Here is a 56,929-nt window from a genome sequence, read left to right on the forward strand (position 1 = left end):
CGAGCGGTCGGTGACCGCTCGCCCCTCTCCCGTACACCCGACGGTCAGTCGCCGTCCGGGTCGGCGCGCTCCAGGGCCGGCCGACGCGGGGCCACCGACTCCGTCAGCAGGTAGTCGGCCGCGGCCGTGTCCGTGACCAGGCTGGTGACCAGGCCGGACCGCAGCACCGCGCCGATCGCGGCGGCCTTGCGCTGCCCGCCCGCGATCGCCACCACCTCGGGAATCCGGCGCAGCCGGTCCGCCTCGACGGTGATGCACCGCTCGCCGAGGTCCCGGCCGACCCGGCGGCCCTCCGCGTCGAACAGGTGGGCCGACATCTCCGCGGCGACGCCGAGCGAGGCGTAGTGCCGGCGCTCCTCGTCGGAGAGCATGTCGTGCACGGTCGAGATCCCCGGCTCCCAGGAGCCGATGGAGACGGCGGCGACCGTCACCTTGTCGAAGTACTCGAAGGCGCGGGCGATCCCCGTCTGGTGGCGCAGCGCGGCGGCCGTCGCCGGGTCCGGCAGCAGCATCGGCGCGTAGATCGGGTGGGCCTCCCCGCCGGAGACCTGGGCGGCCCGGCGCACGGCCTCCACCGAACCGCGCTCGGCGGTGCCCGCGTCGTACACCCCGGTGAGCTGCACGACCGTGCACGGGGGCAGCCGGTCGAGGGCGGCGGCCATGTGGATGGTGGAGCGGCCCCAGGCGAGCCCGAGCACATCGCCCTCGGTCACCAGTTCGCCGAGCAGGTCGGCCGCGACCTCGCCGAGGTTCTCCGGGTCCGCCGCGTCGTCCTGCTCCTCCGCCGGGGACTCGACGACGACCGCGTGGCGCAGGCCGTAGCGGGCGCGGAGCGCGTCGGAACGCTCGGCGTCCAGCTCCGCCGGGACCCGGATCTCGATCCGTACGAGGTCACGCTCCAGGGCGGTCTCCAGGACCCGGGCCACCTTGAAACGACTGACGCCGAACTCCTCGGCGATCTGGATCTTGGACTTGCCCTCGAGGTAGAAGCGGCGGGCCATGGCCGCCGCCTGCACCAGCTCCGCGGGCCCCATCCGCAGGGCGGACCGGCCCGCCGACATTGCAGACACCGCGTTCTCCTCACTGCTGTTCACGCTCTTGATACGCCGTTCATCCTGTCAGATACGGCGACCCCTGACCGGCCCCGTCGGACCCCGTTCATCTGCCCTTGGCCCGGACGACCCCCGCTCGCACGCGCCCGTGCCGTCGCGGCCTCAGTGCGCGCAGGCCCAGCCGGCCGAGCCGATGGCCCCGTCGGCCCTGGCGCGCAGGGCACGCACCGCGGCGGCCGGGTCCTCGGCGCCGTACACGGCGGAGCCCGCGACGAAGACGTCGGCGCCCGCCTCGGCGCACCGCTCGATGGTGGATTCGGAGACCCCGCCGTCGACCTGGAGCCACAGGTCGAGGCCGTGCTTGGAGATCAGCTCACGGGTGCGGCGGATCTTCGGCAGCATGATGTCCAGGAACGCCTGGCCGCCGAAGCCCGGCTCCACCGTCATGATCAGCAGCATGTCGAGCTCGGGGAGCAGGTCCTCGTACGGCTCGATGGGCGTCGCCGGCTTGAGCGCCATGGACGCGCGGGCCCCCTTGGCGCGGATCTCCCGGGCCAGCCGTACGGGGGCCGCCGCGGCCTCGGCGTGGAACGTGACCGACCCGGCCCCCGCCTCGACGTAACTCGGCGCCCAGCGGTCCGCGTCCTCGATCATCAGATGGCAGTCCAGCGGCGTGTCCGTGGCCCTGCTGAGCGATTCCACGATCGGAACGCCGAGGGTCAGATTGGGCACGAAGTGGTTGTCCATGACATCGACATGGAGCCAGTCGGCGCCTTCGACGGCCTTCGCCTCCTCGGCGAGGCGCGCGAAGTCGGCGGAGAGAATACTCGGGTTGATCTGGGCCATGGGCCAAGCCTGCCATGTTCTGCGTCACTTCCCCGCCTCGGTGCGCTCCAAAGCCTCACGGGATCATTACGGTTCGCGCGATCCCGGCGTTTCGCCGCGGTGCGGGAGCCTGCGATCAGCCGGTACGGCGGAGCAGGGCGAGGTACATGGCGTCGGTGCCGTGCAGATGCGGCCAGAGCTGGACGTCGGGTCCGTCGCCCAGGGCGGGGACCCCGGGCATCAGCGGGCGGGCGTCGACCCACTCGGCCTCGACGGGCGCCCCGCCGCGTCCTTTGAGGACGTCCTCCACCACGACCCGGGTCTCCGCGAGGTGCGGCGAGCAGGTCGCGTACCCGACGACACCGCCGACGCGTACGGCCTTCAGCGCCTCGCGCAGCAGGCCGCGCTGGAGGGGCGCGAAGCCCTCCAGGTCCTCCTTGCGGCGGCGCCAGCGGGCCTCGGGACGGCGGCGCAGCGCACCGAGACCGGAGCAGGGCACGTCCATGAGGACGCGGTCGAAGGCGCCGGGCTGCCACGGCGGGCGGGTGCCGTCGGCGGTGACCACCTGGTACGGACCGGGGTTGCCTGCCAGCGCGCGTTCCACGAGGCGGGCGCGGTGCGGCTGCTTCTCGGCGGCGAGCAGGGCGGCGCCGCGGCCGGCGGCGAGGGCGGCGAGCAGGGCGGCCTTCCCGCCTGGGCCCGCGCAGCCGTCCAGCCAGCGGGTGTCGCCGCCCTCCAGCGGGGCGTTGGCGAGAGCCGCCGCGACGAGCTGGCTGCCTTCGTCCTGGACCCCGGCGCGGCCCTCGCGCACGGCGGTCAGGGCGCCGGGCTCGCCGCCCTCGGTCATCCGCACGGCGTAGGGCGACCAGCGGCCGGGCAGGGCGTTCTCCTCACCGAGTTCACCGACGAGTTCGTCGGTGGTGGAGCGGCCGGGGCGGGCGACGAGGGTGACCTCGGGCCGCTCGTTGTCCGCTTCGAGCAGGTCCTCGATGCCGGCGCGGCCCCCGCCGAGCGCGTCCCAGAGGGCCGAGACGACCCAGCGCGGGTGTGAGTGGACGACCGCGAGGTGGTCCTCGGCGTCGTCCTCGTAGGAGGGGGCCACCTTCGCCACCCAGCCGTCGAGATCGTCGGCGGACACCTTGCGCAGCACGGCGTTGACGAACTTGGCGCGCCCCTCGCCCAGCACCACCCGGGCCAGTTCCACGCTCGCGGAGACCGCCGCGTGGGTCGGGATACGGGTGCCGAGCAGCTGGTGCACGCCCAGGTTCAGGACGTCCAGGACCGGCGGGTCGACCTCGCGCAGCGGCCGGTCGATGCAGGCGGCGACGATCGCGTCGTAGGTGCCCTGGCGGCGCAGCGTCCCGTAGACCAGCTCGGTCGCCAGGGCCGCGTCCCGGTGGTCGAAGTCGCCCTTGGCGCGGGCCTTCTTCAGCAGCGGCGGCAGGACGAGGTTCGCGTACGCGTCGCGCTCGTCGACGGCCCGCAGGACCTCGAAGGCGAGGAAGCGGACCGGGTCCTTCCTGGGGCGGCGGTGCGGCTTGGCGGGACGGCGACTCGGCTGGTCGTTCACGTGAAAGGTGCTCCGCTGGAGGTGAGAGGACGAACCCTCCCAGCCTACGTCCCCGTCCCGGGGGCCTCAGTTCCCGACCAGCTCGCCGGGGACGATACGGACGCCGCGAGCCCAGTCCGCGGCGCGCATCGGCTTCTTGCCCTGCGGCTGCACCCAGAGCAGCTCGACCGCGTGCGACCCGGTGCCCACGAACACGTTGTTCTTGCCCACCGACAGCTCACCGGGCGCGAGCTCGGACCGGTCCACGGCGGGGGTGACCTGGACCAGCTTCAGGCGCTCGCCCCGGAACAGGGTCCAGGCGCCGGGGGCGGGGGTGCAGGCGCGGACGACGCGGTCGACGCGCAGGGCGGGCGCGGACCACTGGACCTGGGCGTCCTCGACGGTGAGCTTGGGGGCGAGGGTGACCCCGTCGGCGGGCTGCGGCACGGCGTGCAGGGTGCCGTCCTCGATGCCGTCCATGGTCGCGGCGAGCAGCCCCGCACCGGCGAAGGCCAGCCGGGTCAGCAGATCGCCGCTGGTGTCGGCCGGGCGGACCTCCTCGGTGAGGACGCCGTAGACCGGCCCGGAGTCGAGCCCCTCCTCGATGAGGAAGGTGGAGGCTCCCGTCACCTCGTCGCCGGCCATGACCGCATGCTGCACCGGGGCCGCGCCGCGCCAGGCGGGCAGCAGCGAGAAGTGCAGGTTGACCCAGCCGCGGGCCGGGACGTCGAGCGCCGCCTTGGGCAGCAGCGCGCCGTAGGCGACGACGGGGCAGCAGTCCGGCGCGATCTCCCGCAGCCGCGCGAGGAAGTCCTCGTCCCGGGGCCTGGCGGGCTTCAGCACCTCGATCCCGGCCTCCTCGGCACGCTGGGCGACCGGGCTGGCCACCAGCCTCCGGCCACGCCCGGCGGGCGCGTCGGGCCTGGTCACGACGGCGGCCACCTCATGGCGGCCGGAGGCGATCAGGGCGTCCAGGGCGGGAACGGCTACCTCGGGGGTGCCGGCGAAGACGAGCTTCATGGGTGGCTGACTGCCTCTCAGGCCGGACTCTCAGGCCGAAACGTTACGGTGACGAGCGACGCACAAGTCTATGGGGCCGGGAGCCGGGGGGCGTACGCGCAGTTGCGCGCCCCTCGCATGTGCTCATACGCCCCCCGAGCGTGACCAGATCCCCGGGTGCGGCGTTGGTCAAGAGAGATTGACCGAAGCGAGCCGCCCTGGTGCGGCCCGATCCCTTTCAACGCCGGTTCGAGAGGCTTCTTCATGGCCGACCACGCAACCCACGACGCCCAAGCGCGGGCCAGCCTGCATCTCCTGGTGCGGGACATCGAGCGGGTCCGGCGGCAGGTGGACGCACTGCGCACGCTCACCGCCCAACTGGGCAACGTCTACCGTCCGCGCCGCTCCGGCCCGTCCGCGGGCTTCGTCGTCTACGGCAGGGCCCCGGCCCCCACGGTCAGACTGGCCCAGGAACTGCGGGACAGCGTCGAGACCCTGGTCACGGCGGCCGTGGACTTCGACCGTTCGCTGGGCTTCTCCTGGGACGCGGTGGGCTCCGCGCTCGGGGTCACCAAGCAGGCCGTGCACCGTCGTTACGGGGCCCGGCGGGCCACCCCGCAGCCGACGGCGGCCGAGGCCGCCACGGAGGTCGTGCCCCAACGTGGACCCGCCGTACCGGCCGCCCGCTCCCCCCAGCCCCCGACGGACCGCCCCAACCCTTTCCCGGGCCCCCGCAACGGCTGAGGTACGGGTGAGTGGGCCGCCCCGCGCCTCATACGCCGGGGCGGGCCACACCCGCACCCGGCACACGCGCCCGCACCGCATCCGGCCCGTCCGGCGCTTGAGGACAGAACGCCACGCGGGACGCACCCGCGCCCGGTGACGCCCTCAGCCGATGTCCACCGGGTCCACCCGCACCCGCACCGCTCCCCCGCCCCCCGGCGTGCCCCGCGCCAAGCGCGCAGCCTTCAACGCGGCCGCCAGCGCCGCCCCGCTCCCCGGCGGCACCCGGACCAGCGCCCGCTCCCAGGTCTCCCCCGCCGGCGCCTCGAAGGGCCGGCGCGGCCGCCCCGGCTCAGCCGCCGGCACCGGGACCGGACCCAGCACCTCCGCGTCCGCCGGCAACCGCGCCGCCGCCAGGAACCCGGCCAGCGCCTCCGGTGCCCCCGTCACCGACGCCATCCGGGACACCGGCGGAAAGCCCAGCTCGGCCCGCTCCGCCAGCTCCCGCCGGGCGTGCCCGACCGGGTCCCAGCGGACCAGGGCCTGCACCGGCCGCAGCGTCGGCTCGGCGACGACGACCACCGTGCCGCCGTCGGGCCGCCCCCGGACCAGCGCGGCGGCAGACGTCCAGCGGCGCAGCGCCTCCTCGCCGGCGCGCAGGTCGGGCCGGCCGACCATCGCCCAGCCGTCCAGCAGCAGCGCCGCCGCGTACCCCCCCTCGGCGACCGGTTCGGCGCCCGGGGTGCTGACGACGAGCGCGGGCTGGTCCGGCACCGCGTCCAGCACATGGTCGCGCCCGGACGTCCGCACCGGCACGGCCGGGAACGCCCGGCCCAGCTCCTCCGCCGTGCGCCGGGCGCCGACGATCCGGGCGCGCAGCCGCCGGCCGCCGCAGGCCACGCAGTGCCAGGAGGTCTCGGCCCGTCCGCACCAGGCGCAGTTCAGGTCCTGCTGGTCGGGTGCCTCCAGCGACCCCGCGCACTGCCGGCACCGGGCGGGTTCCCGGCAGTGCTCGCAGGCGAGCCGGGGGGCGTAGCCCCGGCGGGGCACCTGGACCAGCACCGGACCGGTGCGCAGCCCGTCCCGGACGGTCTGCCAGGCGAGGCTGGGCAGCCGGGCGGCCCGGGCCGCCCCGTCCCGTGCGAGCTCGCCGTCGCCCACGGTGCGGATGACGGGCGCCGCGGCCCTCAGCTGCTCCCGGCCGGCGCGCAGCGGCAGCGCCCAGCCGCTCTCGACGAGCTGTGCGGCCTCCACGGTGCAGCTGAGGGAGCCGAGCAGGAAGGCGCACCGGTCGTGCGTGGCCCGCAGCTCCAGGACCTCGCGGACGTGGGGGAAGGGGGCGTGGTCGTCGCTGTGGCTGGAGTCGCCGTCGTCCCAGACGACGACGAGCCCGAGGTCGGTGACGGGGGCGAACATCGCGGCCCTGGTCCCCACCACCGCCCGGACGGACCCGCGCCGCACTGCGAGCCATTCCCGGTAGCGCCTGCCGGGTCCGGAGCCGGCGGTGAGCAGCGCGTGCCGGCCCGGGCCGAGCAGGGCGGTGAGCGCGGCATCGACCCGGGCGGCGGCCCGTCCGTCGGGGACGACGACGAGGGCTCCGCGTCCGGAGGACAGGGTCGCGGCGACGGCCGTGGCGATCTCGGCCGGCCAGTGCGGGCCGGGCAGCGCGGTCCACACGGCCCTGGGGGCTCCTCCGGTGGCCAGCGCGGACAGGAACGCCGGTCCCTGCTCGTACCGTTCCCAGCTGCCGGGAGCGGGCCGCTCGGGGGCGGGCAGGGGCGCGGGGGACGGCTTGGACTCGGCCTGGGCGTTCCTCGGGGGGACGGCGAGCTGGAGGACGTCGGCGAGGCTGCCCGCGTACCGGTCGGCGACGGCGCGGGCGAGGGCGAGGAGGTCCGGGCCGAGGACCGGCTCCGGGGAGACGACGGAGGCGAGCGCGGCGAGCGCCCCGTTGTAGTCGGACTCGGCCAGCCGCTCGACGAGGAAGCCGTCGACGAGCCCGCCGCCCTCGCGCCGGCCGCCGCGCACGTTGCGGCCCCCGGCCCCGAACCGGACCCGTACCCGCACCCCGGGCTGTGCGTCGGCGTCCAGCTCCTCGGGGACGGCGTAGTCGAAGTACTGGTCGAGGTGGAGCGCCCCCTTGTTGACGAGGACGCGGGCGACGGGCAGTTCCCTGGCGAGGGCGGCCCCGCGCCAGGTGCGCGGCTTGGCTCGCGGCACGTCGGCCCGGCGCACGGTCTCCCGGATCAGCGCAAGCTGTTCCGGCGCCCCGGACCGGTCGGGTCGCTCGTTCTCGCTGCTCACAGCTCCATCCCTACCAGACGCCTCGGACAACGGCGCCCGCCCTTCCCTCGTCTCCCGGGCCGCGAAACGCCGGAGCCCGGACACCGTGACGGCGTCCGGGCTCCGGCGGAAAACGGTCTGGGCCGTCCCTTACAGGCCGGCGGCGGCGCGCAGCGCGTCCACCCGGTCGGTGCGCTCCCACGTGAAGTCGGGCAGCTCGCGGCCGAAGTGACCGTACGCGGCGGTCTGGGCGTAGATCGGGCGCAGCAGGTCGAGGTCGCGGATGATCGCGGCCGGGCGCAGGTCGAAGACCTCGCCGATGGCGTGCTCGATCTTCTCGGTGTCGACCGCGGCGGTGCCGAAGGTCTCCACGAAGAGACCCACCGGCTCGGCCTTGCCGATCGCGTACGCGACCTGGACCTCGCAGCGGGCCGCGAGGCCGGCGGCGACGACGTTCTTGGCGACCCAGCGCATGGCGTAGGCGGCCGAGCGGTCCACCTTCGAGGGGTCCTTGCCGGAGAAGGCGCCGCCACCGTGACGGGCCATGCCGCCGTAGGTGTCGATGATGATCTTGCGGCCGGTGAGGCCGGCGTCGCCCATCGGGCCGCCGATCTCGAAGCGGCCGGTCGGGTTGACCAGGAGGCGGTAACCCTCGGTGTCGAGCTTGATGCCGTCCTCGATGAGCTGCGACAGGACGTGCTCGACGACGAACTCGCGGATGTCGGGTGCGAGCAGCGAGTCGAGGTCGATGTCGCTGGCGTGCTGCGAGGAGATGACGACCGTGTCGAGCCGGACGGCCTTGTCGCCGTCGTACTCGATGGTGACCTGGGTCTTGCCGTCGGGGCGCAGGTACGGGATGGTCCCGTTCTTGCGGACCTCGGACAGCCGGCGCGAGAGCCGGTGCGCGAGGAAGATCGGCAGCGGCATCAGCTCGGGGGTCTCGTCGCAGGCGTAGCCGAACATCAGGCCCTGGTCACCGGCGCCCTGCTTGTCGAGCTCGTCCTCGTCCCCCTCGACCCGCTTCTCGTACGCGGTGTCGACGCCCTGCGCGATGTCCGGGGACTGCGCACCGATGGACACCGAGACGCCGCAGGAGGCGCCGTCGAAGCCCTTCTTCGAGGAGTCGTAGCCGATCTCCAGGACCTTGTTGCGGACCAGCGTCGGAATGTCGGCGTAGGCCTTGGTCGTAACCTCACCCGCGACATGCACCAGACCGGTGGTGATCAGGGTCTCGACGGCGACGCGGGAGGACGGGTCCTCGCGCAGGAGCGCGTCGAGAATGGTGTCGCTGATCTGGTCGGCGATCTTGTCGGGGTGGCCCTCGGTCACGGACTCCGAGGTGAAGAGACGGCGGGACACATCGCTCCCTGGGGTTGCAGCGGCTGCTGGCTGATCATTGGCCGGACGGTCCGGGAGCTGCGCCCGGCACGGTCCAGGAGCAGTTTATCGGTCGGGCCCGGCCGCCGGACAACGTGTCTCGCCCTTTGGCCCTCCTGTGACGCGTTCCACCAGGCCCGAAACGCCCCGGAAACCCGCTGCCGGTACGGGCCCGGGCCGTTTCGCACGGATCCTGACCGCCCCGGCGTGTCCCCGGAAATTCATCCGAGGCGGGCCGAAACGAGGTCCCAGACCGTGTCGGCGAGCGCCTCCTTGGGCCCGTGGGGCACCGGCGTCTCCGTTCCGTCGGCGGCGAGCACCACGGCCTCGTTCTCCTCCGAGCCGAAGGTCTTTCGCTCCCCCACCTCGTTGACCACCAACAGGTCGCAGCCCTTGCGGCGCAGCTTCTCGCGGCCGTTGGCCAGTACGTCGTCGGTCTCGGCGGCGAATCCGACGACGATCTGCCCGGGCGTGGCGCGTTCGGCGGAGACCTCGGCGAGGATGTCCGGATTGCGGACGAGGACGAGGGGGGCGGGCTCCTGGCCGTCCTTCTTCTTGATCTTGCCGGTGACGTACTGGGCGGGCCGGAAGTCGGCGACCGCGGCCGCCATGACCACGACATCGGCGTCCCGGGCCGCCTTCAGCACGGCCTCGCGCAGCTGCGTCGCCGTGCCGGTGTGCACGACATCGGCGCCGGAGGGGTCGGGCAGTCCGGTGTTGGCCTCGACGAGGGTGACCCGGGCGCCGCGGGCGACGGCGGTGCGGGCGAGTGCGTAGCCCTGCTTGCCGGAGGAGCGGTTGCCGAGGTAGCGGACGGGGTCGAGGGGTTCCCTCGTACCGCCGGCGCTGATCACCACGTGCCGGCCCGCCAGGTCGGGGGCGGCGGTGCCGCGGGCGAGGACCCGGCGGCAGACCTCGAAGATCTCGCCCGGGTCGGGGAGCCGGCCCTTGCCGGTGTCGACGCCGGTGAGACGGCCGACGGCGGGCTCGATGACGACGGCGCCCCGGCGGCGCAGGGTCGCGACGTTCTCCTGGGTGGCGGGGTGCTCCCACATCTCGGTGTGCATGGCCGGTGCGAAGACGACCGGGCAGCGGGCGGTGAGCAGGGTGTTGGTGAGCAGGTCGTCGGCGAGGCCGTGGGCGGCCTTGGCCAGCATGTCGGCGGTGGCCGGGGCGACGACGACGAGGTCGGCGTGCTGCCCGATCCGTACGTGGGGCACCTCGTGGACGTCGTTCCAGACCTCGGTGGAGACCGGGTGGCCGGAGAGCGCCGACCAGGTGGCCGCGCCGACGAAGTGCAGGGCGGACGCGGTGGGGACGACCCGTACGTCGTGGCCGGACTCGGTCAGCCGGCGCAGCAGCTCGCACGCCTTGTACGCGGCGATGCCGCCGCTGACCCCCAGAACGACCTTCGGCTTGTCCACTGCGTCTCCCCGCACTCGGTCACGCACCCTGCGTACGTACGTCTCCATGCTGCCTCACGGCTGCGGGCGTCGGTCGGGCGGCCCGGACACACCTCGGGCCCGGCGGGGATGCCGCCGGGCCCGGGATGAAGGTGCGTCGTCGCTGCTTACTGCGCGGGGCCCTCGATGGCCTCGGACGTGAGCAGGCCCGCGTTGATCTCGCGGAGCGCGATCGAGAGCGGCTTCTCGTGCACGTGGGTGTCGACGAGCGGACCGACGTACTCGAGGAGGCCCTCACCGAGCTGCGAGTAGTACGCGTTGATCTGGCGCGCGCGCTTGGCGGCGTAGATCACGAGGCTGTACTTCGAGTCGGTTGCTTCGAGGAGCTCATCAATCGGCGGGTTGATGATGCCCTCGGGCGTGGTGATGGAAGAGGACACGCTCTGCCTTCCGAAGGGGATGAAGATCAAAGAAATCTTTGACAGTCAGGGGCTCTGTTACCGGAGCCGCCGTTGCCGGTGGGTCACTCGCCGCCGGCGCGGTGGCCGGAAGCCTCCAGCATCAAGGCTAGCAGCTCACGTGCCACGTCCTCGACGGAGGTGTTGACGAGCGTCGTATCGAACTCCGCCTCGGCGGCCAGTTCGACCTTGGCGGCGCCGAGCCGGCGTTCGATCACCTCCGGCGCCTCGGTCCCCCGGCCGGTGAGCCGGCGCACCAGCTCCTCCCAGCTCGGCGGGGCGAGGAAGACCAGCTGGGCGTCGGCCATCGACTGGCGGACCAGCCGGGCCCCCTGGAGGTCGATCTCCAGGAGCACCGGCTCCCCCGCCTCCAGCCGCTCCTGCACGGCGCGGCGCGGAGTGCCGTAGCGGTTGCCGGCGAACTCGGCCCACTCCAGCAGCTCGCCGTTGGCGATGAGCTTGTCGAACTCCTCGTCGTCCACGAAGAAGTAGTGGACGCCGTTGCGTTCGCCCGGGCGGGGCTTGCGGGTCGTCGCCGACACCGAGAGCCACACCTCGGGGTGGACCTTGCGCATATGCGCGACGACCGTGCTCTTGCCGACCCCCGAGGGGCCGGAGAGCACGGTCAGCCGCGGACGTACGTCCGGGGGTACGGGGGACGTCCCCCGGGATGTTGCAGCCATGAAGCGATTATCCAGGTTCTCAGGGGTGCCTGAGAACGTCAGGCGGCACTGCCGCCGAACTCACGCTCCAGGGATGCGATCTGGTTGGAGCCAAGACCCCGCACGCGACGGCTCTCGGAGATGCCGAGCCGCTCCATGATCTGCTTGGCACGGACCTTGCCCACGCCGGGCAGGGACTCCAGCAGGGCGGAGACCTTCATCTTGCCGATGACGTCGTTCTCCTGGCCCGACTTGATGACCTCGTGGAGGGAGGCGCCGGAGTGCTTGAGTCGATTCTTGACCTCGGCCCGCTCCCGGCGAGCCGCGGCGGCCTTTTCGAGCGCGGCTGCGCGCTGTTCAGGGGTAAGGGGCGGAAGAGCCACGCCTACGTCACCTCGGATGTCGATCTGTCGGATACGGACCGGTGAGGCGGCGGGATCGCCCCTCACCTGCTGAGCCGCGAACATCCCGTGCTCGTCGGCTCTCGACGGAGACTAGCGGCCAAGGCCGCCGGAGTCAGCGAGAACAGACGAAAAGTCCTGGTCAGCCTCTGCCGACCAGGACTTTTCCGACATAACGACCTACTTTTTTTGGTCAGACTTCCGTCAACGCACGGTGAACACGCCGCGTCACCGGTCCGACACGGCCGCGCGGACCTCGTCCGCGAACCGTTCCGCGGCCCCGCGCAGCCCCGGTACGTCCGGCCCGTGACGCAGCACGCCCCGGCTGACGCTGGGCACCACATTACGCACCGCGGCGCCGAAGACGCCCGGCAGGTCCGCCGGGGTCGCCCCCTGCGCGCCGATGCCCGGGGCGAGCAGCGGACCGTTGATCGCGAGGTCCACGCCCGCGTCGCCGAGCGTGGCCCCGACGACCGCGCCGACCGAGCCGAGCGGGGCGGCGCCCGCGTTCTCGGCGGCCATGTGGTCGAGCATCAGCTGCGCCAGCGGCCGGCCGTCGGCGGCCGTGGCGCGCTGCACCTCGGCGCCCTCCGGGTTGGAGGTCAGCGCGAGGACGAAGACGCCGGCGCCGGAGACCGCCGCCGCGTCGAGCGCGGGCCGCAGCGAGCCGAAGCCGAGGTACGGCGAGACCGTGACCGCGTCCGAGAACAGCGGCGAGTCCTTGTCCAGGTAGGTTGCCGCGTAGGCGCCCATGGTGGAGCCGATGTCGCCGCGCTTGGCGTCCATCAGGACCAGGGCGCCGGCCGCGCGCGCCTCCTCGACGGCCTTCTCCAGGACGGCGATGCCGCGCGAGCCGAACCGCTCGAAGAACGCGGACTGCGGCTTGAGCACGGCGACCCGGTCGGCCAGCGCCTCGACGACCGTACGGGTGAACCGCTCCAGGCCCGCGATGTCGTCGCTCAGCCCCCAGGCGGTGAGCAGCGAGGCGTGCGGGTCGATGCCGACGCAGAGCGGGCCTCGGGTGTCCATGGCGTGGCGCAGCCGGGCGCCGAAGGGTTCCAGGGTCATTTCACTGCCTTCCGGGTTTCCGCGCCGACGGCGTCGGCGAGCGTGGCGTACGGGGAGGCGGCCAGGCGCGCGGCCAGGCCCTTGTGGATGGCGCGGGCGTAGAACGGGCCCTCGTAGATGAAGGCGCTGTAGCCCTGGACGAGGGTGGCGCCGGCGAGGATGCGCTGCCAGGCGTCCTCGGCGTTCTCGATGCCGCCGACGCCCACCAGGGTGATCCGGTCCCCCACACGCCGGTAGAGGCGGCTCAGGACCTCCAGGGAGCGTTCCTTGAGGGGGGCGCCGGACAGGCCGCCGGTCTCCTTCACCAGGGCCGCCGGGGACTTCAGGCCCAGCCCGTCCCGGGCGATGGTGGTGTTGGTGGCGATGATGCCGTCCAGGCCCAGTTCGACGGCGAGGTCGGCGACGGCGTCGACGTCCTCGTCCGCGAGGTCCGGGGCGATCTTGACGAGCAGCGGGACACGGCGGTGGGTGACGGTCCGGTCGGCCGCCTCGCGCACGGCGGTGAGCAGCGGGCGCAGCGACTCGGTGGCCTGGAGGTTGCGCAGGCCGGGGGTGTTGGGCGAGGAGACGTTGACGACGAGGTAGTCGGCGTGGGCGGCGAGGCGCTCGGTGGACTTCACGTAGTCGGCGGCGGCGTCGGCCTCGGGGACGACCTTGGTCTTGCCGATGTTGACGCCGACGGTGGTGCGGAAGACCGGGTTGCGGGCGGCCAGCCGGGCGGCGACGGCGGCCGAGCCCTCGTTGTTGAAGCCCATGCGGTTGATGAGCGCCCGGTCCGCCACCAGGCGGAACAGCCGCTTCTTCGGGTTGCCCGGCTGCGGCTCGCCGGTCACGGTGCCGATCTCGACGTGGTCGAAGCCGAGCATCGCCATGCCGTCGATCGCGACGGCGTTCTTGTCGAAGCCTGCGGCGAGGCCGAAGGGGCCGTGCATCCGCAGGCCCAGGGCCTCGGTGCGCAGCTCCTTGTACCGGGGGGCGAGGGCGGCGGCCAGGAAGGTGCGCAGCACGGGGACGCGGGCGGCGAGGCGGATCCAGCGGAAGGCCAGGTGGTGGGCCTGCTCGGGGTCCATGCGCTTGAAGACCAGCTGGAAGAAGAACTTGTACATCACGGTGTCCTCATGAAGAGGGGGACACCGTTTCCGGTGTCCCCCTTGTGGGCTGCCTAGTCGCGGGCCGCGGTCAGATGCTCCGCGTGTTCCTGGAGGGAACGGACGCCGACGTCTCCGTTGTTGAGGGCGTCGATGCCCTGGACCGCCGCGGCGAGCGCCTGGACCGTGGTCAGGCACGGCACGGACCGGGCGACGGCCGCGGTGCGGATCTCGTAGCCGTCGAGCCGGCCGCCGGTCCCGTAGGGGGTGTTGACGATGAGGTCGACACCGCCCTCGTGGATCAGCTGGACGATGGTCGGCTCGCCGTCCGGGCCCTCGCCCTCGGACTGCTTGCGCACCACGGTGGCGTTGATGCCGTTGCGCTTGAGGACCTCGGCGGTGCCGGAGGTGGCCAGCAGCTCGAAGCCGTGGGCGACCAGCTCGCGGGCCGGGAAGATCATCGAGCGCTTGTCGCGGTTGGCCACCGAGATGAAGGCGCGGCCCTTGGTGGGCAGCGGCCCGTAGGCGCCGGCCTGCGACTTGGCGTACGCCGTGCCGAAGACCGAGTCGATGCCCATGACCTCGCCGGTGGAGCGCATCTCCGGGCCGAGGATGGTGTCGACGCCGCGGCCGTGGATGTCGCGGAAGCGCGACCACGGCATGACGGCCTCCTTGACGGAGATCGGCGCGTCCAGCGGCAGGGTGCCGCCGTCGCCGGTCCGGGGCAGCAGGCCCTCCGCGCGGAGCTCGGCGACGGTCGCGCCCAGCGAGATCCGGGCGGCGGCCTTGGCGAGCGGGACCGCGGTCGCCTTCGAGGTGAAGGGCACGGTCCGCGAGGCGCGCGGGTTGGCCTCCAGCACGTAGAGGATGTCGCCGGAGAGCGCGAACTGGATGTTGATCAGGCCGCGGACGCCGACGCCCTTGGCGATGGCCTCGGTGGAGGCGCGCAGCCGCTTGATGTCGTGGCCGCCGAGGGTGATCGGGGGGAGGGCGCAGGCGGAGTCGCCGGAGTGGATGCCGGCTTCCTCGATGTGCTCCATGACGCCGCCGAGGTAGAGCTCGGTGCCGTCGTAGAGGGCGTCGACGTCGATCTCGATGGCGTCGTCGAGGAAGCGGTCGACCAGGACCGGCCGGGTGGGGCTGATCTCGGTGGACTCGGAGATGTACGCGGAGAGCCGGGTCTCGTCGTACACGATCTCCATGCCGCGCCCGCCGAGCACGTAGGACGGGCGTACGAGGACGGGGTAGCCGATCTCGTCGGCGATCTCCTTGGCCTCGGCGAAGGTGGTGGCGGTGCCGTGCTTGGGGGCGGGCAGGCCGGCCTCGGCCAGGACGCGGCCGAAGGCGCCGCGGTCCTCGGCGGCGTGGATCGCCTCCGGGGAGGTACCGACGACGGGCACGCCGTTGTCCTTGAGCGCCTGCGACAGGCCCAGCGGGGTCTGGCCGCCGAGCTGGACGACGACTCCGGCGATCGGGCCCGCGAGGGACTCGGCGTGCACGATCTCCAGCACGTCCTCGAGCGTCAGCGGCTCGAAGTACAGGCGGTCGGAGGTGTCGTAGTCGGTGGAGACCGTCTCCGGGTTGCAGTTGACCATCACGGTCTCGTAGCCGGCGTCGCTGAGCGCGAAGGAGGCGTGGACGCAGGAGTAGTCGAACTCGATGCCCTGGCCGATGCGGTTGGGGCCGGAGCCCAGGATGATCACCGCGGGCTTGGTGCGGGGCGCGACCTCGCTCTCCTCGTCGTAGGAGGAGTAGAAGTACGGCGTCTTCGCGGCGAACTCGGCGGCGCAGGTGTCGACCGTCTTGTAGACCGGGCGGATGCCCAGCGCGTGCCGCACCTCGCGGACGACGTCCTCGCGCAGGCCGCGGATCTCGGCGATCTGGACGTCGGAGAAGCCGTGCCGCTTGGCCTCGGCGAGCAGCTCGGGGCCGAGCTTGTCGGCGGCGGCCAGCTCGTCGGCGATCTCCTTGATCAGGAAGAGCTGGTCGACGAACCAGGGGTCGATCTTCGTGGCGTCGAAGACCTCCTCCTGGGTGGCGCCGGCCCGGATCGCCTGCATGACGGTGTTGATCCGGCCGTCGGTCGGGCGGACCGCCTCGGCCAGCAGCTCGGCCTTGTCGCCGGGCTCGCCGGTGAAGGTGAACTGCGAGCCCTTCTTCTCCAGGGAGCGCAGGGCCTTCTGCAGGGCCTCGGTGAAGTTCCGGCCGATCGCCATGGCCTCGCCCACCGACTTCATGGTGGTGGTGAGGGTGGAGTCGGCGGAGGGGAACTTCTCGAAGGCGAAGCGCGGGGCCTTGACGACGACGTAGTCGAGGGTCGGCTCGAAGGAGGCCGGCGTCTTCTCGGTGATGTCGTTGGGGATCTCGTCGAGCGTGTAGCCGACGGCCAGCTTGGCGGCGATCTTGGCGATCGGGAAGCCGGTGGCCTTGGAGGCGAGCGCCGAGGAGCGGGAGACGCGCGGGTTCATCTCGATCACGATGACGCGCCCGTCGGACGGGTCGATCGCGAACTGGATGTTGCAGCCGCCGGTGTCGACGCCGACCTCGCGGATGATCGCGATGCCGATGTCGCGCAGCCGCTGGTACTCGCGGTCGGTGAGCGTCATCGCCGGGGCGACGGTGATCGAGTCGCCGGTGTGGACGCCCATCGGGTCGAAGTTCTCGATGGAGCAGACGACCACGACGTTGTCGTTGCGGTCGCGCATCAGCTCCAGCTCGTACTCCTTCCAGCCGAGGATGGACTCCTCGAGGAGCACCTCGGTGGTCGGGGAGAGCGTGAGGCCCTGTCCGGCGATGCGGCGCAGCTCCTCCTCGTCGTGGGCGAAGCCGGAGCCGGCGCCGCCCATGGTGAAGGAGGGGCGGACGACGACGGGGTAGCCGCCAAGGGTCTCGACGCCGGCGAGGACGTCGTCCATGGAGTGGCAGATGACCGAGCGGGCGGACTCGCCGTAGCCGATCTTCTCCTTGACGGCCTCGACGACGCCCTTGAAGAGGTCGCGGTCCTCGCCCTTGTTGATGGCCTCGACGTTGGCGCCGATGAGCTCGACGCCGTACTTGTCGAGGACACCGTTCTCGTGCATGGAGATCGCGGTGTTCAGCGCGGTCTGGCCGCCCAGGGTGGGCAGCAGCGCGTCGGGGCGCTCCTTGGCGATGATCTTCTCGACGAACTCGGGGGTGATCGGCTCGACGTACGTGGCGTCGGCGATCTCCGGGTCGGTCATGATCGTCGCCGGGTTGGAGTTCACCAGGATGACGCGCAGGCCCTCGGCCTTGAGCACGCGGCACGCCTGGGTGCCGGAGTAGTCGAACTCGGCGGCCTGCCCGATGACGATCGGGCCGGACCCGATGACCAGGACGGACTGGATATCGGAGCGCTTAGGCACGCTGGCCCTCCATCAGGGAAACGAAGCGGTCGAAGAGGTACGCGGCGTCGTGCGGGCCGGCGGCCGCCTCGGGGTGGTACTGGACGCTGAAGGCCGGCCGGTCGAGCAGCTGGAGGCCCTCGACGACCTGGTCGTTCAGGCATACGTGGGAGACCTCGGCCCGGCCGTAGGCGGTGTCGGAGACCTTGTCGAGGGGGGCGTCGACGGCGAAGCCGTGGTTGTGCGCGGTGACCTCGACCTTGCCGGTCGAGCGGTCCTGCACGGGCTGGTTGATGCCGCGGTGGCCGTACTTCAGCTTGTACGTGCCGAAGCCGAGCGCGCGGCCCAGGATCTGGTTGCCGAAGCAGATGCCGAAGAGCGGGGTCTGCCGCTCCAGGACGCCCTGCATCAGGGCGACCGGGTGGTCGGCGGTGGAGGGGTCGCCGGGGCCGTTGGAGAAGAAGACGCCGTCGGGGGCGACCGCGTAGATCTCCTCCAGGGTCGCGGTGGCGGGCAGGACGTGCACCTCGATGCCGCGCTCGGCCATCCGGTGCGGGGTCATGCCCTTGATGCCCAGGTCGATCGCGGCGACGGTGAACTTCTTGGTGCCGATCGCGGGGACGACGTAGGTCTCCTTGGTGGCGACCTCGGCGGACAGGTCGGCGCCCTTCATCTCGGGGGCCTCCTGGACGCGGGCCAGCATCGCGGCCTCGTCGGTGACGGCGTCGCCGGAGAAGATGCCGACGCGCATCGCGCCGCGCTCGCGCAGATGGCGGGTGAGGGCGCGGGTGTCGACGCCGCTGATGCCGACGACGCCCTGGTTCGCCAGCTCCTCGTCGAGGGTGCGGCGGGAGCGCCAGTTGGAGGGGGTGCGGGCGGGGTCGCGGACGACGTAGCCGGAGACCCAGATCTGCTTGGACTCGGGGTCCTCGTCGTTGACGCCGGTGTTGCCGACGTGGGGGGCGGTCATCACGACGACCTGGCGGTGGTACGAGGGGTCGGTCAGCGTCTCCTGGTAGCCGGTCATGCCGGTGGAGAAGACCGCCTCGCCGAAGGTCTCCCCCACAGCCCCGTAGGCACGGCCGCGGAAGGTGCGGCCGTCCTCCAGAACGAGTACGGCGGGAGCCTGGGCTCCCCGGGTGGAGGTAGTCATCGTGCGATGCCTTCCGTAGTGCTGGTGAGATGGTTGACGGCGTCGACCCAGGCGGGGTGTTCGGCCGAGTGATCGGAGCGGAATCCGGAGTCGATCAGCCGGTCGCCGAGCGCCCAGGTGATGACGAGGAGACCGCCCTCGGGCAGGACCTTGCCCGCCAGTGCCTTTTCGGTACGGGCGCCGCGCAGGTCGGCGGCCGGGACGAAGAAGTCCGCCGCGCCGGGCCGTACGACGTCGAGGCCGTCCGCGGTGAGGGTGAGCTCGACGCGGCTGCGGGTGCCGAGGCCGTGGGCGACGATCCGGTCGAGCCACTGCCCGGCCGTGGTCGACGCGTGGTAGCGGCCGGTGAGGGTGAGCAGCTTCTCGCCGTCCGCGAAGCCGTCCGGTGCGGTCGCCGGGGCGGGCAGGTCCGACTGGAGGTTCCCGCGCCACTTCCAGCCCTGGCGCATCAGCCAGTAGACGAGGACGACGAGGACGACGAGTCCGATCACCCAGCTGATGCGGGCGGACCAGTCGGTCACCTCCGCCGATTTCCGCTCGGCGGCCAGTTGGTACAGGGTCAGTGTTGTCACGCGAGCTTCCCGTCGACGACCGTGGCACGGCCCCGCAGGAAGGTGTGGGTCACTCGGCCCGGCAGCTCGCGCCCCTCGTACGGGGTGTTGCGGCTGCGGGAGGCGAAGCCCGCGGGGTCCACCTCTCCACGGTATGCCGGATCGACCAGGGTGAGGTTGGCGGGCTCGCCCGCCGAGACGGGGCGGCCGTGTCCTTCGAGCCGTCCGATGGCGGCGGGGCGTGCCGACATGCGGTCGGCGACACCGGCCCAGTCGAGCAGCCCGGTCTCGACCATCGTCTGCTGGACGACGGAGAGCGCGGTCTCCAGGCCCACCATGCCCATGGCGGCCGCGGCCCACTCGCAGTCCTTGTCCTCGTGCGGGTGCGGGGCGTGGTCGGTGGCGACGCAGTCGATGGTGCCGTCGGCGAGGGCCTCGCGCAGGGCCAGCACGTCGGCCTCGGTGCGCAGCGGCGGGTTCACCTTGTAGACGGGGTTGTAGGTCCGGACGAGCTCGTCGGTGAGGAGCAGGTGGTGCGGGGTGACCTCGGCGGTGACGTTCCAGCCCTTGGACTTGGCCCAGCGCACGATCTCGACGGAGCCCGCGGTCGACAGGTGGCAGATGTGGACCCGGGAGCCGACGTGCGCGGCGAGCAGGACGTCCCGGGCGATGATCGACTCCTCGGCGACGGCGGGCCACCCGCCGAGGCCCAGCTCCGACGAGACGACGCCCTCGTTCATCTGGGCGCCCTCGGTGAGGCGGGGCTCCTGGGCGTGCTGGGCGACGACGCCGTCGAACGCCTTCACGTACTCCAGGGCGCGGCGCATGATGACCGCGTCGTCGACGCACTTGCCGTCGTCGGAGAAGACCTTCACCCCGGCGGCGGAGTCGTGCATGGCGCCGAGCTCGGCGAGCTGCTTTCCCTCCAGGCCGACGGTGACGGCGCCGATGGGCTGCACGTCGCAGTAGCCGGACTCCTTGCCGAGCCGCCAGACCTGCTCGACGACGCCGGCGGTGTCGGCGACCGGGAAGGTGTTGGCCATGGCGTGCACGGCGGTGAAGCCGCCGGCCGCGGCGGCCCTGGTGCCGGTGAGGACGGTCTCGGAGTCCTCGCGGCCGGGCTCGCGCAGGTGGGTGTGGAGGTCGACGAGGCCGGGCAGCAGGACCTGGCCGGCCGCCTCGATCACGGTGGCGTCGCCGGCGTCGAGGCCGGTGCCGACGGCGGCGATGGTCTCGCCGTCGATGAGGACGTCCTGCGGGTCGCCGCCGAGTACCTTCGCGCCGCGGATAAGGATCTTGCTCATGGTTACTTGTTCTCCTCGGTGCGGGCGGTGGTGGGGGCGGGCGACGGGTGGGCGGGTACGGCGGCCGGCTCGTAGCCGCCGAGCAGCAGGTAGAGCACGGCCATCCGGATGGAGACGCCGTTGGCGACCTGCTCGACGACCGTGCAGCGGTCGGAGTCGGCGACCTCGGCGGTGATCTCCATCCCGCGGACCATGGGGCCGGGGTGCATGACGACGGCGTGCTCGGGCATCTTCGCCATGCGCTCGCCGTCCAGGCCGTAGCGGCGCGAGTACTCGCGCTCGGTCGGGAAGTAGGCGGCGTTCATCCGCTCACGCTGCACACGAAGCATCATCACAGCGTCGGAGCGGTGCAGCACGTCGTCGAGGCTGTAGCTGACGTCGCAGGGCCACTGCTCGACGCCGACCGGGACCAGGGTGGGCGGGGCCACGAGGGTGACGTGGGCGCCGAGCGTGTTCAGCAGGTGGACATTGGAGCGGGCAACCCGGCTGTGCAGGATGTCACCGACGATGGTGATCCGGCGGCCGTCGAGGTCCTTGCCGAGGCCGGCGTCGGCGCCGACGAGCCGGCGGCGCATCGTGAAGGCGTCCAGGAGGGCCTGGGTGGGGTGCTCGTGGGTGCCGTCGCCGGCGTTGACGACCGCGCCGTCGATCCAGCCGGAGGTGGCCAGCCGGTACGGGGCGCCGGAGGCGCCGTGGCGGATGACGACGGCGTCGGCGCCCATCGCCTCCAGGGTCAGGGCGGTGTCCTTGAGCGACTCGCCCTTGGAGACGGACGAGCCCTTCGCGGAGAAGTTGATGACGTCGGCGGACAGCCGCTTGGCGGCCGCCTCGAAGGAGATGCGGGTCCGCGTCGAGTCCTCGAAGAAGAGGTTGACGACGGTACGGCCGCGCAGGGTCGGGAGCTTCTTGATCGGCCGGTCCGCGACCCTGGCCATCTCCTCGGCGGTGTCGAGGATCAGGACGGCGTCGTCGCGGGTGAGGTCGGCGGCCGAGATGAGGTGGCGCTTCATCTGGGTGTTCTCCGGGTGGCTGGAGGTTTCAGGCATGCGGGCACGCGGAAGCCGCCGTACGGCGGGTGGGCCGTACGGACGGAGAGCTAACGCTCGCCCGCGGGGGCGGCCTGCTCGACCCCGAGCAGCACGGCGTCGCGGCCGTCCTCCTCGGCGAGCTGGACCTTGACCGTCTCCCGCAGCGACGTGGGGAGGTTCTTGCCGACGTAGTCGGCGCGGATCGGCAGTTCGCGGTGGCCCCGGTCGACGAGGACCGCGAGCTGCACCGCACGGGGCCGGCCGATGTCGCCGAGCGCGTCGAGGGCGGCGCGGATCGTGCGGCCGGAGAAGAGGACGTCGTCGACGAGGACGACCAGGCGGCCCTCGATGCCCTCGCCGGGGATCTCGGTGCGGGCCAGGGCGCGGGCGGGACGCATCCTGAGGTCGTCGCGGTACATGGTGATGTCGAGGGAGCCGACCGGCATCGTGGAGCCGGTGATCTCCTCGAGCTTGGCGGCGAGCCGGCGGGCGAGGAAGACGCCGCGGGTCGGGATGCCGAGGAGGACCACGTCGTCGGCACCCTTGGCGCGTTCGACGATCTCGTGGGCGATGCGGGTCAGGACCCGTGCGATGTCGGGGGCCTCCAGAACGGGGCGTGCCGCGTTGCCGGTGGCGTCGTGCTGTGCGTCCATAAGAAACGGACCTCCTTCTCCGCCTCACGGGACGGACCTTAAAGGACGTCGAAATTGCGTCGTCCACGTTACCAGGGCACGTGCCGGACCTCCGCCCCACCCCGGGGGAGAGCCGGTACGGACCATCTCAGCTTGACGCGGCCAAGTAACGCTGCGTAACCTCACAGTGAGTTACCAGCCACGCGGCCCAGCCGCGAACGTTCCAGCGTCCGGGGAGCCTTATGTCCAGCGAATACGCAAAACAGCTCGGGGCCAAGCTCCGCGCCATCCGCACCCAGCAGGGCCTCTCCCTCCACGGCGTGGAGGAGAAGTCCCAGGGCCGCTGGAAGGCCGTCGTGGTCGGTTCGTACGAGCGCGGCGACCGTGCCGTGACCGTGCAGCGCCTTGCCGAGCTGGCGGACTTCTACGGCGTCCCGGTCCAGGAGCTCCTGCCGGGCACGACGCCCGGCGGTGCCGCCGAGCCGCCGCCGAAGCTCGTCCTCCAGCTGGAGCGCCTGGCGCACGTGCCGCCGGAGAAGGCCGGTCCCCTCCAGCGTTACGCGGCGACGATCCAGAGCCAGCGCGGCGACTACAACGGCAAGGTGCTCTCGATCCGCCAGGACGACCTGCGCACGCTGGCCGTGATCTACGACCAGTCGCCTTCCGTGCTGACGGAGCAGCTGATCAGCTGGGGCGTGCTGGACGCGGACGCGCGCCGCGCCGTCGCCCACGACGAGGGCTGAGCAGCCCCTCGAAGAAACGTGCCGCCGGGTTCGGCGGGGCCCCCACGGGAGCCCCGCCGGGCCCGGCTTTTCTCATGGGCCCGGCGGCAGGTGAACGGACGGCTCCGGGCATGCCGAAGGGCCCATGGCTCCAAGCACGGCCATGGGCCCTTCGTCGGCGGAACGCCGCCGGGGTCACTGCTCCCGGCGGAGGTTCGGCTTGAGGTCCTTGAAGCGGGCCAGCAGGCCGTTCACGAAGGACGGGGAGTCGTCGGTGGAGAACTCCTTGGCGATCTGCACCGCCTCGTCGATCACCACCGCGTCCGGGGTCGCGTCGACCCAGATCAGCTCGTACGCACCGAGCCGCAGGATGTTCCGGTCGACGACCGGCATGCGGTCGATCTCCCAGTCCACGGCGTAGGTGACGATGAGGTCGTCGATGCGGTCCGCGTACTGCGCGTACCCCTCGACGAGCTCCATCGTGTACTCGGTGACCGGCGGCTGACGGGTGTCGGACCGCGAGTGCCGCACCCAGTCCGCGAGGACCGTCAGCACGGACTCGCCGCGCTGGTCGGCCTCGAAGAGGATCTGGAAGGCGCGCTTGCGGGCCGTGTTCCGGGCAGCCACGGTTAGCTGTTCACCCGGCCGAGGTAGTCGCCGGAGCGGGTGTCGACCTTGATCTTCTCACCCGTGGTGATGAAGAGCGGGACGCCGATCTCGTAGCCGGTCTCCAGGGTGGCCGGCTTGGTGCCACCGGTGGAGCGGTCGCCCTGGACGCCCGGGTCCGTGTGCTGGATGGTCAGCTCGACGGCGGCCGGCAGCTCGACGTAGAGCACCTCGCCCTCGTGCTGGGCGACGGTGGCGGTGAAGCCCTCGATCAGGAAGTTGGCGGCGTCGCCGACGGCCTTGCGCTCGACCATCAGCTGGTCGTAGGTGTCCATGTCCATGAAGACGAAGTAGTCGCCGTCCATGTACGAGAACTGCATGTCGCGCTTGTCGACGGTGGCCGTCTCGACCTTCACGCCGGCGTTGAACGTCTTGTCGACGACCTTGCCGGACAGCACGTTCTTGAGCTTGGTGCGCACGAAGGCCGGGCCCTTGCCGGGCTTGACGTGCTGGAACTCGACGACGGACCAGAGCTGGCCTCCGTCGAGCTTGAGCACCAGGCCGTTCTTGAGGTCGTTCGTGGAAGCCACGGTTGCGGAATCTCCTGGACTGAAGCTGGTGGAACGACCGAGGAACGCGCTAGAGCGCGAGCAGTTCCTTGGTCGTAATGGTGAGTAGCTCGGGTCCGCCGTCCGCCTCGGGGCGCACGACGAGCGTGTCATCGATCCGGACCCCGCCCCGGCCCGGGAGGTGGACCCCCGGTTCGACGGTGACCGGCACACAAGCGTCCAGTTTACCCATGGCGGCGGGTGCCAGCTGCGGGTCCTCGTCGATTTCGAGCCCCACCCCGTGGCCGGTGAAGGGCGCGAGACCCTCGCCGTGGCCCGCGGAGTCCAGGAGATGGCGGGCGGCACGGTCCACGTCACGGTACTCGGCGCCGGGCAGCAGGGCCTCCCGACCAGCCCTCTGAGCGGCGAAAACCAGCTCGTACAGCTCGATCTGCCAGTCGGCGGGCGCCGTTCCGATGACGAAGGTCCGGCCGATCTCGCAGCGGTAGCCGCGGTAGTTCGCGCCCAGGCAGACGGAGAGGAAATCCCCTTCCTCCACCCGCCGGTCCGAGGGCCGGTGGCGGCCCCGGCCGGAGTTCGGTCCGGTGGCGACGGAGGTCGCGAAGGCGGGGCCGTCGGCGCCGTGGTCCACCAGCCGGCGTTCCAGCTCCAGCGCCAGGTGCCGTTCGGTGCGGCCGACGAGGATCGATTCGAGGAGTTCGCCCAGCGCCTGGTCGGTGATCTCGGCCGCGATCCGCAGGCAGCCGATCTCCTCCTCGTCCTTGACGATGCGCAGCTGCTCGACGGTGGCGCCCAGATCGGCCAGCCGGAGCTTCGGGGCGACCGAGGCCATGGCCCGGTGCCGGGCGACCGTCAGGTCGTGCTCCTCGACGGCCAGCGACTCCGCGCCGCCCGCGACGGCCAGGTCCGCCGCGGCGACCACCGGATCCCCGCCGGCCACCGGCAGCGGGTCCACCCGCAGGTGCTCATCGGTACGCCCGTCGGCCGGGTCACCGGTCGGGGGGCGGGGGCAGAACAGGACGTCCTCGCCGGGGCCGAGCAGCAGCACGGCGCCCGGGGGCGCTCCCCCGGCCAGGTAGCGGACGTTGGCGGGACGGGAGACCAGGGCGGCCGCGGATCCGACTGCGGCGCACCGGTCGCGGAGCAGCCCGCGTCGGACGGCGTACACCTCTGACATGCGTCGAGCGTACGAGCGAGGCGCCGGGCCCGCCCGGCGGGCGCATCCGACCGGGGGGTCGGGCGGCCGTGGGGGGCGCCGCCGCCTCACCAGGAAGGGGGGCTGGCCAGGGACCGGGCGAGTATGTCGTCCAGGACCCGGGCGGTGGTCTCCACGTCGTACGTCGAGTTGTCGATGATCGGCAGCCCGGAGCCGTACCAGCCGGCCATCCGGCCGTGGATGCGGGCCACCTCCTCGTCGGAGAGGCGGCGGTTGCCGCTGCGCTCGGCGTTGCGCTCCAGGACGATCTCCAGGCCGGGCAGCAGCACCACCGGCAGGAGTCCGGGGCCGACGTGGCGCTTCCAGCCGCCGAGGCCGACGACGGGCCGGTCGGGGAAGACCGCGTCGTCGAGGATGCAGGAGATCCCGTTGGCCAGGAAGTTGCGGGCGGCGAAGCCGCAGGTACGACGGGCCAGGCGGTACTGGGCCTCCGACTGGTCGTTCCACCCGGCCTGCGGGTCGGCGAAGCCGGAGCAGACCCACTCGCGGACGTCGTCGAGGCTGACGTGGGCGGTGGGCACCCGGCGGCGGGCCGCCCAGAGCCGGGCCACGGTGGTCTTGCCGGCGCCCGCCGGGCCGATCAGGAGCACCGCGAGGGTCGCGTTGCCCGTGCCGGGCTCGGCGGGCGGCGCGGGCAGCGGCACGGGCCCGCCCGGCGGCAGCTGGATGTGGCCGGTGGTCTCGCGGGTGGCCGAGGCCGGGGCCTGCTGCGGGGCGGGTCCGGTCCAGCCCTGGCCCTGCGGCGCGGGCGGCCCCGCGGGCGGCGGTCCGGGGTGCCCGGCCGGCGGCCGGAAGGGCGGGCCGGCCGGGGGCTGGGCCGGCGGGCCGGGGTGCTGGGCCTGGTGCGGCCAGCCGGCGGGGCCGTTTCCGGGGCCCTGGGGCGGAGGCAGCGGGGCCCCCACTGCGTGCTGCATCCGGTGCAACTCCGTCTCGTACAGGCAACTGGCGCTGGTGCAACGGCAACCGTACCTTCCCCGGCCGCCGCACGGACAACGGCCGGGGAGGGGCCGGAGTGCCCCCGTCGGGCTGCTCAGTCCGCGAGTTCGTCCGCCAGGGCGCGCAGGGCGAGCCGGTAGGAGCCGATGCCGAATCCGGCCACGGTCCCGGTGGCGACCGGCGCGATCACCGAGGTGTGGCGGAATTCCTCCCGTGCGTACGGGTTCGAGATGTGCACCTCGATCAGCGGGGCGGTGCGCTGGGCGGCCGCGTCCCGCATGCCGTACGAGTAGTGCGTGAAGGCACCCGGGTTGAGAACGACCGGAATCGAACCGTCGGCGGCCTCGTGGAGCCAGCGGATCAGCTCGCCCTCGTCGTTGGTCTCGCGCACGTCGGCGTCGAGGCCGAGCTCCTTGCCGAGGGTGCGGCAGGCCTCGACGAGACCGGCGTACGAGGTGGACCCGTAGACGTCGGGCTCGCGGGAGCCGAGCCGGCCGAGGTTGGGGCCGTTGAGCACGAGGACCCGGCGGGTCATGCCGAGACCTCCCCGTAGGCGGCGAGCAGCACGGCCGGGTCGGGGCCCTCCAGGACGGCGGGCTTGCCGAGGCCGTCCAGGACGATGAAGCGCAGCAGGTCGCCGCGGGACTTCTTGTCGACCTTCATGTTCTCCAGCAGCTTGGGCCACTGGTCGCCGCGGTAGGTGAGCGGCAGCCCGACGGACTCCAGGATCGCGCGGTGCCGGTCGGCGGTGGCGTCGTCCAGGCGGCCCGCCAGCCGGCCGAGTTCGGCGGCGAAGACCATGCCGACGGAGACGGCCGCGCCGTGGCGCCACTTGTAGCGCTCGTTCTTCTCGATCGCGTGGCCCAGGGTGTGGCCGTAGTTGAGGATCTCGCGGAGCCCGGACTCCTTGAGGTCGCTGGAGACGACGTCCGCCTTGACCCGGATGGAGCGCTCGATGAGCTCGGCGGTGTGCGGTCCGGCGGGCGTACGCGCGGCCTGCGGGTCCTGTTCGATCAGGTCGAGGATCACCGGGTCGGCGATGAAGCCGGCCTTGATGATCTCGGCCATGCCGGAGACGTAGTCGTGGACGGGCAGCGAGTCCAGGGCGGCCAGGTCGCAGAGGACACCGGCCGGCGGGTGGAAGGCGCCGACGAGGTTCTTGCCCTCGGCGGTGTTGATGCCGGTCTTGCCGCCGACGGCCGCGTCGACCATGCCGAGCACGGTCGTCGGTACGGCGATCCAGCGCACCCCGCGCAGCCAGGACGCCGCGACGAAGCCCGCCACGTCGGTGGTGGCGCCGCCGCCGACGCCGACGATGACGTCGGTGCGGGTGAAGCCGGTCTGGCCGAGGGCCTTCCAGCAGTAGGCGGCGACCTCGACGGTCTTGGCCTCCTCGGCGTTGGGCAGCTGGATCGCGATGGCCTCGTAGCCCTGGTCGGCGAGGTCCTGGCGGACCGCCTCGCCGGTCTCGGCGAGGGCCTCGGGGTGGAGGACCGCGACGCGCTTGGCGCGGGTGCCGATGAGCGTGGGCAGCTCGCCGAGGAGCTGCCGGCCGATCAGTACCTCGTACGGGTCGGTGCCCGCGCTGCCTGCGATGCGGACGCGGGTGGGTGCCTGCTGGCTCATGGTGTGTTCTCCCGGCCGGACGGGGCCCCGTCCGGCAGCTCCAGTGCGTCGAGGACCGCCTGGGCGACCTCTTCGGGTGTGCGCTCGTCGGTGGCGACGACCGCGCGGGCGACCTCGGTGTAGAGGTGCCGGCGGGCCTCCATCAGCTCGCGCCACTGCCGGCGCGGGTTGACCGCGAGCAGCGGGCGGGCGGTGTTGAGCCCGACCCGCCTGACCGCCTCGTCGACGTCCATCGAGAGGTAGACGACCGGGTGGCCGGCGAGCAGCGCGCGGGTCGACTCGTCCAGGACGGCCCCGCCGCCGAGCGAGAGGACGCCCGTGTGCTCGGCGACGGCGGCGCGGACGGCCTCCCGCTCCAGCGCGCGGAAGTGCTCCTCGCCCTCGTCGTAGAAGATCTCGGCGATGGGCTTGCCCGCGGTCGCGACGACGTCCGCGTCGGTGTCCCGGTAGCCGGTGCCCAGCCGGTCAGCGAGCAGCTCGCCGACCGTGGACTTGCCGACGCCCATCGGCCCGACCAGGACGACCAGGGGACCGGTCATCGGATCTGGAGGTGGTCGAGGTACGACCGCACGTTGCGGCGGGTCTCGGTGACGCTGTCGCCGCCGAACTTCTCCGCCACGGCGTCGGCCAGGACGAGGGCGACCATCGCCTCGGCGACGATGCCGGCGGCCGGCACGGCGCAGACGTCGGAGCGCTGGTGGTGGGCCTTGGCGGGCTCGCCGGTCACCACGTCGACGGTGGCCAGGGCGCGCGGCACGGTGGCGATCGGCTTCATGGCGGCGCGGACGCGCAGCAGCTCACCGGTGGTGAGACCGCCCTCGGTGCCGCCGGCCCGGCCGGAGGCGCGCTTGATGCCGTCCTCGGTCACCAGGATCTCGTCGTGCGCCTTGGACCCCGGCACCCGGGCGAGGTCGAAGCCGTCGCCGACCTCGACGCCCTTGATGGCCTGGATGCCCATGAGCGCGCCGGCGAGGCGGGAGTCGAGCCGTCGGTCCCAGTGCACGTGCGAGCCGAGGCCGACGGGGACTCCGTACGCCAGCACCTCGACGACGCCGCCGAGGGTGTCGCCGTCCTTGTGGGCCTGGTCGATCTCGGCGACCATCGCCTTGCTCGCGTCGGCGTCGAGGCAGCGCACCGGGTCGGCGTCGAGCCGCTCCACGTCGGCGGGGACGGGGTAGACCCCGTACGGCGCCTTGGCGGCGGCCAGCTCGACGACATGGCTGACGATCTCGATGCCGGCGGTCTCCTTGAGGTAGGACCGGGCGACGGCACCGAGGGCGACGCGGGCGGCGGTCTCCCGGGCGCTGGCGCGCTCCAGGACCGGCCGGGCCTCGTCGAAGCCGTACTTCTGCATGCCGGCGAGGTCGGCGTGGCCGGGCCGGGGCCGGGTCAGCGGAGCGTTACGGGCCTGCTCGGCCAGCACCTGGGGGTCGACCGGGTCGGCCGACATGACCTGCTCCCACTTGGGCCACTCGGTGTTGCCCACCATCACGGCGACCGGGGAGCCCATGGTGAGGCCGTGCCGGACGCCGCCGAGGAAGGTGACCTCGTCCCGCTCGAACTTCATCCGCGCACCGCGGCCGTAACCGAGCCGTCGCCGGGCCAGCGCGTCCGCCACCATCTCCGTGGTGACCGGGACGCCGGCGGGAAGGCCCTCCAGCGTCGCCACCAGTGCGGGGCCGTGCGACTCCCCCGCGGTCAGCCAGCGCAACCTGCTCAACGGTGCTCCTCATGCTCGCGCCTGAAATCCAGCGGCGCGACCGGGTGCGCGGCCCTGGCCCGCCGCCCCCGATCCTCCCACGGACGGGGCCCCGGCCCCGCCGCCGGTCCAGCAGACGGACGGCGCGGGCGCGGCCGGACGGGCTTCAGCGAGCGGCCAGCGCCTGTTCCCCGGCTCTGCGCATGGCGGCGAGCGGCGCGGGCGAGCGCCCCGTCATCTGCTCGACCTGAAGGACCGCCTGGTGCACCAGGAGGTCGAGACCTCCGACGACTGCGCCGCCGCGTTCGGCCCAGGCGGAGGCGAGCCGGGTGGGCCAGGGCTCGTACAGGACGTCGAAGAGCGTGCCCGGCCGCTCCGGAACTGCCCCGGCCAGCGCGTCGGCCGCTCCGGCGGGGGTGGTCGCGATGACGAGGGGCGCGGTCAGCGCCCGCTCGGCCTCGGCCCAGGCGGCGATCCGGATGTCGACGCCGAGCCGTTCGCCCCAGCCGCGCATCTCGTCGGCGCGGGCCGCGCTGCGGACGTACGCGGTCACGGGTCCGGCGCAGATGCCGGACAGGGCCGCCAGCGCGGAGGAGGCGGTGGCGCCGGCACCGAGGATCGCGGCGGACTCCACCTTCTCGACGCCGCGTTCGCGCAGGGCGGCGACCATGCCGGGGATGTCGGTGTTGTCGCCGGTGCGGCGGCCGTCCTCGCCGAAGACCACGGTGTTCACGGCCTCGACGGAGGCCGCGGTGTCGCTGATCCCGTCGAGCAGCGGGATGATCGCCCGCTTCAGCGGCATGGTGAGCGAGAGCCCGGCCCAGCTCCCGTCCAGCCCCTCGATGAACCCGGGCAGCGCCTGTTCGTCGACTTCGAACCGGTCGTACGACCAGTGGTCGAGCCCGAGTTCGGCGTACGCGGCCCGGTGCAGGACCGGGGAGAGCGAGTGGGCGATGGGCGAGCCGAGAACGGCGGCGCGGCGGTGGGTGCTCACTGCCCGGCCTGCTCCTTCTTGTACTTCTCCCGGTTCCGCTCGTGCTCCGCGTTGGTCACGGCGAAGACCGTCTTGTCCTCGGTGACCGACACGAAGTAGTACCAGGGGCCGGGGGCGGGCTTGATCGCGGACTGCAGGGCGGCGTCACCGGGGTTGTTGATCGGCCCCGGCGGCAGGCCGTGGATGTAGTACGTGTTGTACGGGTTCTTGAAGTTCCGAAGATCCGAAACGGCTCCGGTGTCGAGCGTGCTCTGCTTCTTCGCGTAGTTCACCGTGGAGTCGAAGTCGAGCAGCCCGTTGGTCTCGACGTTGTTGGGCTTGAGCCGGTTGTAGACGACCCGCGCGACCTTGTCGAAGTCGTGCTTGTACTTGCCCTCGGCCTGGACGAGACTGGCGACGGTGATCAGCTGCCAGGGGTCCTTGAGCTTCAGCTTCTTGGCGTTGGCCTCCAGATCGGCCTTCTTGTACTCCTCGTTGGCCCGGGAGACCATCGACTTGAGGACGGTCTCCGGCTTCATGCCCTTGGTGACCGGATACGCAGCCGGGTAGAGGAAGCCCTCCAGCGGATCGAGCACGCCCTCGTGATTCTTCGCCCAGCCCGGCAGGCCCAGGCTGTCCGCCTGCTTCTCGGCCACCTTGGCGGTCGTCCCCTTGGCGATGCCGAGCTTGGTGTCGATGGAGGCGTACACCAGCCGGTTCGGCGTGCCCTCCGGTATGACCAGAAGATTCTGGCTCTTCGGGTCCACCATCATCTTCACGGCCTCGGCCGCGGACATCTGCGAGTGGAGGAGGTAGACCCCCGCCTGGATTCCCTTGCCCTTCGGGTTCTCGTTCTGCGCCGAGACGAAGGCGTCGACGCTCTTCACGACGCCGGCCTTCTTCAGGATGTTGCCGATGTCGTACCCGTACGCGCCCTTCGGGATCTCCACCTCGACCGAACCCGAGCCACTGCCCGAGTAGTCGGGGGCCGGGCCGAAGCGGTCCTTGTAGAACGAGTAGCCGAAGTAGCCCGCTCCGCCGACGCCGGCGACCAGGACGAGGGAGACGACCAGGCACGCGCAGCCGCTGCGGCCCTTCTTCTTGCCCTTGCCGCGACGCTCCCCGCCGCCCCCGCCCCGGGAGCCGTCGTCATCGTCGTCGTAGTCGTCGTCCCTGGGCGCCTTGCGGCCGTCCTTCTCGTCCACGCCCGTGAAGAAGGGGTGGGTCTCCTCCGGCTGCTCCTCCGGGTCCCAGTCCGGGGCCGGCCCGGGCGCCTGGGCCGATACGTCCTCACGACGGCCCGGGGGCTGCGGGGGCGGGTACGCCTCAGGGGTGCCGTAGTAGTCGTTCGTCTCGCCGTAACCGTACGTGCCGTCCGGCTGGCCCTCGTAGGGCGGCACCGCCTGCTGGCCCGTGTCCCAGCCGGTGCCGTAGCCGGGCTGCTGCGGCTGCTGCGGCTGCTGCGGCTGCTGGCCGTACGGGTCCTGCGGGTGCTGGTTCCCGTACGCCTGCTGCTGGTACTGCTGCTGGGCGTACGGGTCCTGCTGCTGGTGCTGCGTGTACGGGTCCTGCTGCTGGTGCTGCTGGTGGGCGTACGGGTCCTGGTGCTGCTGCGCGTAGGGGTCGTGCGGCTGCTGCTGGTACGGGTCGTACTGGCCCTGCTGATACTGCTGCCGGCCGTCGTACTGGTTCTGGCTGTCGTACGGGGCCTGGCCGTGGGCAGGCTGCTGGCCGTCCCACCCCTGGTCCCCGTACAAGGGGTCCTCGGGATGCCACGGTTCGGAGCCGGGGCCCCGGCCATACTCAGTCATCGATCCCCTTGAGCCGCGAGACGATGTTCCGCCTCTTTGCTGTGCGGTGCTTGTTCGAACACCGCCGCATCGCGCGGAACGTTACCGTATTGCGATCAGACCACTACTTCGACTGCCTCGCCCGGCGGACGGCCCGAAGCGCGCTCGGACTCCAGAGCGTTCTGAAGGATCACCACAGCGGCAGCCTGGTCGATGACGGATCGGCCCTTTTTGGACTTCACGCCCGAGGCGCGCAGCCCCTGGCTCGCCGTAACTGTGGTCATCCTCTCGTCCATCAATCGCACCGGAATGGGTGCGACCGCCCGGGCGAGCACATCGGCGAAGGCCCGGACCTTGGCGGCGGCCGGCCCCTCGCCGCCGCCCAGGGAGCGCGGCAGGCCGACGACGACTTCGATCGGCTCGTACTCCGCGACGATCTGGCCGAGCCGCCGGTGGGCGGCCGGGACGTCGCGTCCCGGCACGGTCTCCACCGGCGTCGCGAGGATCCCGTCGGGGTCGCACGAGGCGACCCCGATCCGGGCGTCCCCGACGTCGATCGCCAGCCGGCGACCGCGGCGCATCTGCGGCATGTCCGTGGTCACGCCGTCTCGGTGACGAGGCGTTCGACGGCGGCGACGGCGTCACCGATCGCCTCCGGGTTCTGGCCGCCGCCCTGCGCGACGTCCGGCTTGCCGCCGCCCCCGCCGCCGAGGGTCTTGGCGGCGGTACGGACCAGATCGCCGGCCTTGAGGCCACGCTCGCGGGCCGCCTCGTTGGTGGCGATGACGGTCAGCGGGCGCCCGTTGGCCGTCGTGAACAGCGCCACCACGGCCGGGCGGCCGCCCTGGATGCGGCCACGCACGTCGAGGACGAGCTTGCGCAGGTCGTCGGCGGAGGTGCCGTCCGGCACCTGGCCGGTGACCAGGGCGACGCCCCGGACGTCCTTCGCGGAGTCGGCGAGACCGGCGGCGGCCGCGAGGACCTTCTCCGCGCGGAACTTCTCGATCTCCTTCTCGGCGTCCTTCAGCTTGCCGAGCATGCCCGCGATCTTCTCCGGCAGCTCCTCGGAGCGGCCCTTGACCAGCTCCTGGAGCTGGGCGACGACCGTGTGCTCCTTGGCCAGGAAGTTGTACGCGTCGACGCCGACCAGGGCCTCGATGCGGCGCACGCCGGAACCGATGGACGACTCACCGAGCAGCTTGACCAGGCCGAGCTGGGCGGTGTTGTGCACGTGCGTACCGCCGCACAGCTCCTTGGAGAAGTCGCCGATGGTGACGACGCGGACCCGCTCGCCGTACTTCTCGCCGAACTCCGCGATGGCGCCCTGCTTCTTCGCCTCGTCGATCGACATGACCTCGGCCTGCACGTCGAGCTCGCGGGCCAGGACCTCGTTGATCTTCTGCTCGACGTCGGTGAGGACCGTGCCGGGGACGGCGGCGGGCGAGCCGAAGTCGAAGCGGAAGCGGCCCGGGGAGTTCTCGGAGCCGGCCTGGGCGGCCGTCGGGCCGAGCGCGTCGCGCAGTGCCTGGTGCGTGAGGTGCGTGGCGCTGTGGGCGCGGGCGATGGCCCGGCGGCGGGTGGAGTCGATGGCGGCGTAGGCGGAGGCGCCGACCGTCACCTCGCCGACCTGGACGGAACCCTTGTGCACGGAGACACCCGGAACCGGCTGCTGGACGTCGCGCACCACGATGACGGCGCCGCTGTCGAGCCGGATGCGGCCCTGGTCGGCGAGCTGGCCGCCGCCCTCGGCGTAGAACGGGGTGCGGTCGAGGACGACCTCGACCTCGTCGCCCTCGGTGGCGGCGGGCGAGGGGACACCGTCGACGAGGAGGCCGACGATCGTCGACTCGCCCTCGGTCGTGGTGTAGCCGGTGAACTCGGTGACGCCGGAGTTGTCGGCGACCTCGCGGTAGGCGGACAGGTCGGCGTGGCCGGTCTTCTTGGCCTTGGCGTCGGCCTTGGCCTTGGCCCGCTGCTCCTGCATGAGGCGGCGGAACCCGTCCTCGTCCACGGAGAGCCCCTGCTCGGCGGCCATCTCCAGGGTGAGGTCGATCGGGAAGCCCCAGGTGTCGTGGAGCAGGAACGCCTTGTCGCCGGCGAGGACCGTGCCGCCGGAGGCCTTGGTCTCGGTGACGGCGGTCTCCAGGATGTTGGTGCCGCCCTTGAGGGCCTTGAGGAAGGCGGCTTCCTCGGCGAGCGCGACGGTCTCGATGCGCTTGCGGTCGGTGATCAGCTCCGGGTACTGCTGGCCCATGGTGTTGACCACGACGTCGACCAGCTCGTTGACGACGGAGCCGGTGGCGCCCATCAGGCGCATGTTGCGGATGGCGCGGCGCATGATGCGGCGCAGCACGTAGCCGCGGCCCTCGTTGCCGGGGGTGACTCCGTCGCCGATGAGCATGACGGAGGTGCGGATGTGGTCGGCGACCACGCGCAGCGAGACGTCGGTGGCGTCGGCCGCGCCGTAGCGCACACCGGTCAGCTCGGTGGCCCGGTCCATGACGACGCGCAGGGTGTCGGTCTCGTACATGTTCTGCACGCCCTGCAGGATCATCGCGAGGCGTTCGAGGCCGAGGCCGGTGTCGATGTTCTTCGACGGCAGGTCGCCGAGGATCGGGAAGTCGTCCTTGCCCTCGCCGGCGCCGCGCTCGTACTGCATGAAGACCAGGTTCCAGATCTCCACGTACCGCTCGTCGTTGACGGCCGGGCCGCCCTCGACGCCGAACTCGGGGCCGCGGTCGTAGTTGATCTCGGAACAGGGGCCGCAGGGGCCGGGGACGCCCATGGACCAGAAGTTGTCCTTCTTGCCCAGGCGCTGGATGCGCTCGGCCGGGACGCCGATCTTGTCGCGCCAGATGGCCTCGGCCTCGTCGTCGTCGAGGTAGACGGTGATCCACAGGCGCTCGGGGTCGAGCCCGAAGCCGCCGTCCGCCACGGAGCTGGTCAGCAGCTCCCAGGCGTACGCGATGGCGCCTTCCTTGAAGTAGTCGCCGAAGGAGAAGTTGCCGCACATCTGGAAGAACGTGCCGTGCCGGGTGGTCTTGCCGACCTCTTCGATGTCCGGCGTGCGCACGCACTTCTGCACGCTGGTGACGCGCGGGGCGGGCGGCTTGACCTCACCGAGGAAGTACGGCTTGAAGGGCACCATGCCGGCGGGGACCAGCAGCAGAGTCGGGTCGTCCGCGATGAGCGACGCCGAAGGGACAACGGTGTGACCGCGCTCCTCGTAGAAGCTCAGCCAGCGGCGACGAATTTCTGCCGACTCCATCAGTGGTCCTCATTCCGGTTGTACGAGTGGGAGGGGAGCTTGCGGTAGGTGGCGGGGGCCGGGTGCGTCTCCGGCTCGGCCGCCTCGACGGCGAGACCGCGCCGCCCGGGGAGCTCGGGGTCGGCCGGTGCCTCCAGGCCCAGTGCCTCGCCGAGTTCGGCCTCGCGCCTGACCATGCCCTCGCGGACGTCCAGCGCGAAGTCCTTGAGCTTGTGACCGGCCACGATCGCCTTGTCGGCGGCCTGCGCCGCGAGGCTCTCGGGGGTCAGCTGCTTGATCTTCCGGTTGACCTTGGTGGTGGCCCACACCCCGGCGGCTGCGCCGGCGGTGAACCAGAACGTACGGCGGAACATCGCTGCGTCAGTCCTTCGGTCCGCGGGAATTTCGGCCGTTGCGCTTCCTGCCGCGCGCGGACGGCACGGTCCGGCCGACGATCACCGCGCGCCGGGAGCGCGCCTCCGGTTCGGGGGCGGAACGGCGGCCGATGGCCTGCCGTACGCCGTAGCCGAACGCCGCGACCTTGACCAGCGGGCCGCCGAAGGCGGAGGCGACCGTGGTGGAGAGTGCCGAGGCGTTGGAGGTGACTTCCTGTACGTCCGTCGCGATGGCGTCGACCTTGTCGAGCTGGGTCTGCGCGGAGCGTACGGTCGCGGAGGCGTCCGCGAGCAGAGGGACGGCCTGTTCGGTCACGTCCGCCACGAGTTTGGTGGTCGCCCTGAGCGTCTGGGCGAGCCTCACCAGCACGACGGCGAGGAACGAAACCAGGATCGCCCAGAAGACGGCCACCAGGATCCCGGCCACCTCTCCACCGGACACAGTGCACCGCGCTCTCTGGCTTGTCGTCTGTCTCTGTCTTGTTCGCTTGCTCTGCGGCGAGGGCCTTCGTGGTGGCCGGTCACCTTCCCCCGAGCCTATCGCGCCGGGGCTCACGCCCCGTACCGCCCGACCGGGCGGGCGGCGGGAGTCCGGACGGCGAAATTGTACGGAGCGCTTTCAAGCCAGTACTCTGCGTGTCTCATGCGACGCCCTCAGCGCCCCGTTCCGCCCGCCGGTGACTCCGGTACCCCGGCCGCCGCCCGCGACACCGCCGCGCCCCCGCACCCGGGCAACCTGCCCGCCGAGCTGAACGACTTCGTGGGCCGCGAGAGCGAACTGGCCGGTCTCGCGCGATCGCTGGAGGAATCCAGACTCGTCACCGTCACCGGGGTGGGCGGCGTCGGCAAGACCCGGCTGGTCACCAGAGCGGCGGCCCTGCTGGAGAAACGGTACTGCGACGGGGTGTGGCTGGTGGAGCTGTCCACCGTCCACGATGCGGGCCTGCTGGAACACGCCGTGGCCGAGGCGCTGGGCCTCACCGACCACACCACCAGGCCGCCCCGCGCGGCGATCCTCGAGCACTGCGCCGGCCGCAGCCTCCTGCTGGTCCTCGACGGCTTCGAACACCTGGTGGACGACTGCGCCGCGCTGGTACGGGAGCTGCTGCGCCGCGCCCCGCGGCTGCGGGTGCTCGCGGCGGGCCGGCTGCCGCTGGAGCTGGAGGGCGAGGCCGTCCACCCGCTCGCCACCATGACGGACGAGGACGCGCTCCGGCTGTTCGCCGAGCGCGCCGCCGGGGTGCGCCCGGACTTCCGGCTGACCGACCGCAGCCGCGGCCCGGCCAGGGAGCTGTGCCGCCGGCTGGACGGGATCCCGCTGGCCCTGGAACTGGCGGCCGGACGGCTGCGGGCCCTGTCGACCGAGCAGGTGCTGCAGCGGCTCGACGACCGCTTCCGGCTGCTGACCGGCGGCAGCCGGGGCGCCCTGGACCGGCACCAGACGCTGCGCACGGCCATCGGCTGGAGCCACGAACTGTGCACCCCGCCGCAGCGGTTGCTGTGGGCCCGGCTCTCGGTCTTCGCCGGGCAGTTCGACCTGGAGGCCGTGGAGTACGTCTGCAGCGGTCCCGACCTGCCCGCCGACTCGGTGCTCGACGTGCTCTGCGGGTTGCTGGCGCAGTCCGTGGTGCTGCGCGAGGACTCCCCGGTCGGCACCCGCTACCGGCTGCTGGAGACCGTGCGCGAGTACGGGGCCGAGTGGCTGGCCGCCACCGGGGACGCCGACCGGCTGCGCCGGCGGCACCGCGACTGGTTCCTGGGACTGGCGACCTGGTGCGAGCTGGACTGGTTCAGCCCCCGGCAGGCGGAGGTCGCGGCCCGGCTGGAGAGCGAGCTGCCGAATCTGCGCCGGGCCATGGAGTGCTCGCTGGAGACCCCGCAGGAGGTGCACCTCGCCCAGTACCTGGCGGGCACGCTGTGGTTCCTGTGGGTCGGCTGCGGGCGGTTGTCCGAGGGCCGGCACTGGCTGGACCACGTCCTGGAGGAGGAGACCCCGTACGACGCCTCGCGGCTGAAGGCCCTGTGGGTACTGGGGCACGTCGCGGTCCTCCAGGGTGACCCGGTGGGGGCCGTCTCCGCCCTGACGGAGTGCCGGGAGGAGGCGGAGGCGGCGGGCGACGCCACCGCGGCCGCGTACGCCGTGCACCGCACCGGGTGCCTGGCCCTGGTCACCGACGACATGGAGCGCGCCCGGGATCTGCTGGACGAGGCGCTCGGCCGTTACCGCGAGCTGGGCGAGCTGAACAGCAACGTCCTGATGGCCCAGGTCGAACTGGCCATGTCGATCGGCTTCCTGGGGGACCCGGAGCGGGCCGTCGCGATCTGCGAGGAGGTCCGGGACATCTGCGAGGACCACGGCGAGCGGTGGGCCCTGAGCTACGCGCTGTACGTCCTGGCCCATGCCGCCCTGCAGCGCGGGCGGCCGGAGCGGGCCCGGAAGCTGCTGGAGGAGTCGCTGTCCATCAGCCACACCTTCCACGACCGGCTCGGCACCGTCCTCGCCCTGGAACTGCTGGCGCTCGTCACGGTGACCGAGGGCGACGCGGCCGAGGCGGCGCTGCTCCAGGGTGCCGCCGACCGGATCTGGCCGTCGGTGGGGCTGCCGCTGTTCGGCTCGGCGCACTACGGGGCGCCGAGGGCCCGCTGCGAGGAGCTGGCCCTGCGCGAACTGGGCGAGACGCGGTACGCGGCGGCCCTGCGGGCGGGAGGGGAGCTGGAGCCGGACGCGGCGGTCGCGCGGGCGCTCCTGGCGCGGCCGGGCGGGGGCGAGCAGGCGGGGTCCGGCGCCGGGGAGCCGGCCGGAGCCGCGCTGCCCGCACCCGGCAGAACGCGAAAACCCGCCCCTCCCCGGGTACCGGGAAGGGGCGGGCCTGAGCGCCGGTGAAGAGCGGCTACGCCTGGATCAGCGGGCGTAGTACTCGACGACGAGCTGCTCGTCGCAGATCACGGGGATTTCCTTGCGGTTCGGGTCCCGGTCAAGGCGGAAGGCCAGGGCCTTCAGGTTCACCTGCAGGTAGCGCGGGGTCTCGCCGTCGGTGGCGTAGCCACCCTCGCGGGCCACCTGGAAGGGGTGCTTGTCGCGGCTGCGCTCGCGGACCATCACGATGTCGTCCGGGCGGACGCGGAACGACGGCTTGTCGACCTTGCCACCGTTGACCTCGATGTGGCCGTGGACGACCATCTGGCGGGCCTGGTAGATGGTCCGGGCGATGCCCGAACGCAGGACCAGCGCGTCGAGACGGCGCTCGAGCTCGACGACGAGCGCCTCGCCCGTCTTGCCCTCGGCCTTCTTGGCGCGGTCGTAGGCACGCGCCATCTGGCGCTCGCTGATGTCGTACTGCGCGCGCAGACGCTGCTTCTCCAGCAGACGGACCTTGTAGTCCGAGTTCTGCTTGCGGCCGCGGCCGTGCTCGCCCGGCGGGTAGGGGCGGGCCTCGAAGTACTTGACGGCCTTCGGCGTCAGCGCGATGCCGAGCGCGCGGCTCTTCTTGACCTTGGGACGCGACTGATTAGGCACGTTCTCCAGACCTCCGTTGTAGGTTAGGTTAGGCTCACCTTACTCAAGGAGATCGCATGTCTCGCCCTGGGAACACCACACACGTCACGGACAGCACAGACAGCATCGACGCGCCTGAAGGCGTCGAGATGACGGAGGACCGATCAGATCGTGGTCAGCCGCGTCCCAGCGGGCTTGAAATCACACGGATGCCGTCAGCAGCCGAGCGCACACGAACTCTCGTACAGAGTACCTGCTCCGCGGCACTGCTCGTTCCCGGGCTCGAAACCGCGGGCTGGGACCAGCTCATGCCGCTGTCCCGGGGCGTGGGCCCGGACGGCGACCTGTTCCTGGAGTTCCCCGCGGGCTCCCCGGCCGTACGGGCCGCGACGCACGCCCAGGACGACGAGCTGCCGGCCGTCCTGGAGATCACGGACGTCGCCCCGGTCTCCGTACCCCACCGCATCCGCGGCCGGGCCCGGGTCAGCGGCTGGCTGACCTCCGTGCCCGGCATGGCGGGCCCCGGACGGATGATGCTGCGGCTGGAAACGGGCGAGGCCCACATCGACGACCTGTGGGGGGTGGAGCGCGTCGAGGCGGAGAGCTTCCGCGACGCCGCCCCCGACCCGCTCGCCGCCCACGAGACGGACCTGCTCCAGCATCTGCACTCGGCGCACCCGAAGGAGCTGGCGACGCTGTGCGGACTGCTCGGCGCGCGGGCGTCGTGCACCTGCGCCGCGCACCGGCCGGCCGTGGTGCCCCTGGCGCTGGACCGGCTCGGGCTGCGGGTGCGCTTCTGCGAGCGGGACGGCGGCTGCTTCGACGCGCGCTTCGAGTTCCCCGAGCCGGTGCGGGACGTGGTGGAGCTCAGCCGCGCCATGCACACGCTCTTCGCCGCGGCCGCGCACTGAGGAACACCCCGCGAAGGGCCGCCGGCGTCGAGGGCCGCGCTCGCCTCCGGAGCCCCGGGCCCGGCTTCAGACCGTGCCCGCCCCGTCCTCGGTGCCCGTCCGGCCGAGCCGCTCCCTGACCCGGTCCGCCACGTCCGCGTAGCGCGCCTCGGCGCCGTAGCGGGTGGGGCGGTAGTACCGCTTGTCGCTCACGGCGTCCGGCGCGTACTGCTGGGCGGCGATACCGCCGGGCACGTCGTGCGGGTAGACATAGCCCTGGGCGTGGCCGAGCTTGGCCGCGCCCTTGTAGTGGCCGTCGCGCAGATGGGCCGGGACCGGGCCGGCCAGCCCCTTGCGGACGTCCTCGCGGGCGGCGGAGATCGCCAGTGTGGCCGCGTTGGACTTGGGGGCCAGCGCCAGGGCGATGGTGGCATGGCTGAGGGTGAGCGCCGCCTCCGGGAAGCCGATCAGGGCCACCGCCTGGGCCGCGGCGACCGCGGTGGGCAGCGCCGTCGGGTCGGCGAGGCCGATGTCCTCGCTGGCCGAGATCATCAGCCGCCGGGCGATGAACCGGGGGTCCTCCCCCGCCTCGATCATGCGGGCCAGGTAGTGCAGGGCCGCGTCGACGTCGGAGCCCCGGATCGACTTGATCAGCGCGCTCGCCACGTCGTAGTGCTGGTCGCCGTCCCGGTCGTACTTCACGGCGGCCCGGTCGACCGTCTCCTCCAGGGTGAGGAGCGTGATCTCCGTCTCCTGCTTGGACAGCGCCGCACCGGCGGCGGCCTCCAGGGCGGTCAGGGCCCGGCGCGCGTCGCCCCCCGCGATCCGCAGCAGGTGCTCCCGCGCATCCTCCGCCAGGGTCACCGCACCGCCGAGCCCGCGCTCGTCGGTGAGAGCGCGGCGCAGCAGGCCGCGCAGGTCGTCGTCGGTCAGGGGCTCCAGCGTGAGCAGCAGCGAACGCGAGAGCAGCGGGGAGATGACGGAGAAGTACGGATTCTCGGTGGTCGCGGCGATCAGGGTGACCCAGCGGTTCTCCACGGCGGGGAGCAGGGAGTCCTGCTGGGCCTTGGAGAAGCGGTGGATCTCGTCGAGGAAGAGGACGGTCTCCTTGCCGTAACCCCCGGTGGCTCGGCGGGCGCCGTCGATCACGGCGCGCACCTCCTTGACCCCCGCGGTGATGGCGGAGAGCTCGACGAATCGTTTGTTCGTCGCCTTGCTGACCACGTACGCGAGGGTGGTCTTTCCGGTGCCGGGCGGGCCCCAGAGGATCACCGACGAAGGGCCGGCCGGTCCCCCGCTGCCCTCGCCGACCAGGCGGCGCAGCGGCGAGCCCGGCTTGAGCAGGTGCTGCTGGCCCACGACCTCGTCGAGCGTGCGCGGACGCATCCGGACAGCGAGGGGGCTGCTGGACGGGTCCTTCTCCTGGCGGTCTTCGGCAGCTGCGGTAAAGAGGTCGGGCTCCACGTCTCGAAGCCTATGTCACCGCACTGACGGCACCGCCCGGCCGGACGGCCGGCCCCGCGGTGCAGGACGCGCCGGTCAGCTGGTCCAGAAGTCCCACCAGCGGGTCAGGATCAGCATGCCGATGACGCCGATCCACAGCACCGGGGGCACCCAGTGGAACTCGGTGAGGCCGTTGCGCAGCCAGGAGGGGGCGGGGATGATCCCGTGCCGGATGTTGTGCGTGGTGATGTAGCAGAACATGAGGATGGTGGCGACCCAGGCCAGGCAGCACCACAGGCACAGCGAGTTGATGTTGTACAGCGACTGGTACTGGAGCCAGGTGCAGAAGCCCACGCCGAACAGCGTGCCCGCGTTCATGCCGAGCCAGTACCAGGGGCGGAAGCGGGCTCCGGCGAGCAGGGCCAGGCCGATGGCGATGATCACCGGGTAGGTGACCATGCCGAGCCAGGGGTTGGGGAAGCCGAAGGCGGAGGCCTGCTCGCTCTTCATGATGTTGCCGCAGGCCACCACGGGGTTGAGGCTGCAGCCGGGGACGAAGGAGGGGTCCTCCATCATCTTGAGCTTGTCGAGCGTGATGACCCATGCCGCGAGCGTTCCGGCGGCGCCCGTGATCACCAGCAGGAGGGCCAGCGCGCGGCTGCCGCCGATGGTCCGCTTCCCGCCGCGCTCGTCCTGGCCGGAGGAGGGATGGTCAACCGCTGCAGTCGTCATATCGCCGTTTCCGTCACTGGGTGGCCTGCTGGGGCAGGGTCATTGTGCCGCACGACTCGGCCGCTCTTCCGTTCGATGCACATAAAGACGTACACACCGCTACGGGGCCGTACGGGAGCGGAATCCCGGCCCTCCCGGCCGTGACAAGGGAGATCACCGACCGCCCGGCCGTCACGCGGGCGTCACCGGCCGCGCGGACCGAATCACCGGGCGGGATGAATCCACGCCCACCGCGTTGACGCGAGGGCCCGGGGGCGGACCCGTCCGGCCGCCCCCGGCCGCGTCTCACGCCAGGCGCGCGCGGACCGTCTCGACGAGGTCGGACACCGGGACGGGCGTCTGCTCTCCGGACTCCATGTCCTTGAGCTGGACGTGGCCCTCGGCCAGGTCGCGCTCGCCGGCCACGATCGTGAACCGGGCGCCCGAGCGGTTGGCGCTCTTCATGGCGCCCTTCAGCCCCCGGCCGCCGTACGCGAAGTCCGCGGCGACGCCCTCCCGGCGCAGCCGGGTGACGACGCCGAAGAGGACCCGGCGCGCCTCCTCGCCGAGCGGTACGGCGAAGACGCTGGTGGCGGAGGGCAGCTCGAGCTCGATGCCCTCGGCCTCCAGGGCGAGGACCGTGCGGTCCACGCCGAGCGCCCAGCCGACCGACGGGAGCGCCGGGCCGCCGATCATCTCGGAGAGGCCGTCGTAGCGGCCGCCGCCGCCCACCGCCGACTGCGAGCCGAGGCCGTCGTGGACGAACTCGAAGGTGGTGCGCGTGTAGTAGTCGAGGCCGCGGACGAGCTTCTCGTCGTCCTCGTAGATCACGCCCGCCTCGTTGAGCAGGTCGCGGACCTCCTCGTGGTACGCCTTGCAGGCGTCGCACAGGAAGTCGCGCAGCACGGGGGCGCCGGCCAGCTGCTTCCGGACCTCGGGGCGCTTGTCGTCGAGGACCCGCAGCGGGTTGATCTCGATGCGCCGCCGGGTCTCCTCGTCGAGGTCCAGCTCGCGCAGGAAGCCCTGGAGCGCGTCGCGGTAGACGGGGCGGCACTCCTTGTCCCCCAGCGAGTTCAGCAGGATGCGGAACTCGCGCAGGCCCAGGGCGCGGTACGCCTGGTCGGCCAGGATGATCAGCTCGGCGTCGAGCGCCGGGTCCTCGGCGCCGATGGCCTCGGCCCCGACCTGTGAGAAGTGGCGGTAGCGGCCCTTCTGCGGGCGCTCGTAGCGGTAGTACGAGCCGGAGTACCAGAGCTTGACCGGCAGGTTGCCGAGCTTGTGGAGGTTGGCCTCCAGAGCGGCGCGCAGCACGGACGCGGTGCCCTCGGGGCGCAGGGCGAGCTGGGAGCCGCCCTTGGTGGTGAGGGTGTACATCTCCTTGGTCACGATGTCGGTGGATTCACCGACGCCGCGGGAGAAGAGGGCCACGTCCTCGAAGCCGGGGGTCTCGATGTAGCCGTAGCCGGAGTTCTTCAGCGGTGCGGCGATCGCCTCGCGCACCGCCAGGTACTTCGCGGAGTCCGGCGGGGTCAGGTCGTACGTGCCCTTGGGGGCCTTGAAGGTGCTCACGATTTCGCTCTCGTCACATTCCTCGTCGGGGCGCGTCCACACCGCTCATTCCGGTCAGGAACGGGTTGGTGGCGCGCTCGCGGCCGATGGTCGTCTGGGGGCCGTGGCCGGACAGCACCACGGTCGAGTCGTCGAGCGGCAGGCACACACGGGCCAGCGACTCGAGGAGCTCGGCGTGGTCGCCGCCGGGCAGGTCGGTACGTCCGACGGAGCCGGCGAAGAGCAGGTCGCCCGAGAAGAGGACCTGGGGGACCTCCGGGGTCTCGGGCATCCTGAACGTCACCGACCCCTTGGTATGGCCGGGCGCGTGCGAGACGCCGAACTCCATGCCCGCGAGCTGCAGCCGGGCGCCGTCGGTCAGCTCCTGGACGTCGTCCGGCTCCCCCACCGTCAGCTCGCCCATGAGCGGCATCCCGATGGAGCGGCCCAGCGCCTTCTCCGGGTCGCTCATCATGTAGCGGTCCTCGGGGTGGATCCAGGCGGGGACGTCGTGCGCGCCGCACACCGGGACGACCGAGGCGACGTGGTCGATGTGGCCGTGGGTGAGGACGACGGCGACGGGCTTCAGCCGATGCTTCTTCAGCGCTTCCTCGACCCCGGAGGCGGCCTGGTGGCCCGGGTCGATGATCACGCACTCCTCACCCGCGGCGGGGGCGACCAGGTAACAGTTGGTCCCCCAGGCCCCGGCGGGGAACCCGGCAATCAGCACGATCGTCCTTAATTGGTCGTCCTACGCGGAAGAGCGGCTGCGAGGTCGCAGCAGTTCAGAGCCTACCGGCGCTCCTCATTCCACAGCTAACCCATATACGGTACGGGGCGACCCAGACCCGATCACACGACGTACAAGGAGAACACCCGGTGGTCAGCAGCGATCAGCGGCGGCGGCAGCTCGCCCGGGAGAAGTACGAGCGGCAGCAGCAGCGTCGGGAGGAGGCCCGCCGCAGGACGAGGCGGCTGACGCTCGTCATCGCCTCGGCGGTGGCCGTGGTGGCGGTCATCGGCGGTGCCACGTACTTCGCCGCCGGCGGGGACGACGACAAGGACAGGACGGACGCGGCGGCGAGCCAGAGCCCGTCCGCCGAGGCCTCGCCCTCGTCCTCGCCCGCGGAGGAGGCGAAGCCGGAACCGGCGATGAAGATCGACAAGAAGGCGAAGTACACGATGTCGCTCAAGACGAGCCAGGGCGACATCGCGTTCACCATGGACGCGTCGAAGACCCCGCACACGACGAACTCCTTCAAGTCGCTGGCCGACAAGAAGTTCTTCGACGGGACGAAGTGCCACCGGCTGACCACGGACGGCATCTTCGTCCTGCAGTGCGGCGACCCCAAGGGCGACGGCACGGGTGGTCCCGGCTACACGATCCCCGACGAGAACCTGACCGCGCTGGGCAAGGCGGGCGCGGACGGCACGGTGACGTACCCGGCGGGCACGGTGGCGATGGCCAACACCGGCCAGGCGCACACCGGGGGCAGCCAGTTCTTCCTCGTCTACAAGGACAGCAAACTGCCGCCCAGCTACACGCCATTCGGCACGATGGACGAGAAGTCGCTGCAGGCCGTCGCGGCCATCGGCAAGGCCGGTGTGGACGGCGGCGGCGCCGACGGTGCGCCGAAGAAGGCCGTGAACATCTCGAAGCTGACCGTCGACAAGGGGTGATTCCGGGGAGACGCGCGCGGTGCGGCCGAATAAATCCGGCCGTGCTGAGTGCGGACAGCCGGGCGGCCCGTCGCCTAGATTGGCGTCGTGCAGGGCGGGCGCTGCCCGCCCCAGGAAACTGTGGACGATGCCAGGGGGGTGGTCCCCTCGCGGGCATCAGGTGGAGGAGGCGCTGTGAGCAGCGACCCGTGGGGCCGTGTCGATGAGACGGGCACCGTGTACGTGCGTACAGCCGACGGCGAGCAGGTCGTCGGATCGTGGCAGGCCGGTTCGCCGGAGGAGGCCCTGGCCTATTTCGAGCGCAAGTACGAGGGCATTGCGGTCGAGATCGGCCTCCTCGAACGGCGGGTGAAGACCACCGATCTGTCCGCGAAGGACGCGACGACCGCCATCGAGCACCTGCGCGGCCAGGTCGACGAGCACCATGCCGTCGGCGACCTGGACGCGCTGCGCAAGCGGCTGGACGCGCTCGTCGCGACGGTCGAATCGCGGCGCGAGGAGCGCAAGGCGCAGAAGGCGAAGCAGGCCGACGAGGCGAAGCACGCCAAGGAGGCACTGGTCGCCGAGGCCGAGGAGCTGGCGGGGAGCGAGCAGTGGCGCTCCGCCGGCGAGCGGCTGCGCGCCCTCGTGGACACGTGGAAGGGCCTGCCCCGGCTCGACCGCAAGTCCGACGACGAGCTGTGGCACCGCTTCTCGCACGCCCGCTCGGCGTTCTCCAAGCGCCGCAAGGCCCACTTCGCCTCGCTGGACGCCCAGCGCGAGGAGGCCCGCAAGGTCAAGGAGAAGCTGGCCGTGGAGGCCGAGGCGCTCTCCGGGTCCACGGACTGGGGGACGACGGCCGCCCGCTACCGCGACCTGATGACCCAGTGGAAGGCGGCGGGCCGCGCCCAGCGCGAGGCCGAGGACGAGCTGTGGAACCGTTTCCGCGGGGCTCAGGACGTCTTCTTCGCCGCCCGGGGCGAGGTCTTCGCGGAGCGCGACGCGGAGCAGGGCGAGAACCTCAAGCTGAAGGAGGAGCTCGCCGACGAGGCCGAGAAGCTGGTGCCGGTGACGGACCTGAAGGCGGCCAGGTCCGCGTTCCGGGCCCTCAACGAGCGCTGGGAGGCCATCGGCCACGTACCGCGTGACGCCCGTCCGAAGGTCGAGGGGCGGATGCAGGCGGTGGAGCGGGCGCTCCAGGAGGCCGAGGAGGCCGAGTGGCGCCGGACCAACCCGGAGGCGCGGGCCCGCGCCGCGGGTCTGACCGGTCAGCTCCAGGCGGCCGTGGACAAGCTGCGTGCGCAGATCGACACGGCCCGTGCGTCGGGCAACAACGCCCGGGCGGACAAGCTGGCCCGTGAGCTCGAGGGCCGGCAGGCGCTTCTCGACCAGGCGCTCAAGGGCCTGGAGGAGTTCGGCGGCTGACGCCAGGACGTCGGTCCGAGGGGTCTTCCCGCGTGCGCGCGGGGAGGCCCCTTCCGCGTGCGCGGGCGACGAGAGGCCGTCCGCCGGTCCGAGCTTGCTCAGGTAGTGCCCCTTCCGCGTGCGCGGGCAACGAAAAGGGTGCGACAACTGCCGGAAACCGGAAGTGAATGGTGACGGTGCGGGAAGCGATGCTTCGTACGGGCGCGCTTCGCGCACTCGCCGAGTCCCTTACGTACCCGAGGCAGGTTCACCGATGAGACCGACCCGTGTCGCCCTGGCCGCCGCGGCCGCCGCTCTGGCTCCCGTCCTCCTCCTGTCCGGCCCGGCCTTCGCCGCCGGGACGGCCTCCCCGTCCACCGCCGTCGCCGCGGCGGACGGCATGGACCTCCCGGTGGACGAGATGTCCGACGACGACGTCCGCGTCGCCCTCTTCCGCATCCTCGGCGACCCCGACTCCGGCCAGCGGGTCACCAGGGAGGTCACCGCGCTCCTCGAAAGCGGCGACCTCGCGCAGGCGCGCGAGTGGCTGAGGACCGGCTACGCGCCGGCCCAGGCCGAGGACGACCGCGTCGCCCTCTTCCGCATCCTCGGCGACCCCGACTCCGGCCAGCGCGTCACCCAGGAGATCAACGGCCTCCTCGACCGCGGCGACCCGGCGGAGATCCGGGAGTGGCTGGAAACCGGCTACCGACTCGCCCAGGCCGAGGACGACCAGGTCGCCCTCTTCCGCATCCTCGCCCGCCCCGGCATCAGCGACGCGATGCGCGCCGCCGTCATCGAGGCCATCCAGGGCACGCCCGAGGAGATGCGCCACTTCCTGGAGTACGGCCAGTACGAGGTCGACGCGTAGCAGCCCCTACGGCCGGCGGGCCGAGGTCACCCGGTAGACGTCGTATACGCCCTCCACGCCCCGTACCGCCTTCAGGACGTGGCCGAGGTGCTTGGGGTCGCCCATCTCGAAGGTGAAGCGCGAGGTGGCCACCCGGTCGCGGGAGGTCTGCACGGCGGCGGACAGGATGTTGACGTGCTGGTCGGACAGCACCCGGGTGACGTCCGACAGGAGCCGGGAACGGTCCAGGGCCTCGACCTGGATGGCGACGAGGAAGACCGAGGACTGGGTGGGCGCCCACTCGACGTCCAGGATGCGTTCCGGCTGCTGCGAGAGCGAGTCGACGTTCACACAGTCGGCGCGGTGCACGGAGACGCCGCTGCCCCGGGTGACGAAGCCGATGATGGGGTCACCGGGCACGGGCGTGCAGCAGCGGGCGAGCTTGACCCACACGTCGTCGACGCCCTTGACGACGACCCCGGGGTCGGCGTTGGAGCGGCGCTTGTTGCGGCTGCGCGAGGGCGGGGTGCTCTCCTCCAGGTCCTCGTTGGCCGCGTCCTCGCCGCCGAGGGCCTGGACCAGCTTCTGCACGACGCCCGCGGCGGCCACATGACCCTCGCCGATCGCGGCGTACAGCGACGAGATGTCGGGGTAGCGCATCTCGTGCGCGAGGGTGACCAGCGAGTCGCCGGTCAGGATGCGCTGGATCGGCAGGTTCTGCTTGCGCATGGCCCGCGCGATGGCGTCCTTGCCCTGCTCGATCGCCTCGTCGCGGCGCTCCTTGGAGAACCAGGCACGGATCTTGTTGCGGGCCCGGGGCGACTTGACGAAGCCCAGCCAGTCGCGGGAGGGCCCGGCGCCGGCCGCCTTGGAGGTGAAGACCTCCACCAGGTCGCCGTTGTCGAGCGTCGACTCCAGCGGCACGAGGCGGCCGTTGACCCGTGCCCCTATGGTGCGGTGGCCGACCTCCGTGTGGACGGCGTACGCGAAGTCGACCGGGGTGGCCCCGGCCGGCAGCGCTATGACGTCGCCCTTGGGCGTGAAGACGAAGACCTCGTTGCGCGAGAGGTCGAAGCGCAGCGACTCCAGGAACTCGCTGGGGTCCTCGGTCTCCTTCTGCCAGTCCAGGAGCTGGCGCAGCCACGCCATGTCGTTGACGGTGTCCTGGCCCCGGCCGGTGTTCTTGGGGACGTCGGTGCGGACCTTGGAGGCGCCCGCGACGGCCTCCTGCTTGTACTTCCAGTGCGCGGCGATGCCGTACTCGGCGCGGCGGTGCATGTCGAACGTCCGGATCTGGAGCTCGACGGGCTTGCCGCTGGGACCGATCACCGTGGTGTGCAGTGACTGGTACATGTTGAACTTGGGCATCGCGATGTAGTCCTTGAACCGGCCGGGGACCGGATTCCATCGCGCGTGCACGGTGCCGAGTGCCGCGTAGCAGTCGCGGACGGTGTCGACGAGCACCCGGATGCCCACCAGGTCGTAGATCTCGGCGAAGTCGCGGCCCCGCACGATCATCTTCTGGTAGACGCTGTAGTAGTGCTTGGGGCGTCCGGTGACGGTGGCCTTGATGCGGGCGGCGCGCAGGTCGGACTGGACCTCGTCGGTCACGATGGCGAGGTATTCGTCGCGCTTGGGCGCGCGCTCGGCGACCAGCCGCACGATCTCGTCGTACATCTTGGGGTAGAGGATCGCGAAGGCGAGGTCCTCCAGCTCCCACTTGATGGTGTTCATGCCCAGGCGGTGGGCGAGCGGAGCGTAGATCTCCAGCGTCTCGCGGGCCTTCTTCTCCTGCTTCTCCCGCTTGAGGTAGCGCATGGTGCGCATGTTGTGCAGCCGGTCGGCGAGCTTGATGACCAGGACGCGCGGGTCCTTGGCCATGGCGACGACCATCTTGCGTACGGTCTCGGCCTGCGCGGCCTCGCCGAACTTGACCTTGTCGAGCTTGGTGACGCCGTCGACGAGCAGGGCGACCTGGTCGCCGAAGTCGCGGCGCAGGGTGTCCAGGCCGTACTCGGTGTCCTCGACCGTGTCGTGCAGCAGCCCGGCCATCAGGGTGGCCGGATCCATGCCCAGCTCGGCGAGGATCGTGGTGACGGCGAGCGGGTGCGTGATGTACGGGTCGCCGCTCTTGCGCTTCTGGCCGCGGTGCCAGCGCTCGGCGACCTGGTAGGCCCGTTCGATCTGGCGCAGCGTGGCCGTCTCGGTCTTGGCGTCGTTGCCGCGGACGATACGCAGCAACGGTTCGAGGACCGGGTTGTAGGGGCTGGAACGCTGGACGCCGAGGCGGGCGAGCCGGGCCCGGACGCGGCTGGAGGAGCCGCCGGAGCGGGACGCCGAGCCGGCCGGGGCGGCGGGTCCGGCAGCGGGCTTGGCCGGCGGCTTGGGGGCGGTGGGAGCGGGCTCGGCCGGCTGGGCGGGGGAAGCGGGCACGGGGCCGTCGGCCCCGGCGGGCGCCGGTCCCGTGCCGGGCTGGGGCGCCGGGGGCTTCGGCTTCTCCGCGGGCTGCTGCTTCGCGGGCGTGGCGGGGGCCGCCGCGGGCTCGTCGGGCTGCGGGGCGGCGACTGGCTGGGCCTCGTCTGGCAAGAGCGCTCCTCGTGCGGATCCGGACACCCGGAAAGGCCATCGTATCGACCCGGCGGCCGGTCCTCCCCCGGGGACCGTGAGAGCCCTCACAACGCCGACGGGCACCCGGTTGTTCCCGGGTGCCCGTCGGGGGTGGTGCGGCTTGGTCCTCAGACCGTGATCAGTGCCTCCAGCGGAGCGCCGCGCAGGCTGTCGGCCAGGCGGGCCCGGCCGTCCAGGAAGCCCAGCTCCATGAGGACGGCGACCCCGGCGACCTGGGCGCCGGCCCGGCGGATGAGCTCCAGGGAGGCGTCGGCGGTGCCGCCGGTGGCCAGGACGTCGTCGATGACCATGATCCGGTCCTCGGCCGACAGGTCCTCCGCGTGGATCTCGATCTCCGCGGTGCCGTACTCCAGCTCGTACGCCTGGCTGAGCGTGGCTCCGGGCAGCTTCCCGGCCTTGCGGACGGGTACGAAGCCGAGTCCGGCCCGGACCGCGACGGGCGCGGCCAGGATGAAGCCGCGGGCCTCCAGGCCGACGACCTTCGTGGCGCCGTGCCGCAGGCACAGCTCCGCGAGGGCGTCGGTGAGGGCCGTGAACGCGACCGGGTCCGCGAGCAGCGGGGTGATGTCCTTGAACATCACGCCCGGCTTCGGGTAGTCCGCCACGTCACGGATGCGGCTGAGCAGGAGTTCCCTCGTGCTCTCGGTGGTGCTGGTCATCGACGCTTCCCCGGGGTCCGGCCGTGGCCCCTGGGCTCCTGGCGCTGGCCGACGACCGCACCGGCGGGCGCGGCGTCCTCCAGGTCGGTCACGTCCCCGTCGGCCTGCTCCGCCTCGGTGGCCTCGCCCTTGGCCGCGGCGGCCGCGCGCTTGGCGAGGACCCGCTTCTTCAGGGCCTTCATCTGCGGCTCGCGCTCCTTGAGGTCCGCCACCAGCGGGGTGGCGATGAAGATCGAGGAGTACGCACCGGCCGCGAGGCCCACGAAGAGGGCGAGCGAGATGTCGTTCAGCATGCCGGCGCCGAGGACACCGCCGCCGATGAACAGCAGACCGGCGACCGGCAGCAGGGCGACGACGGTGGTGTTGATCGAGCGGACCAGGGTGCTGTTGATGGAGCGGTTGGCGACGTCGCTGTACGTCCACCGGGTCTGCTTGGTGATCCCGTTCGTGCCCTCCTTGAGGCTGTCGAAGACGACGACCGTGTCGTAGAGGGAGTAACCGAGGATGGTCAGCAGACCGATCACGGTGCCCGGGGTGACCTCGAAGCCGACCAGGGCGTAGACGCCGACCGTGATGGTGATGTCGTGGATCAGCGCGACGAGGGCCGCGAGGGCCATCCGCCACTCGAAGGCGATGGCCAGGTAGATCACGACCAGGATCATGAAGACGCCGAGACCGGTCCAGGCCTTGTTGGCGATCTGCTCGCCCCAGCTGGGACCGACGAGGTCCGCGGCGATCTTCTCGCGCGGGACGTCGAGGTCGGTGGCGAGCTTGGCCTGGATCTCGTCGGACTTCGCGGTGTCGACCTCGGTGATCTGGATGCGCAGACCGCCGTTGCCGAGCTTCTGGACGATGGCCTGGTGGCCGGACGCGTCCGTCGCCAGGTCCTCCGCCTCGGAGACGGAGACGCTCGTCTTCGGGGTGGTGAAGACGGCACCGCCCTTGAACTCGATGCCCATGTTCAGGCCGCTGACCGCCAGGCCGACGATGGCCGTGATGGTGATCAGGACGGAGACGCCGTACCAGATCCTGCGCTTGCCGATGAAGTCGTAGCCGACCTCGCCTCGGTAGAGACGGGCGCCGAGATTCCCGAGTCGCGACATCTCACGCCTCCTTCGGTTCGGTGGGGGCGTTGACACGGCGGGAGCGGCGCAGCGGCGGCTTGGCGCCGAGGCGCTTCGGGTCCAGTCCGGACCACGGGTGGCCGCTGGCGAAGAACTTCGTGCGGGCCATGATCGTCATGAGCGGCTTGGTGAAGAGGAAGACCACGACGACGTCGAGCAGGGTGGTGAGACCCAGCGTGAACGCGAAGCCCTGGACCTTGCCGACGGTGACGACGAAGAGCACGGCGGCGGCGAGGAACGACACGAAGTCGGAGACCAGGATGGTGCGCCGGGCACGCGGCCAGCCGCGCTCCACGGCGGGCCGCAGCGTGCGGCCCTCGCGGATCTCGTCCCGTACGCGTTCGAAGTACACGATGAAGGAGTCGGCGGTGATACCGATGGCCACGATGGCACCGCAGACGGCCGGCAGGTTCAGCGCGAAGCCGATGGCCGGGCCGAGCAGCGACATGATCGTGTAGCTCAGGATGCCGGAGACCAGGAGGCTGAGCAGGGCGATGAGAGCCAGGCCGCGGTAGTAGGCCACCAGGTAGACGACCACGAGGGCGAGGCCGATGGCGCCGGCGATGAGGCCGGCCCGCAGCTGCTCGCCGCCGAGGGCGGCGGTGACGGTGGTGACGCTCTGCTCCTTGAAGGAGAGCGGGAGCGCGCCGTAGGAGAGCACGTTGGCCAGGTCCTCGGCGGACTGCTGGGTGAAGCTGCCGGAGATCTCGGCGCTGCCGCTCAGCGTCTCGTTGACCTGGGGTGCGGAGACGACCTCGCCGTCCAGCGCGATGGCGAACTGGTTCTGCGGGGACTGCTGCGCGGAGAGCTTCTTGGTGATCGTCTGGAACTGCTTGGAGCCCTTGTCGGAGAACTCCATCTGGACGATCCAGATGCCGCGCTGCTGGTCGAAGGCCGCCTTGGCGCTGTCGACCTCGGTGCCGGAGACCTCGGCCGGGCCGAGCACGTACTTCGCGTCGCCCTCCTGGCTGCAGGCCACGACCGTGTCGCTGGACTTGCTGCCCTGGGCGGCCTTGGAGCGGGATGCCTTGCTGGAGCAGTCGAGCGCTTCGAACCGCTTCTGCAGTTCCGCGGCTGCGGCCTGGTCCTCGGGGGACGCGGACTCGCCGGCCTTCGGCGTGCTGTCGGCCTTCGGCGAGGAGCTGGTCTTCGGCGACGGCGAGGAGTCGGCCTTCAGGGCGCCGGTGACCGCGCGGCCCTGGGTGGTGGCGGACGCGGACGGCTTCGACGAGGGGCTGGTGGCCTTGTCGCCGTCCGTCGCCTTCTCGGAGGCCGACGCCTTCGGCGACGGCGAAGCGTCGGCCTTGCCGGTGGACGAGGCGCTGGGCTCGGGGGTGGGCGTGCCCTGGGCGACGGTCAGCACCGGCCGGAAGTACAGCTTGGCCGTGGTGCCGACCTGCTTCCGGGCCTGGGCGGAGTCCGTGCCCTTGGGGATGTTGACGATGATGTTGCTGTCGCCCTGGGTCTGGACCTCGGCCTCGCTGACCCCCAGACCGTTGACACGGCGGTTCATGATCTCGACCGCGGTGTCCATGTTGGTCTTGTTGATCGCCTGTTCCTGGCCCGGCTCGGCCTTGGCCTCCAGCGTGATGGAGGTACCGCCCGCCAGGTCGATGCCGAGTCGCGGCGTCGGCTGGTCGGCCAGGAACATCCCGCCCGTGAGGGCGACCATGGCGATCAGGATCAGCGCCAGGGAACGCCCTGGCTTCCCCTGACCGCCGGCCGCGCCTCGGCCCTTCTTCGGTGCTGCCACCTTGTCGTTTCTCCCTGTCCAACCGCCCCGCGCCGGGTACGCGCCCGAGCGGCCACGAAGTTTAGTGGGGACCCGCCCCCGCGAAGGAGTGCACGGACCTGGGGCGGCCGGATGCCTGTGGGCTCACGGCCTCCCCGCGTCGTGCGTGCTACTTCGCGTCGGCCTCGCCGTCGGCCTTGCCCTCGGACTTCTTGTCGTCCTCGACCTCGGCCTCGTCGCCCTCGTCCGAGCCGGTCTTCTTGACCAGGTCGGTCTTGACGTCGTCGGACGCGGTCAGCGAGGAGGCGTCGTCGGGCACGACCGCGCCGTCGACGTCGAACTCCGGGTCGTCGCCGTGGACGATGCGGTTGTACTCCGCGTCGTCGAGGACGGCGCCGATCGCGTTCTTGGCGTACACGGCGTGGACGCCGGGCGCGATCTCGAGGAGGACCGTGTCGTCGTGAAGCTCCTTGACGGTGGCGTACATGCCCCCGATCGTCCGGACGCCGGTGCCGGGCTGCATTTCATTGCGCATGGCCGCAGCCGCCGCCTGCTTCTTCTTGGCGGACCGCGTCATCAGGAACATGGCCCCGATAAGCACGATGAAGGGGAGGAGAGTCACGGGATTCACGGGACGAGTTTCCTTCGCACGACCGCACTGGAGAACGGCCTGGTCTACGGGGGTGGGTACACCGACCCTTAAGGGCGGCATCGGCGGAGTCTAAGCGAGTCCGCATCGATGGAACAACGCCCAGCATGGCACCGTGGTTCCGCTTCTGGTCAACCTGTGATGCATCACGCCCCGAACAGACCCTGTTGTCCCGTTACGCCGTGCTGCGGGGGAACGAGTCCCAGGTGGGCCCAGGCCGCCGGTGTGGCGACCCGCCCGCGCGGCGTCCTGGCCAGCAGTCCTTCGCGTACGAGGAAGGGCTCGGCGACCTCCTCGACGGTCTCGCGCTCCTCCCCCACGGCGACCGCGAGCGTGGACAGGCCCACCGGGCCGCCGCCGAAGAGCTTCAGCAGGGCACTGAGCACCGCCCGGTCCAGCCGGTCCAGGCCCCGGGCGTCGACCTCGTACACCCCGAGGGCCGCGGCGGCGATCTCGCGGTCGATCCGGCCGTCGGCCTTGACCTGGGCGTAGTCCCGCACGCGGCGCAGCAGCCGGTTGGCGATGCGGGGCGTGCCCCGGGAGCGCCCGGCGATCTCGGCGGCGCCCTCGGCGTCCAGCTCGACGTCGAGCAGGCGGGCGGAGCGGTGGATCACCCGTTCCAGTTCGGCGGGGGCGTAGAACTCCATGTGGCCGGTGAAGCCGAAGCGGTCGCGCAGCGGGGGCGGCAGGAGGCCGGCCCGGGTGGTGGCTCCGACGAGGGTGAAGGGGGGCAGCTCCAGCGGGATGGCGGTGGCGCCGGGCCCCTTGCCGACGATCACGTCGACCCGGAAGTCCTCCATGGCCATGTACAGCATCTCCTCGGCGGGCCGGGACATGCGGTGGATCTCGTCCAGGAAGAGGACCTCGCCCTCCTGGAGCGAGGAGAGGATCGCCGCGAGGTCGCCCGCGTGCTGGATGGCGGGGCCGGAGGTGATCCGGATCGGGGCGTTCATCTCCGCCGCGATGATCATGGAAAGGGTAGTCTTCCCGAGGCCGGGCGCGCCGGAGAGCAGCACGTGGTCGGCGGTGGCGCCGCGGGCGCGGGCGGCTTTGAGGACCAGGTCGAGCTGTTCGCGCACCTTCTCCTGGCCGACGAACTCGTCGAGGTCCTTGGGGCGCAGCGCCGCCTCGACCGCGGTGTCGTCGCCGTCCGCGCCGGCGTCGACCAGCCGCTCGTCGAACCGGTCGTCCATGTCGGCTCCGGTGTCGTCCCAGTTCATCTCGTCTGTCCGCCTCGGATGTATCGGGTGCCCGGCCGCGGGTGGCCGGCCGGGCGCAGAAGGGTGGCCCGCGCGGCTCAGCGCGCCCGGTTGAGGGTCTGCAGGGCGGCGCGCAGCAGCTGCGGCACGGGTGCCCGGCCGTCGGCGGCGAGGGCCTCCTCCGCCTGCGGTGCGACGGCGGCGACCGCCTCGTCCGCCTCGCGGGTGGCGTAGCCGAGGCCGATCAGCGCGGCCTGGAGCTGGTCGCGCCAGGAGACGGAGACGGCGGTGCCGATGCCCTGGCCGGGGGTGTGGGAGCCGACCGGTTCGCCGAGCCGGTCCTTCAGTTCCAGCAGGAGCTTCTGCGCGCCCTTCTTGCCGATGCCGGAGACCGCGGTGAGGGCCTTCTCGTCACCGGTGGCCACGGCGAGGCGCAGGGCGTCCGGGGTGTGCGTGGCGAGCATGGCCTGGGCGAGCCGCGGCCCGACGCCGCTGGCGGTCTGCAGCAGCTCGAAGACCTGCCGCTCGTCGTCGTCGGCGAAGCCGTAGAGGGTCAGCGAGTCCTCTCGGACGACGAGGGAGGTGGCGAGTCTGGCCTCCTGGCCGACGCGCAGGGCGGCCAGGGTGCCCGGCGCGCACTGGACGGCCATGCCGATGCCACCGACCTCGATCACAGCGGTGGTCGGGGCGAGCGCGGCGACGGGGCCGCTGATGAAGGCGATCATCGGGGGACCTTCCGGACGGGTGCGGCTGCGGTGCGCGGGACGCGCGGGGTGCGGGCGGCGGCCGCCGCGTGCGCCTGCTGGAGGCGGTTGAGGGCGGGGGCGCGCCAGATGTGGCAGATGGCGAGCGCCAGGGCGTCGGCGGCGTCGGCCGGTTTCGGCGGGGCGTCCAGCCGCAGGAGCCGGGTCACCATGGCCCCCACCTGCGCCTTGTCGGCACGTCCGCTGCCGGAGACGGCGGCCTTGACCTCGCTGGGGGTGTGCAGGGCGACCGGGAGGCCGCGCCTTGCCGCGCAGAGCATGGCGACGGCGCTGGCCTGGGCCGTCCCCATCACCGTACGCACGTTGTGCTGGGCGAAGACCCGTTCCACGGCGACGCAGTCGGGGCGGTGCTCGTCGAGCCATTCCTCGATGCCGCGCTCGATCACCACGAGGCGGTGTCCGAGCTCCGCGTCGGCCGGGGTGCGTACGACGCCTACGCCGAGCATGGTCAGGGGCCGGCCCGCGACGCCCTCGAC

General features: G+C 72.0%; 52 protein-coding genes (1 of these 52 cut by a window edge). 7 read left to right on the forward strand and 45 right to left on the reverse strand.

Annotated elements, in window-relative coordinates; translation table 11 throughout:
• Positions 1–44 precede the first annotated feature (44 nt).
• The 4 genes from ABZ564_RS20945 to fmt all read right to left on the reverse strand — a co-directional run bounded on the left by ABZ564_RS20945 (position 45) and on the right by fmt (position 4,446).
• Complete coding sequence (locus ABZ564_RS20945) at positions 45–1,061, reverse strand: sugar-binding domain-containing protein (protein WP_360858591.1); 1,017 nt, start codon at positions 1,059–1,061, stop codon at positions 45–47.
• Between the two features lie 153 nt (positions 1,062–1,214).
• Complete coding sequence (gene rpe / locus ABZ564_RS20950) at positions 1,215–1,898, reverse strand: ribulose-phosphate 3-epimerase (RefSeq protein ID WP_360858415.1); 684 nt, start codon at positions 1,896–1,898, stop codon at positions 1,215–1,217.
• Positions 1,899–2,013: 115 nt separating this feature from the next.
• The gene (locus tag ABZ564_RS20955) at positions 2,014–3,447 is read right to left on the reverse strand and encodes a transcription antitermination factor NusB (protein ID WP_360858418.1); all 1,434 of its coding nucleotides are present in this window, start codon (positions 3,445–3,447) and stop codon (positions 2,014–2,016) included.
• Between the two features lie 66 nt (positions 3,448–3,513).
• Positions 3,514–4,446 carry a methionyl-tRNA formyltransferase gene (gene fmt / locus ABZ564_RS20960; RefSeq protein WP_360858421.1) on the reverse strand — a complete coding sequence of 311 codons (933 nt, stop codon included), beginning with the start codon at positions 4,444–4,446 and terminating at the stop codon, positions 3,514–3,516.
• A gap of 243 nt (positions 4,447–4,689) precedes the next feature.
• Here fmt and ABZ564_RS20965 point away from each other — a divergent pair, with 243 nt between their 5' ends.
• Positions 4,690–5,169, forward strand: a complete 480-nt coding sequence (locus tag ABZ564_RS20965) for a hypothetical protein (RefSeq protein ID WP_360858427.1) — start codon at positions 4,690–4,692, stop codon at positions 5,167–5,169.
• Positions 5,170–5,313: 144 nt separating this feature from the next.
• On the opposite strand, the gene ABZ564_RS20970 is transcribed toward ABZ564_RS20965, so the two are convergent.
• From ABZ564_RS20970 to pyrR, 14 genes are all read right to left on the reverse strand, one after another.
• Positions 5,314–7,452, reverse strand: a complete 2,139-nt coding sequence (locus ABZ564_RS20970) for a primosomal protein N' (protein WP_360858430.1) — start codon at positions 7,450–7,452, stop codon at positions 5,314–5,316.
• 129 nt (positions 7,453–7,581) lie between these two features.
• On the reverse strand, positions 7,582–8,790 hold the full coding sequence (gene metK, locus ABZ564_RS20975; protein ID WP_360858433.1) for a methionine adenosyltransferase: 1,209 nt from the start codon (positions 8,788–8,790) through the stop codon (positions 7,582–7,584).
• A gap of 239 nt (positions 8,791–9,029) precedes the next feature.
• The gene (coaBC, locus tag ABZ564_RS20980) at positions 9,030–10,232 is read right to left on the reverse strand and encodes a bifunctional phosphopantothenoylcysteine decarboxylase/phosphopantothenate--cysteine ligase CoaBC (RefSeq protein WP_360858436.1); all 1,203 of its coding nucleotides are present in this window, start codon (positions 10,230–10,232) and stop codon (positions 9,030–9,032) included.
• A gap of 146 nt (positions 10,233–10,378) precedes the next feature.
• Positions 10,379–10,651, reverse strand: coding sequence for a DNA-directed RNA polymerase subunit omega (rpoZ, locus tag ABZ564_RS20985; RefSeq protein WP_003970369.1), 273 nt, complete (start codon positions 10,649–10,651; stop codon positions 10,379–10,381).
• Positions 10,652–10,734: 83 nt separating this feature from the next.
• Positions 10,735–11,352, reverse strand: a complete 618-nt coding sequence (gene gmk, locus ABZ564_RS20990) for a guanylate kinase (RefSeq protein ID WP_360858439.1) — start codon at positions 11,350–11,352, stop codon at positions 10,735–10,737.
• A gap of 38 nt (positions 11,353–11,390) precedes the next feature.
• A complete protein-coding gene (locus tag ABZ564_RS20995) occupies positions 11,391–11,714 on the reverse strand; it encodes an integration host factor (protein WP_018524251.1) in 324 nt (107 codons plus the stop codon).
• Between the two features lie 246 nt (positions 11,715–11,960).
• Entirely contained in the window at positions 11,961–12,800 is an 840-nt protein-coding gene (gene pyrF / locus ABZ564_RS21000) for an orotidine-5'-phosphate decarboxylase (RefSeq protein ID WP_360858442.1), read from the reverse strand.
• On the reverse strand, positions 12,797–13,906 hold the full coding sequence (locus tag ABZ564_RS21005) for a quinone-dependent dihydroorotate dehydrogenase (RefSeq protein ID WP_360858445.1): 1,110 nt from the start codon (positions 13,904–13,906) through the stop codon (positions 12,797–12,799). Before ABZ564_RS21005 ends, pyrF begins: the two co-directional genes overlap by 4 nt.
• Before the next feature lie 56 nt (positions 13,907–13,962).
• Complete coding sequence (gene carB, locus ABZ564_RS21010) at positions 13,963–17,271, reverse strand: carbamoyl-phosphate synthase large subunit (RefSeq protein WP_360858448.1); 3,309 nt, start codon at positions 17,269–17,271, stop codon at positions 13,963–13,965.
• Positions 17,264–18,403: a glutamine-hydrolyzing carbamoyl-phosphate synthase small subunit gene (gene carA / locus ABZ564_RS21015; protein ID WP_360858451.1), complete on the reverse strand. Its 1,140-nt coding sequence runs from the start codon at positions 18,401–18,403 to the stop codon at positions 17,264–17,266. The genes carB and carA overlap by 8 nt, the downstream gene beginning before the upstream one ends.
• A complete protein-coding gene (locus ABZ564_RS21020) occupies positions 18,400–18,975 on the reverse strand; it encodes a hypothetical protein (RefSeq protein ID WP_360858454.1) in 576 nt (191 codons plus the stop codon). The genes carA and ABZ564_RS21020 overlap by 4 nt, the downstream gene beginning before the upstream one ends.
• Positions 18,972–20,258 (reverse strand): dihydroorotase, encoded by a 1,287-nt coding sequence (locus ABZ564_RS21025; protein ID WP_360858457.1) that lies wholly within the window; start codon positions 20,256–20,258, stop codon positions 18,972–18,974. Before ABZ564_RS21025 ends, ABZ564_RS21020 begins: the two co-directional genes overlap by 4 nt.
• A 2-nt stretch (positions 20,259–20,260) precedes the next feature.
• Complete coding sequence (locus tag ABZ564_RS21030; protein ID WP_360858594.1) at positions 20,261–21,268, reverse strand: aspartate carbamoyltransferase catalytic subunit; 1,008 nt, start codon at positions 21,266–21,268, stop codon at positions 20,261–20,263.
• Positions 21,269–21,354: 86 nt separating this feature from the next.
• Positions 21,355–21,939, reverse strand: coding sequence for a bifunctional pyr operon transcriptional regulator/uracil phosphoribosyltransferase PyrR (gene pyrR, locus ABZ564_RS21035; RefSeq protein WP_360858459.1), 585 nt, complete (start codon positions 21,937–21,939; stop codon positions 21,355–21,357).
• A 221-nt stretch (positions 21,940–22,160) separates the two neighbouring features.
• On the opposite strand from pyrR, the gene bldD reads away from it, so the two are divergent.
• Complete coding sequence (gene bldD / locus ABZ564_RS21040) at positions 22,161–22,661, forward strand: transcriptional regulator BldD (RefSeq protein WP_018103903.1); 501 nt, start codon at positions 22,161–22,163, stop codon at positions 22,659–22,661.
• 174 nt (positions 22,662–22,835) lie between these two features.
• Here bldD and nusB read toward each other — a convergent pair whose 3' ends face one another.
• The 14 genes from nusB to ABZ564_RS21110 form a co-directional block, all read right to left on the reverse strand.
• Entirely contained in the window at positions 22,836–23,267 is a 432-nt protein-coding gene (gene nusB, locus ABZ564_RS21045; RefSeq protein ID WP_360858462.1) for a transcription antitermination factor NusB, read from the reverse strand.
• 2 nt (positions 23,268–23,269) lie between these two features.
• Positions 23,270–23,836 carry an elongation factor P gene (efp, locus tag ABZ564_RS21050; protein ID WP_360858465.1) on the reverse strand — a complete coding sequence of 189 codons (567 nt, stop codon included), beginning with the start codon at positions 23,834–23,836 and terminating at the stop codon, positions 23,270–23,272.
• Between the two features lie 49 nt (positions 23,837–23,885).
• A complete protein-coding gene (locus ABZ564_RS21055; protein ID WP_360858468.1) occupies positions 23,886–24,992 on the reverse strand; it encodes a M24 family metallopeptidase in 1,107 nt (368 codons plus the stop codon).
• 86 nt (positions 24,993–25,078) lie between these two features.
• Positions 25,079–25,945 (reverse strand): Pro-rich N-terminal domain-containing protein, encoded by an 867-nt coding sequence (locus ABZ564_RS21060; RefSeq protein ID WP_360858471.1) that lies wholly within the window; start codon positions 25,943–25,945, stop codon positions 25,079–25,081.
• A 116-nt stretch (positions 25,946–26,061) separates the two neighbouring features.
• A complete protein-coding gene (gene aroQ / locus ABZ564_RS21065) occupies positions 26,062–26,502 on the reverse strand; it encodes a type II 3-dehydroquinate dehydratase (protein ID WP_360858474.1) in 441 nt (146 codons plus the stop codon).
• Positions 26,499–27,593 carry a 3-dehydroquinate synthase gene (gene aroB / locus ABZ564_RS21070; protein ID WP_360858477.1) on the reverse strand — a complete coding sequence of 365 codons (1,095 nt, stop codon included), beginning with the start codon at positions 27,591–27,593 and terminating at the stop codon, positions 26,499–26,501. Before aroB ends, aroQ begins: the two co-directional genes overlap by 4 nt.
• Positions 27,590–28,132: a shikimate kinase gene (locus ABZ564_RS21075; RefSeq protein ID WP_360858480.1), complete on the reverse strand. Its 543-nt coding sequence runs from the start codon at positions 28,130–28,132 to the stop codon at positions 27,590–27,592. The genes aroB and ABZ564_RS21075 overlap by 4 nt, the downstream gene beginning before the upstream one ends.
• Positions 28,129–29,313, reverse strand: coding sequence for a chorismate synthase (gene aroC / locus ABZ564_RS21080; RefSeq protein ID WP_360858482.1), 1,185 nt, complete (start codon positions 29,311–29,313; stop codon positions 28,129–28,131). Before aroC ends, ABZ564_RS21075 begins: the two co-directional genes overlap by 4 nt.
• Positions 29,314–29,458: 145 nt before the next feature.
• Positions 29,459–30,286, reverse strand: coding sequence for a shikimate dehydrogenase (locus tag ABZ564_RS21085; protein WP_360858485.1), 828 nt, complete (start codon positions 30,284–30,286; stop codon positions 29,459–29,461).
• Positions 30,283–32,076, reverse strand: coding sequence for an endolytic transglycosylase MltG (mltG, locus tag ABZ564_RS21090; protein ID WP_360858488.1), 1,794 nt, complete (start codon positions 32,074–32,076; stop codon positions 30,283–30,285). The genes ABZ564_RS21085 and mltG overlap by 4 nt, the downstream gene beginning before the upstream one ends.
• A 95-nt stretch (positions 32,077–32,171) precedes the next feature.
• Entirely contained in the window at positions 32,172–32,645 is a 474-nt protein-coding gene (gene ruvX / locus ABZ564_RS21095; protein ID WP_360858596.1) for a Holliday junction resolvase RuvX, read from the reverse strand.
• Between the two features lie 8 nt (positions 32,646–32,653).
• Positions 32,654–35,323, reverse strand: a complete 2,670-nt coding sequence (alaS, locus tag ABZ564_RS21100; RefSeq protein WP_360858491.1) for an alanine--tRNA ligase — start codon at positions 35,321–35,323, stop codon at positions 32,654–32,656.
• On the reverse strand, positions 35,323–35,676 hold the full coding sequence (locus tag ABZ564_RS21105) for a DUF6167 family protein (protein ID WP_360858494.1): 354 nt from the start codon (positions 35,674–35,676) through the stop codon (positions 35,323–35,325). Before ABZ564_RS21105 ends, alaS begins: the two co-directional genes overlap by 1 nt.
• 7 nt (positions 35,677–35,683) lie before the next feature.
• A complete protein-coding gene (locus tag ABZ564_RS21110; protein ID WP_360858497.1) occupies positions 35,684–36,124 on the reverse strand; it encodes a DUF948 domain-containing protein in 441 nt (146 codons plus the stop codon).
• Positions 36,125–36,340: 216 nt separating this feature from the next.
• Between ABZ564_RS21110 and ABZ564_RS21115 the strand changes: the two genes are divergently transcribed.
• Entirely contained in the window at positions 36,341–38,581 is a 2,241-nt protein-coding gene (locus ABZ564_RS21115) for a tetratricopeptide repeat protein (protein WP_360858500.1), read from the forward strand.
• A gap of 18 nt (positions 38,582–38,599) precedes the next feature.
• Here the strand turns inward: ABZ564_RS21115 and rpsD are convergent, their stop codons facing one another.
• Positions 38,600–39,214, reverse strand: coding sequence for a 30S ribosomal protein S4 (gene rpsD, locus ABZ564_RS21120; protein WP_239223628.1), 615 nt, complete (start codon positions 39,212–39,214; stop codon positions 38,600–38,602).
• Between the two features lie 188 nt (positions 39,215–39,402).
• Between rpsD and ABZ564_RS21125 the strand changes: the two genes are divergently transcribed.
• Positions 39,403–40,104, forward strand: coding sequence for a DUF2470 domain-containing protein (locus tag ABZ564_RS21125; RefSeq protein WP_360858503.1), 702 nt, complete (start codon positions 39,403–39,405; stop codon positions 40,102–40,104).
• A 66-nt stretch (positions 40,105–40,170) separates the two neighbouring features.
• Here ABZ564_RS21125 and ABZ564_RS21130 read toward each other — a convergent pair whose 3' ends face one another.
• The 4 genes from ABZ564_RS21130 to ABZ564_RS21145 all read right to left on the reverse strand — a co-directional run bounded on the left by ABZ564_RS21130 (position 40,171) and on the right by ABZ564_RS21145 (position 44,515).
• Complete coding sequence (locus tag ABZ564_RS21130; protein WP_360858506.1) at positions 40,171–41,547, reverse strand: replication-associated recombination protein A; 1,377 nt, start codon at positions 41,545–41,547, stop codon at positions 40,171–40,173.
• A gap of 75 nt (positions 41,548–41,622) precedes the next feature.
• A complete protein-coding gene (locus ABZ564_RS21135; protein WP_360858509.1) occupies positions 41,623–42,258 on the reverse strand; it encodes a vitamin K epoxide reductase family protein in 636 nt (211 codons plus the stop codon).
• Positions 42,259–42,543: 285 nt separating this feature from the next.
• Entirely contained in the window at positions 42,544–43,806 is a 1,263-nt protein-coding gene (gene hisS, locus ABZ564_RS21140; protein ID WP_360858512.1) for a histidine--tRNA ligase, read from the reverse strand.
• Positions 43,807–43,819: 13 nt separating this feature from the next.
• Positions 43,820–44,515 carry an MBL fold metallo-hydrolase gene (locus ABZ564_RS21145; protein ID WP_360858515.1) on the reverse strand — a complete coding sequence of 232 codons (696 nt, stop codon included), beginning with the start codon at positions 44,513–44,515 and terminating at the stop codon, positions 43,820–43,822.
• Between the two features lie 149 nt (positions 44,516–44,664).
• Here ABZ564_RS21145 and ABZ564_RS21150 point away from each other — a divergent pair, with 149 nt between their 5' ends.
• The 3 genes from ABZ564_RS21150 to ABZ564_RS21160 all read left to right on the forward strand — a co-directional run bounded on the left by ABZ564_RS21150 (position 44,665) and on the right by ABZ564_RS21160 (position 47,719).
• Positions 44,665–45,465, forward strand: a complete 801-nt coding sequence (locus ABZ564_RS21150) for a peptidylprolyl isomerase (protein WP_360858518.1) — start codon at positions 44,665–44,667, stop codon at positions 45,463–45,465.
• 174 nt (positions 45,466–45,639) lie between these two features.
• Positions 45,640–46,869, forward strand: a complete 1,230-nt coding sequence (locus tag ABZ564_RS21155) for a DUF349 domain-containing protein (RefSeq protein WP_360858521.1) — start codon at positions 45,640–45,642, stop codon at positions 46,867–46,869.
• A gap of 253 nt (positions 46,870–47,122) precedes the next feature.
• On the forward strand, positions 47,123–47,719 hold the full coding sequence (locus ABZ564_RS21160) for an ALF repeat-containing protein (RefSeq protein ID WP_360858524.1): 597 nt from the start codon (positions 47,123–47,125) through the stop codon (positions 47,717–47,719).
• Positions 47,720–47,725: 6 nt separating this feature from the next.
• On the opposite strand, the gene ABZ564_RS21165 is transcribed toward ABZ564_RS21160, so the two are convergent.
• From ABZ564_RS21165 to ruvC, 8 genes are all read right to left on the reverse strand, one after another.
• A complete protein-coding gene (locus tag ABZ564_RS21165; RefSeq protein ID WP_360858527.1) occupies positions 47,726–50,284 on the reverse strand; it encodes a bifunctional (p)ppGpp synthetase/guanosine-3',5'-bis(diphosphate) 3'-pyrophosphohydrolase in 2,559 nt (852 codons plus the stop codon).
• 149 nt (positions 50,285–50,433) lie between these two features.
• Positions 50,434–50,985 (reverse strand): adenine phosphoribosyltransferase, encoded by a 552-nt coding sequence (locus ABZ564_RS21170; RefSeq protein WP_360858529.1) that lies wholly within the window; start codon positions 50,983–50,985, stop codon positions 50,434–50,436.
• Positions 50,982–52,088 (reverse strand): protein translocase subunit SecF, encoded by a 1,107-nt coding sequence (secF, locus tag ABZ564_RS21175; protein ID WP_360858532.1) that lies wholly within the window; start codon positions 52,086–52,088, stop codon positions 50,982–50,984. Before secF ends, ABZ564_RS21170 begins: the two co-directional genes overlap by 4 nt.
• Before the next feature lies 1 nt (position 52,089).
• Positions 52,090–53,862, reverse strand: a complete 1,773-nt coding sequence (gene secD, locus ABZ564_RS21180) for a protein translocase subunit SecD (RefSeq protein WP_360858535.1) — start codon at positions 53,860–53,862, stop codon at positions 52,090–52,092.
• A 148-nt stretch (positions 53,863–54,010) separates the two neighbouring features.
• Positions 54,011–54,472: a preprotein translocase subunit YajC gene (gene yajC / locus ABZ564_RS21185; protein WP_360858538.1), complete on the reverse strand. Its 462-nt coding sequence runs from the start codon at positions 54,470–54,472 to the stop codon at positions 54,011–54,013.
• Between the two features lie 164 nt (positions 54,473–54,636).
• Positions 54,637–55,710: a Holliday junction branch migration DNA helicase RuvB gene (gene ruvB / locus ABZ564_RS21190; protein WP_360858541.1), complete on the reverse strand. Its 1,074-nt coding sequence runs from the start codon at positions 55,708–55,710 to the stop codon at positions 54,637–54,639.
• A 77-nt stretch (positions 55,711–55,787) separates the two neighbouring features.
• A complete protein-coding gene (ruvA, locus tag ABZ564_RS21195; RefSeq protein WP_360858544.1) occupies positions 55,788–56,414 on the reverse strand; it encodes a Holliday junction branch migration protein RuvA in 627 nt (208 codons plus the stop codon).
• Positions 56,411–56,929: the 3' portion of a crossover junction endodeoxyribonuclease RuvC gene (gene ruvC, locus ABZ564_RS21200; protein ID WP_360858599.1), read on the reverse strand. It continues 51 nt past the right edge of the window; only the last 519 of its 570 coding nucleotides appear in the window; its start codon lies beyond the right edge, outside the window; it ends in the stop codon at positions 56,411–56,413. Before ruvC ends, ruvA begins: the two co-directional genes overlap by 4 nt.

It is taken from the genome of Streptomyces sp. NPDC019224 (genome assembly GCF_040632605.1).
In the GTDB taxonomy this organism is placed as follows: Bacteria; Actinomycetota; Actinomycetes; order Streptomycetales; family Streptomycetaceae; genus Streptomyces.

Bases quoted from the DNA above. Each gene is read 5' to 3' on its own strand.
- ABZ564_RS20945 (WP_360858591.1), bottom strand. From the start codon at position 1,061: ATGTCGGCGGGCCGGTCCGCCCTGCGGATGGGGCCCGCGGAGCTGGTG.
- rpe (WP_360858415.1), bottom strand. From the start codon at position 1,898: ATGGCCCAGATCAACCCGAGTATTCTCTCCGCCGACTTCGCGCGCCTC.
- fmt (WP_360858421.1), bottom strand. From the start codon at position 4,446: ATGAAGCTCGTCTTCGCCGGCACCCCCGAGGTAGCCGTTCCCGCCCTG.
- ABZ564_RS20965 (WP_360858427.1), top strand. From the start codon at position 4,690: ATGGCCGACCACGCAACCCACGACGCCCAAGCGCGGGCCAGCCTGCAT.
- gmk (WP_360858439.1), bottom strand. From the start codon at position 11,352: ATGGCTGCAACATCCCGGGGGACGTCCCCCGTACCCCCGGACGTACGT.
- pyrF (WP_360858442.1), bottom strand. From the start codon at position 12,800: ATGACCCTGGAACCCTTCGGCGCCCGGCTGCGCCACGCCATGGACACC.
- ABZ564_RS21005 (WP_360858445.1), bottom strand. From the start codon at position 13,906: ATGTACAAGTTCTTCTTCCAGCTGGTCTTCAAGCGCATGGACCCCGAG.
- carA (WP_360858451.1), bottom strand. From the start codon at position 18,403: ATGACTACCTCCACCCGGGGAGCCCAGGCTCCCGCCGTACTCGTTCTG.
- ABZ564_RS21025 (WP_360858457.1), bottom strand. From the start codon at position 20,258: ATGAGCAAGATCCTTATCCGCGGCGCGAAGGTACTCGGCGGCGACCCG.
- ABZ564_RS21030 (WP_360858594.1), bottom strand. From the start codon at position 21,268: ATGAAGCGCCACCTCATCTCGGCCGCCGACCTCACCCGCGACGACGCC.
- pyrR (WP_360858459.1), bottom strand. From the start codon at position 21,939: ATGGACGCACAGCACGACGCCACCGGCAACGCGGCACGCCCCGTTCTG.
- bldD (WP_018103903.1), top strand. From the start codon at position 22,161: ATGTCCAGCGAATACGCAAAACAGCTCGGGGCCAAGCTCCGCGCCATC.
- ABZ564_RS21055 (WP_360858468.1), bottom strand. From the start codon at position 24,992: ATGTCAGAGGTGTACGCCGTCCGACGCGGGCTGCTCCGCGACCGGTGC.
- ABZ564_RS21060 (WP_360858471.1), bottom strand. From the start codon at position 25,945: ATGCAGCACGCAGTGGGGGCCCCGCTGCCTCCGCCCCAGGGCCCCGGA.
- aroQ (WP_360858474.1), bottom strand. From the start codon at position 26,502: ATGACCCGCCGGGTCCTCGTGCTCAACGGCCCCAACCTCGGCCGGCTC.
- aroB (WP_360858477.1), bottom strand. From the start codon at position 27,593: ATGAGCCAGCAGGCACCCACCCGCGTCCGCATCGCAGGCAGCGCGGGC.
- ABZ564_RS21075 (WP_360858480.1), bottom strand. From the start codon at position 28,132: ATGACCGGTCCCCTGGTCGTCCTGGTCGGGCCGATGGGCGTCGGCAAG.
- mltG (WP_360858488.1), bottom strand. From the start codon at position 32,076: ATGACTGAGTATGGCCGGGGCCCCGGCTCCGAACCGTGGCATCCCGAG.
- ruvX (WP_360858596.1), bottom strand. From the start codon at position 32,645: ATGCCGCAGATGCGCCGCGGTCGCCGGCTGGCGATCGACGTCGGGGAC.
- alaS (WP_360858491.1), bottom strand. From the start codon at position 35,323: ATGGAGTCGGCAGAAATTCGTCGCCGCTGGCTGAGCTTCTACGAGGAG.
- ABZ564_RS21105 (WP_360858494.1), bottom strand. From the start codon at position 35,676: ATGTTCCGCCGTACGTTCTGGTTCACCGCCGGCGCAGCCGCCGGGGTG.
- ABZ564_RS21115 (WP_360858500.1), top strand. From the start codon at position 36,341: ATGCGACGCCCTCAGCGCCCCGTTCCGCCCGCCGGTGACTCCGGTACC.
- ABZ564_RS21125 (WP_360858503.1), top strand. From the start codon at position 39,403: ATGCCGTCAGCAGCCGAGCGCACACGAACTCTCGTACAGAGTACCTGC.
- ABZ564_RS21135 (WP_360858509.1), bottom strand. From the start codon at position 42,258: ATGACGACTGCAGCGGTTGACCATCCCTCCTCCGGCCAGGACGAGCGC.
- ABZ564_RS21160 (WP_360858524.1), top strand. From the start codon at position 47,123: ATGAGACCGACCCGTGTCGCCCTGGCCGCCGCGGCCGCCGCTCTGGCT.
- ABZ564_RS21170 (WP_360858529.1), bottom strand. From the start codon at position 50,985: ATGACCAGCACCACCGAGAGCACGAGGGAACTCCTGCTCAGCCGCATC.
- secF (WP_360858532.1), bottom strand. From the start codon at position 52,088: ATGTCGCGACTCGGGAATCTCGGCGCCCGTCTCTACCGAGGCGAGGTC.
- ruvB (WP_360858541.1), bottom strand. From the start codon at position 55,710: ATGAACTGGGACGACACCGGAGCCGACATGGACGACCGGTTCGACGAG.
- ruvA (WP_360858544.1), bottom strand. From the start codon at position 56,414: ATGATCGCCTTCATCAGCGGCCCCGTCGCCGCGCTCGCCCCGACCACC.